The organism is Stackebrandtia albiflava (assembly GCF_007994225.1).
Lineage (GTDB): Bacteria > Actinomycetota > Actinomycetes > Mycobacteriales > Micromonosporaceae > Stackebrandtia > Stackebrandtia albiflava.
Window position 1 is genome coordinate 173,294 of record NZ_VLLL01000005.1, and the last position, 55,029, is coordinate 228,322.

Consider the following 55,029-nt stretch of genomic DNA (forward strand, 5'->3'; position numbering starts at 1 on the left):
CCGACTACCGGTTCGCCGATCCGCAGACCGTCTCGGACGCCGCGTACTTCCGCGCCGACATCCCCGCGGCCGGGAACTACAAGATCGAGACCTGGTACCCGGCCAACGCCGGCTACAACAGCGCGACCCCGTACGTGATCTACGCCAGCGACGGCAACCGCACGGTCCACGTCGACCAGCGGTCGAACGGCGGCCGGTGGGTGTCGCTGGGCACCTTCCCGCTGGCCGCCGGGAACCGCAGTGTCGTGGCGGTCAGCCGGTGGACCGGTACCACCGGATACGTCATCGCCGACGCCGTACGGATCAGCTCGGCCTGATCTCCGAAGACCGAACCTCTCCTCCCCTCCACGTGGCCGCCGCCCCACCCGGGCGGCGGCCACGTCGCGTGTGGCGGGTCAGTCGCCCAGCAGCCGTTCCGCCGCGGCCTGCGCGTTGGCGCCGGCGGCACCGAAGGTCGCCAGGTACGCGGTCACGCCCTCGGGGCGCCACGCCGCGGGCCAGCCCATCTCCACGAGCACGACCGGGCTCGGGCCGGCCGCCAGGCCCGCCAGCAACGCCCGCGCGGCGGGTCGGCGGTGGGTGTCGCGGGAGACCACCACGATGGGGCGGCCCGCCGCCAGCGCCGACAGTTCCGCCGACTCGTCGGACTCGACGTCGGTGTGCCGCACGACCGCGTCGGGCAGCCGCTTGGTCAGCAGCGGTGTCACGCCCCACGGGAACTCGCCGACCGCGATGTTGGCGGGGGAGTCGATCTGGACGATGACGGCGTCGTCCAGGCGGGGGACGGTGCCCTCCAGGTGCAGTGCCCGGCGTGCCGCCTCCAGTCCCAGCGGCCGGTTCGCGGCGGCGGCGTGGTGTTCACGCTGCCAGGCGCGCAGCGCGTCGCCGCGCGCGACCGCCGATTCGAGCCGTTCCAGCGGCATGCGTCCCGAGACGACGGCGTCCGCGACGGCGTCGGCGGTGGCGTGGACGAGTTCGGTCATGGGGCCCGCCTTCTGCGACTCGCCGCCGGTGCAGATGAGGTCGCAGCCGGCCATGAGCGCGCGGACGATGGCCTCGGGCATCCCGGTCGCGCCACTGGCGCCCTGCATCTCCATGGCGTCGGTGACGATGACGCCGTCGAAGCCCATCTCCTCGCGCAGCAGGCCGGTCATCGCGGCGTGGGACAGCGTGCCGGGCGCGTCGCCGGTCAGCGCGGGGACCCGGATGTGGCCGCTCATGATCACCTGGATGCCCGCGTCGATCACGGCCTGGAACGGTACGAGTTCCCGCCGCCGCAGCACGTCCAGGGAGACGTCCACCGTGGGCACCGTCAGGTGTGAGTCGACGGAGGTGGCGCCGTGGCCGGGGAAGTGTTTAGCGCAGGCGGCCACCCCGGCCTGTTGCAGTCCCCGGACCGCCGCGACGGCGTGCCGGGCGACCGCCTCGGGGTCGCGCCCGAACGAGCGGGTGCCGATGACCGGGTTGTCGTCCTCCACGTTGACGTCCACGGCGGGCGCGAAGTTCAGGTTGACGCCCGCCTGGACGAGTTCGGAGCCGATCGAGCGGTGGATCGCGGTGGTGAGTTCGGGGTCGTCCACGGCGCCCAGTGCGGCGTTGCCCGGGTAGGGGCTGCCGGTGGCGGTGTGGAGGCGGGTGACGTCGCCGCCCTCCTCGTCGATCGCGATGACGGCGTCGGGGGATGCCTCTCGCAGTGACGCGTTGAGCCGGGCGAGTTGGTCCGCGTCCGCGATGTTGAAGGCGAAGAGGCAGTATCCGCCGAGGCCGGCCTCCAGCAACTCCAATGCCCAGGGCGGCGCGGTCGTGCCGGTGAAACCGGGGATGAGGGTGCGCAGGGCGAGGGCGTGGAGTTCGGAACGGTGTGTCATGGGGTTCCCATTCGCCGACGTTACTAGAAACAAAACTATCGATTATTCTAGGTCTTCACGCGGCGTGCGCGTCGTCGGCTTGCCGATCGGCCGGTAACCGAATCGGTGACCGGCCGCACCGGGCCGTCCCCACGGCGGAGTAGATTCGGGATACCGGTGTGTGGCAGGCGCCATTCGCGACGTGCCCGCGGGGTGGTCTCCTCCCGAGCGACACGCCCGACGACACGTGCCCACCGACGGCCCGTCCGCCGCCCGGTGACCCTTGCGGTCGGCCGGTACGGTACGACCGGCCGCCGCCACACCTCCAGCGATGAAAGGCGTCCCGATCGATGGCACAGCGACAGTCACCCGGCGTACCTCAACTGCTGCGGGTCCTCAACGACCGCGCCGCGCTGAACCTGCTGTTCACCGAAGGACCGCAGACCAGAGCGCAGATGGCCGCCGCGACCTCGTTGTCCAAGGTGACCGCCTCCCAGATGGTGGAGCGGCTCGAATCCCGTGGCCTCATCGAGGCCGTCGGCACCCGCCCCGGGAACCGGGGACCGAACGCGCAGGTCTACGCGGTCGTCGGCTCGTACGCGCACGTCGTCGGCGTCAACGTCGGCCCCGAGACCATAGTGGCCGCCTGCGCCGACCTCACCGGTGAGGTACGCGGCAGGGTCGAACTCGCCCTCACCGACGGCGACGAACCCGTGTCCGTCGTGCACCGCGCCGTCGCGGCGGCCGCCGCCGACGCCGGCACCACCCTCGACGGCGTCAACCGCGTCATGCTCGCGACCCCGGGCATCATCGACCCCGGTTCCGGCGACATCGGATTCGCCTGGGACCTGCCCTCCTGGCACCGCGGCCTCCACGAGGCCCTGGAGAAGGACCTCGGCACACCGGTCGTCATCGAGAACGACGTCAACCTCGCCGCGGTCGCCGAACACCGGGAAGGCGCCGCGCGCGGCGTCGACGACTTCGTCTACGTGTGGTTCAGCCGCGGACTGGGCGTCGGCGTCGTCCTGGGCGGGAAACTGCACCGCGGCGCCAACGGCGGCGCCGGCGAGATCGGCTACCTGCCCGTGCCGGGCGTGTCCCTTCCGGAGGAACCGGTCACCAGGCGCGCCAAGGGCTCCTTCCAACGGCTCGCCGGTGGTGAGGTCGTGGAGGAACTGGGACGGTCGCACGGGTTCTCCGGCGAGCCGCACGAGATCGTGGCCGCCGCCGTCGCCTCGCCCGACGGCGTCGCCTTCCTCGACGAGATCGCCGACCGGATGGCGCTCGGCGTGGCCTCGGTGTGCTCGGTGCTGGATCCGGCGCTGGTCGTCCTCGGCGGCGAGGTCGGATACGCGGGCGGCACCGCCCTGGCCGACCGGGTCGCCGCCGCCCTGCCCAGGATCGCCCCGCTGGAGCCGCGGGTGGTGGTCGGCACCGCCGCCGTCGAACCCGTCCTGAGGGGGGCCATGCGGGTCGCCCTCGACACGGTCCGGGACGAGATCTTCTCCGAGGAGTGACGGCCGACGCCGGAGTGTCGGCGACCGCGAAACCCCCGGCACGGGGACCGCCGTCCGTTCCGGGAGACGTCCGGCGAACAATCGGACCCATGACACCACCGACCATCACCGACGTCCACCGCGCCGCGAACGGCCTACGCGGCAGGCTCGCCCCGACTCCGTTGCTGTCGTACCCGGCACTCGACGAGATCACGGGTACACGTGTCCTGGTCAAGCACGAGAACCTGCAACCGACCGGGGCGTTCAAGGTCCGGGGCGGGCTCACGCTGCTGGCGGGCATGGACCCGGCGGAACGGGAACGCGGCGTCGTCGGATACTCCACCGGAAACCACGCCCAGTCGCTCGCGTACGCCGCCCGCGAGTTCGGCGTGCCCTGCCTGATCGTGATGCCGGAGGCGGCCAACCCCGTCAAGGCCCGGGCGGTGCGGCGGCTCGGCGCCGAACTGGTCACGCACGGCCCCGACTTCGAGGCCGCCACCGCTCACGCCCACGAACTGGCCCGTGACCGAGGCATGCGATTGGTGGGCGCCGCCGACGAGCCCGGAATCATCGCGGGTGTCGCGACCGCCTACCTGGAGATCCTCACCGCAGCGCCCGACCTGTCCGCGATCGTGGTCCCGGTGGGCAGCGGAACCGGTGCGGCGGCGGCCTGCCTGGTCGCGGCGGCGGTCAACCCGGCGTGCCGGATCGTCGCCGTACAGTCCGAGTCGTCGCCGGCCGGGTACGAGTCGTGGCGGTCGGGGACACCGGAACGCCGTCCCAACCGCACGGCGGTGGAGGGCCTGGCGACCGGCTCGGGGTTCGCGCTGCCGCAGTCGATGCTCCGCGACCGGCTCCACGACTTCCGGCTGGTCACCGACGACCGGATCGCGCGGGCGCAGTGGATGATGCTGAGCCGGGCGCGGACCGTCGCCGAGGGTGCGGGCGCCGCCGCGCTGGCCGCCGTTCTCGACGACCCGGAGGACTTCTCCGACGGCCCGATCGCGATCGTGTGCACCGGAGGGAACGCCGCGGAGGCCGAGCTGCGTCGTTGTGTCGCGCTCGCCTCGTCGACGGAACCGGGATTCCACTGAGTCCGTACGGCGTGGTGCCCGATTTCCGGCAATCCATAATGCTATGAGGGCCGGCTTGGCAGACTGTCCACCATGCGGGGATGGTGGATCACGATGTTGACGGCGGTCCTGGTGGCGGTGACGGTGGCGACGCCCGTCCACGCCGAGCCCGGTGGCCGCGGCGAGGACCACGGCGACGCGTTCCGGCCGCACGGGCGGGGGCCGGAGGCGGCGACGGCCGACTACGGGGGCGCGAAGTGGGTCGCGGCCCACAAGGGCAACTACACCAACGCGGACCGGCCCGAGAGCGACCCGATCGACAGGATCGTCGTCCACACGATGCAGGGGAGCTACGAGGGCACCAAGGCGTGGTTCCGCAATCCTCGGTCCCAGGTGACCACGCACTACATAATCCGGGCGGAGGACGGCGAGATCACCCAGATGGTCCACGAGTCCGACATCGCGTGGCACGCCGGGAACTGGGACTACAACGTGACCTCGATCGGCATCGAACACGAGGGCTACGTCGACGACCCGGAGAAGTGGTACACCGACGCCATGTACGAGTCCTCGGCGAAACTGGTCAGGACGATCGCCGTAAAGTACGGCATTCCGCTGGACCGCGAGCACGTCATCGGCCACAGCGAGGTGCCCGGAGCCGACCACACCGACCCCGGCGACGGCTGGGACTGGGACCGGTACATGCGGCTCCTGCGCTCCTCGGCCGCCGACGGGGAACCCATCACACTGGACGACGGCGACGAGTCGCGGGTCACCGCCGGTGACGGGTGGCGGCGCGGCACCGCCGACGGTGACCTCTCCGGCGGCCACACCGGCGCGTCACCGGTGACGTACTCCGATCCGTTGTGGTACCGGTTCGCGGTCCCCGCGACCGGCCGGTACCGGATCGAGGTGAGGCACCCGGCCTCGCCACGGTTCAACGACCGCACGCCCTACATCGTCAACACCGCCGGTGACGGCGACTGGCAGACCGTGTACCTGGACCAACGTTCCTCCGGTGGGGTGTGGCGCTCCATCGGGGAGTTCGCGCTGGCCGCCGGCGACCACCCGACGGTGGCGGTGTCGCGGTGGACCGGCGGCACCGGGACCGTCGTCGCGGACGGGGTCAGGCTCATCCCGCAGGACGGCTGACGCCGCCGCACCGCCCGGTCCGCCGGTCAGTGGTAGACCTTCAGCCCGACGACGCCGGCCACCACGAGCAGCAGGCAGACGATCCGCTGCCAGTTGACCGACTCGCCGAGCCAGACCATGCCGATCACGGCCGTGCCGACGGCGCCGATGCCGACCCACACGACGTAGCCGGTACCGACCGGGATGTCCTTGAGCGCCCAGCCGAGTCCGGCCATGCTCAACACCAGCGCGACACCGAACACGGCGGTCGGCCACGGTCTACTGAAGCCCTGTGAGCGTTCGAGGGCTATCGCCCAGGTCGTCTCCAGGAGGCCCGAGATGACGAGAATGATCCATGACATCTGGAAACTTTTAGCAAAGTCCACGGTCCCGAACCCGGCCAAACCGGATGAAGCGGACCGGTCAGATTCCTCACCACTTCCTGCGGGGCGGGCCGTATCGGCTGGGGCTCAACGGTTCCGGTCGTCCCGGGGGGTGCGGCGGCGGGTGTGGACGGCCTTCTCGGGGTCTATCTCGGATTCGCTCCACTGCGCGGCCATGGCCAACGTGGGGCCCCGGCTGTTCTCGATGTGCTGGGCGGCGAGCCGGGTGGCCTCCTCGACGTCGTGCGCGGCTATCGCCCGGTAGATGGTCTCGTGTTCGCGGCACTGCGCGACCGGGTCGAGTTCGACCGCCAGGTGGAACAGCCAGCGGAGCCGGGAGTCCAACGGCCGCATCAGCGTCTCCAGGAGACGGTTGCCGGACACGGCGACGAGTTCGTTGTGGAAGTCGGCGTTGTGTTCGGTGAGCCGGTGCGGGTCGTCGGTGTGTCGCCTGGCGACCGCCAGCAGCTCCCGGAGCCGGGCGAGGTCGTCCTCGGTGGCGCGTTCGGCGGCGAGCCGGGTCGCGAGGACCTCGACGCCGGTCCGCACGTCGAACAGGTCGCGGACGTCCCGGGGTGTGAAGGGGCTGACGATGGTGCCGCGTCCGGGGACGATCACGACCAGCCCCTCGGCCGACAGCAGTCGCAACGCCTCCCGGACCGGTATCCGGGACACGTCGAGTTCGGTGGCGAGGTCACGTTCGATGAGCCGGTGGCCCGGTGGCACCCGCACCTCGATGATGCGGCGTTTGAGTGTGCGATAGACCAGGTCACGAAGTGAATCGGGCTTGCGGTCGATCGTCATGCGGTATCCCTGCGCGTGGGCGGTTGCTGGAAGGAGCCGGGAGGCCGATAGTGGTATACCTTTAAATCGGCAAACCCCACCTCTGGAGAGGATACGTACCACGATGACCGACCTACTGCTTCGCGCAGCCCGGGTGTGGGGACACCCCGGCGCCACCGACCTGCGCATCCGCGCCGGTCACGTCGCCGAGATCGGCACCGGCCTGGCGCCCGCACCCGGCGACGCCGTCGAAGACCTGCCGGACGCGCTCCTGCTGCCGGGCCTCGTCGACTCACACGCGCACCTCGACAAGACGCTCATGGGCGGCCCCTGGGTCCCCCACGAGTCCGGACCCGGCCTCATCGGCAAGATCCGCAACGGGCAGGAACGCCGGAGCGAACTCGGCATCCCCGACCCCCGGTACATCGGCACCCTCGCCCGCCGGATGGTCGCCCTGGGCACCACCCACGTCCGCAGTCACGTCGACGTCGACCCGCTGCTGGGGATCGACGCCGTGCACGCCGTCCGCGAGGCGGTGGCCGGCCTCGGCGGCGCGCTCACCGCCGAACTGGTGGCGTTCCCCCAGGCGGGCCTGCTCACCGCCCCCGGAACCGAAGGACTGCTGGCGGACGCGCTGGAGGCGGGCGTCGAGATCATCGGCGGCATCGACCCCGCCGGGCTCGACAACGACCCGGTCCGGCACCTCGACGTCGTGTTCGGCCTGGCCGAACGCTTCGGCGTCGGCGTCGACATCCACCTGCACGACGGCGGCAGCCTCGGCGCCTGGCAGTTCGGCCTCATCATCGAACGGACCAGGGCACTGGGCCTGGCGGGCAAGGTCACCATCAGCCACGCGTTCGCACTCCACGACGCCGACGCCGCCACCCGGGTCCGGCTCATCGACGGCCTCGCCGAGGCGGGCGTCTCACTGACCTCGGTCGCCCCGGTGCGGGTACTGCCGCTGGCGGACCTGCGCGCCGCCGGAGTCCCCATGGGACTCGGCAACGACGGCATCCGGGACCTGTGGAGCCCGTTCGGCACCGGCGACATGCTGGAACGCGCCATGTTCTGCGCCAAGAACTCCGGCTACGCCACCGACCCGCTGATCGAGACCGCGCTGGACGCGGCGACCTCCGGCGGTGCCCGGGTCATGGGGATCACCGGATACGGCCTGTCGGTCGGCGCCGCCGCCGACGTCGTCGCGGTCCCCGCCCGGACCGCCGCCGAGGCCGTCGTCATGCGGCCGACCCGGACCCTGGTGGTCAAAGGCGGCGTCGTGGTGGCCAGGAACGGCGAATACCTGGAGGACCACCCGGCGGTGTGACCGGCACTCCTCGCCGCCGAGGCCGGGGGGACGTCGACACCGCCGAACGACGTCGACGTCTCCCCGGCCTCGCACACAGGGATCGTCCCGGGGCGCCGACGTCTCAGCCGTCCCGGAGAATGGAAACCGGCTCCCATTCTGCGGTACGCCGGGTCTAGGGTCGGCTGACCGGCCGCGCCCCGGCGGCCGCCTACGACACGGAGACCACCCTTGACCGACGACTACGTACACGGCCACGCCCCCGCCGTACTGCGCTCGCACCGCGGCCGCACCGTCGAGAACTCCGCCGCCTACCTGCGGCCCCGGCTCCGCCCGGGACTGTCGATCCTGGACATCGGCTGCGGACCGGGCACCATCACCGCCGACCTCGCCCGCATCGTCGCGCCCGGAGACGTGCTCGGCATCGACCCCGAACCCGGCGTCGTCGCCGAGGCCGCCGCGCACGCCGGGGACGTCGGCAACGCCGAGTTCCGCGTCGGCGACGTCTACCACCTCGACCTACCCGACGACTCCTTCGACGTCGTACACGCTCACCAGGTGCTCCAACACCTGCCCGACCCGGTGCGCGCACTGCGGGAGATGCGGCGGGTGTGCCGGCCCGGCGGCGTGGTCGCGGTACGCGACGCCGACTACCCCGCCATGTCCTGGTATCCGCTGCTGCCCGGCCTCGACACCTGGCTGCGGGTGTACCGGGCGGTCGCCGCCGACGCCCACGGCACCCCCGACGCAGGACGCCGACTGCTGTCCTGGGCGCGGGAGGCGGGCTTCGACGACATCACGCCCTCCGCGTCCGTCTGGTGCCACGCCACCCCGGAACGGCGCGCCGAATGGGGCGGCATGTGGGCCGACCGGATCGTCTCCTCCCGGGTCGGACACGCCGCCGTCGCCGCAGGGCACGCCACACCCGCCGACATCCGCGACATCTCCGACACCTGGCGGGCGTGGGCCGCCGACCCCGACGGCTGGTTCACCGTCCCCCACGGTGAACTCCTGTGCACCGCGTGACCGGGTGAACCGGCGGCCGCACCCCGGTCGCCGTGCGGTGTCCCGGACTGGACGCGACGGATAGCATGGGGCCGCGGCAGCCGGGCTGCCGTGGAGACACAGGAGATCACGATGCGGATCGCACGGCGACTTGCGGGCCTGGCGGTGGTGGTGGCGACGGCGTCGACGGCCGCCCTGGCCCCGGTCTCTCCGGCGCAGGCGCAACCCGGAGCCCACTACGTCTCGCTGGGCGACTCGTTCTCCTCCGGCAGCGGAGCCGCCGACTACCGCGACGGCGACTGCCTGCGCTCGGAGCACTCGTTCCCGGTGCTGCTCACCGAACTCAACGAGCTGGAACTGTCGTTCGCCGCCTGCGGAGGCGCCGACATCCACGACGTCAGGAACTCGCAACTGCCGATGCTGGACCCCTCGACCGACCGGGTCACCATCTCGGTCGGGGGCAATGACGCCGGCTGGGCCGACGTCATCGGCCACTGTGTACTGGCCGCCGACGACGCCTGCGCCGAACGCATCGACACCGCCGAGGACTACATCACCGGAGAACTCCACGCCGCCCTCACCGGCCTCTACCGGGACATCCGGACACGGGCACCCGAGGCGGCCGTCATGGCCGTCGGATACCCGCGACTGTTCGCCGAGGCCCCCTGCGAGTCCGCGCCCGGATTGACCGAACAGGAACAGCAGTGGCTCAACGACGCCGCCGACCTGCTGAACCGGGTGACACTGCGCGCCGCGACCGAGGCCGGGATCCGGTTCGCCGACCCGCGCACCGCCTTCACCGGCCACGCCGTGTGCGACGAGGACCCGTGGATGCACGGGCTCAGCAACGTCCCCGGCGACGCCTTCCACCCCAACCCCGCCGGCTACGCCGGATACGCGGAGTTCATCGACTGGATGTGGTAGCCGCCACCCGGCCGTAGCGCACGCCACACCCGGCGTCGGTGACGGTCGTCCACCGTCGCGCCGGGCCTAGGCTCACACGGTGACGCCCATGACGATCCGCGCCGCCCGAGAATCCGACCTGCAGGCCGTGGTCGACATGCTGGCCGACGATCCGCTCGGCGCCACCCGGGAGTCCCCCACCGAGCTCGACCGCTACCTCCCCGCCTTCCGCGCCATCGAGGCCGACCCGCACCAACACCTCGCGGTCGTCGAGATCGACGGCCGGGTCGCCGGATGCCTGCAACTGACCGTCATCCCGGGCCTGTCCCGCACCGGGATGACCCGCGGACTCATCGAGGCCGTCAGGGTCCACCGCGACCACCGTGGATCCGGCGTCGGCAGCCGGCTCGTGGAGTGGGCGCTCGACCGCGCCCGCCGGGAGGGCTGCGGCATCGTGCAGCTGACCACGGACCTCACCCGGCACGACGCCCACCGCTTCTACGAGCGGCTCGGCTTCGTCCGGTCGCACTACGGCATGAAACACCCCCTGTGACCCGAGCCGACGCTCGGTGACCGACAGAACCGAGGTCAACGCGATGCCCACCCGCCGGACGTTCCGGGGCGGCGCCGTACTCGCCGTACTGGCGACCGTCAACTTCATGGCGATCATCAACATCAGCATCGTCAACGTCGCACTCCCCGCCATGCAGACCGCCCTCGGCACCGACCTGGCGGGCCTGCAGTGGGTCATCAACGCGTTCGCCATCTGCCTGTCCGCCCTCACCCTCACCGGCGGCGCACTCGGCGACCGATACGGCCGCAAGCGGATCTTCCTGCTGGGCGTGGCGCTGTTCATCGCCGGATCCGTCGCCTGTGGACTCGCGGACGGCCTGGCCACCCTCATCGTCGGCCGCGTCGTGCAGGGCCTCGGCGCCGCCATGCTGATCCCCGGGTCACTGTCCATCCTGGCGCAGACGTTCACCGACCCCGCCGAACGCGCCCGCCGCATCGGAGTGTGGGCCGCCGTGTCCGCCGTGGGGCTCGCCGCCGGCCCCGTCATCGGCGGCGTCCTCATCGACGCCTACGGCTGGCCGGCGATCTTCTGGGTCGGCGTGCCCATCGGAGTCCTCGGGTTCGTCGGCGTCGTCCTCGTCGTCCCCGAGAGCTCCGACCCCGCACACACCTCACTGGACCCCGTCGGCCAACTGCTCGGCGTCGCCGCGCTCGCCGCCCTGTCGTACGGACTGATCCGGCTCGGCGAGACCGGCCTGTCCGACCCACTGACCTCCGGAACCCTCGCGGTGTCCATCCTGCTCCTGGTCGTGTTCGTGATCGTGGAGTGGCGGAGCCCGGCGCCGATGCTGCCGGTGCGGATGTTCGCCGACCGGCACTTCATGGTGATGAACGCCGCCTCCGCCGCCCTCGGGTTCGCGCCCTACGCCATCTACGCGTTCCTGTCGCTGTTCATGCAGCAGGTGCAGGACCTCAGCGCCACCGAGGCGGGACTGGCGTTCCTCCCGATGGCCGCCGCCACCGGCGTCGTCGCCCCCTACGCGGGCCGCCTCACCGGGCGGTACGGCCCGAAACCGGCCCTCATCGCCGGATACGCCATGTCCACCGTCGGCGTGTCGGCGCTGGTGTTCCTCGACGCCGACACGCCGTACTGGATCGCCGGCCCCATGTACCTGCTCATCGGCCTCGGAATCGGACTGTCGATGACGCCGACCACCACCGCCGCCGTCACCGCCGTGCCCCGGGAACGTTCCGGGATCGCCGCCGCGACCGTCAACACCACCCGGCAGACCGGAATGGCCCTGGGAGTGGCCATGCTCGGCGCGATCGTCGCCGCCGCCGACGACTTCCAGACGGGACTGCACGCCGCGGCCCTGGTGGCGGGCGTGGTGTCACTGCTGGCGCTGGTACTGATCCTGGCCACCGCCAGCCCACGACCCACCGGGTGAGGCGCCGAGCAGGCCGTCACGCAACCCGGCGGCCACCACGCTGACGGCACCCGACAGCACCGTGTCGCCCGCGACCGTCGACGGCACCACCGGGCACCCGAACGCGGTCTCGGCAAGCGCGTCCGACAACGCCGCGGCCAGTGCCGGGCCACCGGCCCGGCCGACCTCCCCGGCCAGCACGATGACCGCCGGGTCCACCACCGCCGCCACGGCGGTCAGCCCGGCGGTGAGCCGGTCGGCGAGCGCCGCGAGGAAGCCGGTGTCGCCCGCCTCGACCGCCCACCTCACCGCGGCCTCCGCCGACTCCGCGTCGCATCCGGCCTCCCTCGCCAGGGCCAGCACCGCCGGTCCACCCGCCAGATCCTGAAGGGTGCCGCCGTCGGCGCGGCCCGTCACCGGCAGATAGCCCAGTTCCCCGGCGGCGCCCTGATGGCCGTGCAGCAGGCCGCCGCCCAGGTCGATGCCCAGGCCGATGCCGCGTTCCCCCAGCCACAGCAGCGCGAAACCGCAGTCCCCGCCCGCGCCGTGGTGTCGTTCGGCGAGGGTCGCGAGGTTCACGTCGTTGTCGACGACCACGGCCGTGCCCAGCGCGGCGGCGGTCGCCGCCCGCAGGCCCGGCTCCCGGCATCCCGGTATGTCCACGTTGGTCACGACGTCGTGCCGGGCGTGATAGGAACCCGGTACCGCCACCTGCACCCGCGCCAGTCGTTCCACCGGCAGGGCCGCCGCGCCCAGCTCACCGCGGACCTGCTCGGCCAACCAGTCGGCCAGGCCGCTCTCCGGGAACCGGGGACGTGACTCGGAACGGTGGCGGATCTCGCCGGTCAGGTCCACGACCGCGACCCCCAGCGAATCGGGTTCGCGCAGTGACACGGCGACGCCGTACCGGGCGTCCGGGTCCACCGCGTACACGTCGGCGCGGGGTCCCGGCCCTCCGATCGTGCGGCCGACCGCGCGTACCAGTCCGGCCGCCTCCAGGCGGCGGATCACCTCCGAGGCGGTGGGTTTGGAGAAACCGGTCAACTCCACCAGTTCGGGTCGGGTGAGGGTGCCGCGCAGGAAGAAGCAGCCGAGCGCGGCCCGTTCGTTGATCTGGCGAAGCAGACGTGACGAGCCCGAGGGGCTCGTCACGTCCGGGGTGCGGGCGGTCATGCGGTGTGCCCTGGTTTCATGGGTGGGTCTCCGGTGTCGTCAGTCGCCGAGTCGCTGGTGGATCCACTGGCCCGCCGGCTTCAACGAACCGTAGTCGAACGGCCCGTTCGGGCAGGTGCCCGTCTGGAACACCGCGCCCGAGCGGAAGTCGTCGGAGAAGTTCCAGTTGGTCCAGCTGATGTTCTTGCGGTTCATCAGGTCCAGGTAGCGTCCGGCCATCGCGAAGTCGTTCGCGCCGTCGCCGGAGTAGTCCTGGGTGCCGAACTCGGTGACGAAGATCGGCAACACGTCCGACGCCCGGTCCAGGGTGTCCAGGTAGTACTCCCGGTGAGACGCGGCGTAGAAGTGGAAGGTGTACATGACGTTGTCGGCGTCCACCGGGTCGTCGATCACCTCGGTCTCGTCGGCGCCGTCGCTGACGCCCAGCGACGACCAGGCCCGGGTGCCCAGCAGGATCACCGAGTCGGGATCGTGCTGCCTGATCACCGGGATGATCTGTTCGTGGTAGCTCTTGATCCGGGGCCAGTCGACGCCGTTGGGCTCGTTGGCGACCTCGTACAGCACGTTCTCCTTGTCGGCGTGCTCCCGGGCCACTGCGGTGAAGAACGTCTTCGCGCGTGACAGGTTGTAGTGGGGGTCGCCGGGGCTCAGCATGTGCCAGTCGATGATCACGTACAGGCCGCGATCGGTGGCCTTCTCCACGACGGAGTTGACCAGGGCGGTGTATCCGGCCGGGTCGGTCTCGTAGCCGCCCTCCTGCACGTACATGGACACGCGCAGGACGTCGGCGTTCCAGTCGTACGCCAGGGCGTCCAGCGACTCGTCGGTGACGCAGTCGCCGTACCACTGGAGGCCGTGGGTGCTCATGCCGCGCAGTTGTACCGGTTGCCCGGATTCGTCGCACAGCGTCGTGCCGCACACCGAGACCTGTCCGTACGCCTGGACTGCGGTCTCGGTGGTTGCCGGGTCGGCGGAGCTGTCGGGGGCGGCCGTGCCGTGCGCCGCGCCGGAGGGGACGAGGAGGGCCGCGGCGACGGCGGTCGCCGCGGCGAATCGGATGCGGGAGCGTCTGGAGGGTCTCATTGCGGGCTCTCCCTTCTGGCCGGTGTGTGCCGGGCCAGACGGTTAGTCAGGTTGACTTACTTATTAAGCCATGGACATCCACTGCTGTCAATGGCCCTCGGTCTCCCGCCTCGGGGTGGCCGGACGTCGCCGGAGCCGGGCACCGGCCTCATGCGGCGGAGTGCCGTACCCGCCATCCCCTCTGGACGGACCGGCGGCAGCGTCCGGCTTCGTCCCCGGCCGCCGTGAACAGCGCGGTGAGCATGGGCACGGCGTGGCCGATCGCCTGCGGGGGAAGGGGACCGGTGGCGACCAGTGATGCCAGGCCGTGACCGATCATCCAGCTCTGCGTCGCCAGATCCCGGGCTTCCACGTCGTCGCGGAACCGGCCGTCCGCCTTGGCCCGTTCCACCTCCCGGACCAGGCGGAGCAGGGTCGCGTCCGCCTGGCCGGCGTCGGCCAGGTCGAACGTGGCGTCGAACATGACGCGGTAGAGGTCGGGACTCTCCCGCGCGTTCTCCAGATACGCGGCGCCGAGTGCGGCGAGGTCCCGGACCGGGTCGGAGGTGGGGCGGACCGCCGCCAGGCGGGCGGCCAGGCGGACGAAACCCTCCTGGCGCAGGGCGCGCCACAGGCCGTCCATGCCGCCGAAGTACGTGTACACGGCCATCGTCGACACGCCAGTGCCCTCGACCAGGCCGCGCAGCGTCACCGGCCGTCGCTCCCGGAGCATCCCGGCGGCACGTTCCAACAGCAGTGTGCGGACCGCCGGGTCCTTCGTCCTCGCCATGCCTCATATTACATAACACTGCTATGCTTCGCGGGCGAGGCCGTAACCCGCCACACCGAGGGAGAGACCACCATGACCGTCACACTCGTGAACCCCGAGGGCCTGCCGAAACCCGAGGTGTACCGGCAGATGTCGATCGCGACCGGCTCCCGGCTGGTGTTCCTCGCCGGACAGGTCGCCCGAGACGCCGACGGCCGGCCGGTGGGCGGGGGAGACCTCGCCGCCCAGGTCGAACAGTGCTACCTCAACATCGCCACCGCGCTGGCCGAGGCCGGCGGATCCTTCGACGACGTGGCGAAGTTGACCGTCTACATCGTCGACTGGCGGCCCGAGAAGATGCCGTTGCTGGGGGAGGGCGTCAGCCGGGCGGCGGTGAGACTGGGCATCGACCCGGTCAAACCGATCACCCTGCTCGGAGTGGCGGCACTCGGCGAACCCGACCTGCTCGTCGAGGTGGAGGCGACGGCCGTCCTGGACTAGGCTCCCGGCCGGGCTCCGGCGACCGTGACGGGCGTGAGAGTCGCGGCAGGGTGACGGTGGGGCCGTTCGTTTCGGCGCCGCGTGCCGCCGCCCGGAGCCGGCCGTGCCGACCGCTGAGGCTCGTGGCCGACCTCTTCACGGCGGTGTTCGTGTGGTGCGACGGGTGTCCGTCGCCTCGCGCGGCGACGGGCGCGCGACCGCCGAACCGGGCGACCTTAGAATCGCATCCCATGTCCGTCAATGTGGGAGTCGACCTTCGGGTCGAGGGTCTGGATTCCGTCGACCAGGCACACCGGGTCGCCGCCGCGGTCACCGAGTTCGCCGCGACCGAGCGGATCGATCGCCGGGAGTTCCCGGTCCGGACCGCCGTGGTCAGGCGCCGCCCGATCGTCCGGGCCAGGACACCGCATCCGCTGATCATCGGCGGCAACGGCGACTGGGACGAACGGTTCGAGGCGGGCGTCCGCGCCGCGATCACCGGTGTCGCACCCGATGCCGTGATCATGTTCGAGTACGACTATCCCGACTTCGACCTGTGACCGCCGACTAGGGCGACGTCCGGGACTCGTCGGCGCCGGTAGACCGCGACAGGCCGGGACTCGTCGGCGCAGCCGGACCGGCGGTGTACTCGGGGGTGGTTCCCCGAGCGGATCGCCGGTCGCGGGTCACGACGTCCCCATGGGGTTCGCCGGTCGCGGTGACCCGCGAGCCGGTACCCGCTCTTCCGCCCGCCTTCACGACGCTCCGTCCCCAGTGGATTTTCCACAACGCGTGCGTCGTCCACAACCGCCCGTGCGGACGCTTCCCCCGGCCGGACCTTCCGGCATAGGCTCGACGCCATGGGGAGGAGGAGTGGCGGCCCCCGAGGACGTTCGCGGCGGGATCACACCGTCATCAGCGACAGGCTCGGGTACGCGGCGAAGATCGGGCGCAACGGCTGGAAGAAGCTCGTGCCGCCGCTCGCGCAGTTCCCGGAGCCGCCAACGTGGATGCCCTGGGCGTTCCCGCCGGAGAGGTACGGCCCGCCGGTGTCACCCGGTTCGGCGCAGACGTTGGTGCGGGTGAGTCCGTAGAGGACGCCTCCGGGGTAGGAGACCGTCTGGTTGAGCGCCTGCACGATGCCGCAGTGCCAGCCGGTGGTGCTCCCGGCCCGGCACACCGACGCGCCGACCGGCGACTGCGCTCCCCCGGTCACGGGATGGTTCGGCGCCACGTACGGAAGCGCCGTCCAGCCGGCGGCGAGATCGACCCACAGCCACGCGGCGGACTTGATCTTCACCACGCCTATGACGGATCCGTCGGCGGCGTACACGGGGTCGTTGAGCTGGCCGCAACCGCCGTACGCGAGGAAGCCGTGTCCGTAGGTGGTGTGTTCCACGGAGAAGCCGGTGGTGCAGCGCCCGGCCGTCGCGGTGCGGAAGTGCTGCCCGCCCATGATCTCCATCGCCTGAGGCGCCGCCGGTGGTGCGGCGGCGGCGAGGGTGGGCGCGAACAGCGTGAGGGCGGCGAACAGTGCGATGAGGATTCCGGAGATGCGTCGGGGAGTCATGGTGTCCTCGGGTCTACGAAATGAAATAGATTGCTATCGATTAGTTTAGGACCGGTGACCGCTGCGGAAAACCTCTGAAACTTCAGCGTTCGAGGCGTCGGCGCCGTGCTCGCACCCCTGTGGACAGCGCGTCGCGATCGGGCCTCCCGGACCGTTTCCGTCCGGAATCTGTCGCACCGGCTCCATACACTGCGCCGCATGACGACAGTGGCGTTCATTGACGAGACGACCGCCGGTGCGCGAAGCGACGCCTGGCACCTGGAGATATTCGAGGAACGGCTGAGCCTGGGTGAGCTGCTTCGCCGGCGGGTCTTCCAGGAGGTCGCCGAATACAACGCGAAACAGCCGGAGGTCTTCACCGGCCTGGTGCGACCGACCGACGCCGAGGTCGCCATCAACGGATTCCGGATGCGCGAGCGCCGCCGCGTCGACCCGGAGAAGCAGTACGAGTTGGCGGTGGAGTCGTTCGGCCGCAACGGTTTCGTCGTACTGGTGGACGACCGGCAGATCGAGGAGCTGGACGCCGAGATCGAGATCCGGCAGGGCACCGAGATCACGTTCCTCAAACTGGTCCCACTGGTCGGTGGCTGATGTCCAAGACGGTCACACCCGAGCGGATCACCGCACTCGTCGAGGCGCGGGACGTCGAGGGCCTGTACGAGGCGTTCGCACAGCTCGCCGCACACCGGTCACTGTTCTGGCTCACCGGGGAGGCCCCGCACGTCGCGGCGCTCGACGCCCTGCCCGCCGACGAACGCAAGGCGCTCGGCGACCGCCTGCACGGCAGCACCAGGTACGGCCGGTCCCGCCCGTGGCTGGTGAAGGCGCGGCTGCGCAACCTGTGCGAACTGCTGCGGCTGCGTCACCGGGACCAGGGCGTCACCGACCGGCACCGAAAGCTCATGACGGAGGCGGCCGGTATGTGGGCGTGCTGGCCGGCGATACGGCTCCAGGACGCGCTGGAACGGTATCGCGCCGCAGGCGAACCCGTGGACCCACGTGTCGTCGCGACGGCGCGCCGGACGGCCTCGTCGGGCGACGAGAGTGACCAGTTCCGGCTTTTCATGGCTACTTGGAGGGAACCCGTGCTCAACCCCGGTGAGGTCTGGTCCGACGAGGTCATCGCGGATCTGAAGTCCCTGCCACCCGCGTGGACCGACCTGGTCTTCCACGCCGCCACCGTCAGCGGCTCCAAACCGACCCGCAAGTGGCTGACGGAGGCGGAACGCCTCGTCGCGGCGGTCGGCCCCGGCGAGGAGACGGTGGAGCGGATCGGTCGATGGCTGGCGTTGGTCGGCGCGGGCCGTAGTGAGGCGACGACGATAGACGCCCAGTACTACGTCGACCACATCGACTCCTACAACTCCGAGGTCGCCCGGGGTCTCGCGTGGACGCTGGGCCTCCTGCCGGGTACCGCGGAGTCGGCGCGCGTTCTGGGCGCGACGGTGGAGGCGATGCTGCGGAAGGTGCCCGGCGTCGGACCGTACTCCCCGAAGATCGCCAACGCGGCGGTGTACGCGCTGGCCGCCGCCGACGGCGAACACGCGCTGGCGCAACTGGCGCGGCTGGCGTCGACGGTCAAGTTCAAGGGCACCCTGAAGGTCATCGGCAACCAACTCGACGCCAAGGCCGAAGCCCTGGGCATCACCCGCGACGAGATCGAGGAGATGTCCGTCCCGGGCTACGGGATGACGGAGGTCGGTCGGCTCGACCGCGAGCTGGGCGACTGCCGCGCCATACTCACCGTCACCGACGCGCCCCGCCTCACCTGGGTGAACGCCGCCGGCAAGACGGTGAAGACCGCGCCCGCCGCCGTCCGCCGCGACCACGCCGAGTCCGTGAAGGAACTGAAGGGCCTCGTCAAGGACGTTTCCAAGATGCTCACCGCCCAGTCCGAACGACTCGACCGGCAGTTCCTCGCCTGCCGGACGTGGCGGGGCGAGACGTGGCGACGCCGGTACGCCGAGCATCCGCTGCTGGGCGTCCTCGCCCGGCGGCTCATCTGGCGGGCCGGCGACGTGGCCTTCGGCTTCGCCGAGGACGCCTGGCGCGACGTCGACGGTGAGCCGGTCGAGGTCGCCGACACCGACGAGGTGACGTTGTGGCACCCGATCGGGCGGGAGATCGACGAGATCATCGCCTGGCGCGACTTCCTGGAGCGGTACCGGGTCGTGCAGCCGTTCAAACAGGCGTACCGGGAGGTCTACCTGCTCACGGCCGCCGAGGAGAACACCCGTGTCTACTCCAACCGGTTCGCCGCGCACATCATCAGACAGCACCAGTTCCACGCCCTCACCGCGGCACGCGGCTGGCGGAACAAACTCCGGTTGATGGTCGACGACGAGTACCCGCCGGCCCACAAGGAGCTTCCACAGTGGGGACTGCGCGCCGAGTTCTGGGTGGAGGGCGTCGGCGACCAGTACGGCGTGGACAGCACCGAGACGGGGAGTTACCTGCGGCTGGCGACCGATCAGATCCGGTTCTACCGGATCGACGCGCCCGAGAATCTCGCCCACGCGGGCGGCGGGGGCTACGAGCAGTGGGTGTCGCAGGACCAGCGACCGGCGGAGCCGCTGCCGTTGGCGGAGGTACCGCCGCTGGTGCTCAGTGAGATCCTGCGGGACGTCGACCTGTTCGTGGGCGTCGCCAGTGTCGGCAACGATCCGACGTGGTCCGACGGCGGCCCCGACGGCCGGTTCCGGGAGTACTGGCAGTCGTACAGCTTCGGGGAGTTGACGGCGACCGCCGAGACCCGCAGGACACTGCTGGAGCGGCTGGTTCCCCGCCTGGCGATCCGGGATCGGGCACATGTGGAGGGGCGGTTCCTGGTGGTGCGTGGCGACATCCGCACCTACAAGATCCACCTCGGGTCGGGGAACATCCTGATGACGCCCAACGACCAGTACCTGTGCATCGTGCCGGGGCAGTTCGTCGCGGGCAGCGGCGCGCCGGACTTCCTGCCGTTCGAGGGTGACCGCCTGTTGTCGGTGATCCTGTCGAAGGCGCTGCTGCTGGCCAAGGACACCGCGATCACCGACCCGACCATCACCTCGCAGATCGGCGCCGCCCCGGTGGCGGTGTGACGCACGAGGCCCGTCCGGGCCGGACACCCGGACGAGCCTCGTCATGTCAGTGGGCGATCACACCCGAAGCCGGCTTCGGACCCGGTCCGCGTGGGACGCGGGTGCGAAGAACGGCCCCTACACCGGGCGGACGTTCTCCGCCTGGGGGCCCTTGTTGCCCTGGCCCACCTCGAACTCGACCGCCTGACCCTCACTGAGTTCCCTGAACCCCTGAGACTGGATCGCCGAGAAATGCACGAACACGTCCGGCTGGTTGCCGCCCTGTTCGATGAAGCCATAACCCTTTTCGGCGTTGAACCACTTCACTGTGCCGTTTGCCATCTGCTGGTTCCCTTTGTACGGATTTTCGATCCCGCTTCGCGATACCGACCGGCCCGAACGGGCCAACCGCAGCTTACGGGGTGAGATGGGCGGAATGGGCAGGATTCGTCACGGTCGATGTGCCGTGCGTCACGGATGCGCCGCGACACGCCGACGTCGCGACCGTTTCCGCCGGTCGGCCCGCCGCGGCGGCACCGCCGCCGGATTGTGGGCCGTGACACCGGCGGCTAGCCTCGCCACGTGAACAGATTGCGGTTGCGGGGATGCTGGGACGAGATCGTGGGCCTGTTGGTGGACGGGGCGCAGCACACGCCCGGCGACGCCGTCGAGCTGGGGGCGACCCTGGTGGAGAAGTCCACGTACACCCTGGACGGCTGGGCGCTCGCGGAGGACGCGCTGCGCCAGGCCGAGCAACTGGCCGAGGACGACCGGCAACTCGTCGGGGCGGTCCACTCCGAGCGCGCGTTGCTGTACTGGGCGATGACCCGCCACCGCGTCGAGGACCGGGGTGCCGACGCGCGGACGGCACTGGCCATGGCGGAGGAGTACCTGCCGCTCCACTCGCCGCGCCGCCGCACACTGACCTTCCGGCGGGGACTCGTCGTGGAGTACCTGGACGCCGATCCGGCCGGGGCGGTGCCGCACTACGAGGCGGCCCGCCAGGCCGCGCGGGACGGCCGGGACGAACTACTGGCGTCGCTGAGCTGGCGGCAGCTCGGTTCCTGCGCGCAGGCGGTGGACGACGTCGCCACCGCCGCCGAGGCGTACCGGGAGGCGCTGCGGGCGGCCACGTCGGCCGGGTACCTGGTCGGCCTGGCGCCGGCGCTGGCGGCGCTCGCGGAGGTCGCCGCACCGGAGGAGGCCGACCGGTTGCGCAGCGAGGCGGGCCGGCTCGTGTCCGCCTTCGACGGCCTGCCCGTCTGGCTGGCCCACCTCACCTGACCCCGCCCCCTCCCCGTTCCGCCTTGGGTGGTCTGAGGCCCGCCTTGGGTGGTCTGAAGCCCGCGAGAATTCGGACATCCGGGCTTATTCGAGGCATGTCGATCGGCCCCCGCCCACCCAAGGCGATGGTGTGGAGGCATGGGAACGGCCCGCGCCCCGGGGAAGGGGACACGGGCCGGGAAGTGCCACGGCGCGGTCGCGCACCGTCGGGTCAGCCCGCCAGGGCGGCCTCCGCGTCGAGGGTCACCGCGGCGGCGTGGACGACGGCGGCGATCCGCAGTGCGTCGTGCACGTTGTCACGGGACATGCCCGCACCCGTCAGCGTCTTCTCGTGCGACTCCAGGCAGGTGCCGCAACCGGTGACGGCCGAGACCGCGACCGACCACAGTTCGAAGTCGATCTTGTCGACGCCGGGGCGGCCGATGATCTGCATCCGCAGCCGGGCCGGAAGCGACTGGTAGGCGTCGTCGCCGATCAGGTGCTTGGCCCGGTAGTAGACGTTGTTCATCGCCATGATGGAGGCCGCGCCCTTGGCCGCCGTCATCGCCTCGTCCGACAGGTGCTTGGCGGCCTCGTCGACGATCTCGCGCAGCACGACCGGGTTGCGGGCGGCGAACGCGGTGGCGACGAGGGTGCCCCACAGCTGCTGTTCGGTGAGTGACGACGTCGTGGTCACCGAGCCGAGGTTCAGCTTGGTGTCCTTGGCGTACTCCGGCAGTGCCGACTTGATGTCCTCGATAGCCATCAGGCCGCCATCAGCTTCTTGGCGTCCAGGGTCTCGCCGTCCTTGTTCCAGTTGCACGGGCACAGCTCGTCGGTCTGGAGCGCGTCGAGCACCCGCAGCACCTCGGAGACGTTGCGGCCGACGGAACCGGCGGTCACCATGACGAACTGGATGACGTTGTCGGGGTCGACGATGAAGGTGGCGCGCTGGGCGACGCCGTCCTCACCGAGGACGCCGGCGGCGGCGGTCAGCTCACGCTTGACGTCGGACAACATCGGGAAGGGCAGTTCCTTCAGGTCCGGGTGGTCCTTGCGCCACGCGTAGTGCACGAACTCGTTGTCGACCGACCAGCCCAGGACCTGGGCGTCACGGTCGGCGAACTCGCCGTTGAGGCGGCCGAACTCGGCGATCTCGGTCGGGCACACGAAGGTGAAGTCCTTCGGCCACGCGAACAGGACGCGCCACTTGCCCTGGTGGGACTTGTGGTGGATGGTCTCGAAGGCGTTGTCCGGGTCGAGCGACACGCAGGCGGTGAGCTCGTACTCGGGGAAGTGGTCGCCAACGTTCAGCACGGATCGTCTCCTCGCGGATGTCTTGGGAACCGCCGGGCCAACAGCACCGGCTTATCTGGAATCGTTCAAGAATGTACCCGTCGAGTGCGTCATCGGCGCATCCGGTACGCGTGGGTGTGGGAAGGGTCTCGCCCCCTCCGTCCCGCCCCGCCTTCTGCGGCTTGGTTGGTCATAATGCGCGCTTGGTTGGCCGTACGACGGAAAGAAAGCGCTCTCTCGGGCGTGTCGCTCGTCGTATGACCAACCAAGCCGTACATGAGCGGCCGCCTGCGGTCTCGGGAGGAGGACCGCAGGCGGCCGACCGCGGGATCACCGGCCGCGCCCACCCGCGCCGGAGTTCCCGCCGCCCGGCCTGCCACCGGGCGTGGACCGACCGTGAGCGGAAACCACGGTCGGCCGGGTCTCGCGCGGGTCAGCCGTCACACAGCCTGATCGGCCGGGGACGCGATTCGTATACCTCCAGCGCCCGGGATTCAAACCGCCGCTTCCACTCCGGGAAGTTCGACACCCACGGCGCACCCCACGACGTGCGCGGAAAGCCGTCCACGCCCGCGATGGTGCACACCATTGCCCGCTGCTCACCGTCGAGCGCGTACACCCTGACCGTGTGCGGTGCCGCCGACGAGGTCACCACGTACTCCCGCGTCGGGTCGCTGAACCGGCCGTACTCGATCTCGCCCGGAACGCCGAGCCCGGTGTCGCCTGGAATGCCGGTCATGCCCGCCTCCCCACCACCACGCCGCACGGCCACTCGGTCCGGCACACCTGGCACGTCCGTCCATACACCACATCCGGAAAATGCGGCCGATACCCGTCCGGCTCCCCGCCGGGCTGGCGTGGAACGCCATTCGGTCCTACGCTGTTCATGCCATCCATCTCGACTCCAATCGTTGCTGGATGGTCCTCATCCGGGGTGGTCTCTCGTTGGTCGCGGTGACCATCCCGGATTTCGCGGCACCGCCGCTCGTGATTCCACGCTAAACGCCGCAGCCTCGAAGAAGGAAGCGATCCGCGTCCGTACAGTTCGGTCAGTACAAAAAGTACGGCCGATTCTGCACGTTGACAGCCGTGTTATCACTTAGCCATGACGTCACAACCCGGCTTCACACAGTGGTTGCTGGCCAGTGTGCTGGAACGGCTCCGACTCGACGCCGGGATGACGTGCGGGGACGCGGCCATGGCGATCGGAGTGGCTCGGCAGACCGTCTCGCGGTGGGAGGCGGGGTTGCACAGGATCCCCGCCAGCGCCGTGAAGAACCTCTGCGAGGTGTACGGAGCCACCACGGAGGAGACCAACGAGCTCTACAGCATGACGCTGCGCCCCAAGGATTCGATCGGCAACGTTTGGGAACGTGCGCGGCAGAACCGAACCTGGCGAGCGATCATCGTCGCCGAATCGTTGGCCAGGCACATCTACAACGTCGAACCGCTGTACGTTCCGGGATTGCTGCAGACTCCGGAGTATTGGTGGCACCTCAACATCACGTCACCTGACCCGAAAGCCGCGTCGGAGAACGGGTTCGCGTTCCGAAGAGAACGGCAACGAACGGTCTTCCAACGAAGCGAGCCGCCTTTGATGACCTTCCTGGTCGGTGAGCCCGCAATGCGGTACATGTTGTCCCTGGAAGGCGTGAGCGAGTCCCAGACGGCCAGGTTGCGGGCAGCGAACAGGTACGGGAACGTGGACATACGGGTGTTCAGTCATCCGGTGGAGAGCGCGTTCGCGGTGTTCGAGTCCGGCAGTCGCGTGCGTGGCACCTTCGTGTGCGTCGATCAGATCGACGGAACGAGATACACGGACAACAGGGAGGCGGTCGCGAGCCACATGCGAATGTACCGGCATCTGGTTGCAGATGCGGTTCCGCTTGACCAGTATCTAATACAGCGGCAATCGTGAGCGGAGGGAGTTTGCAATGAAGGCAAGTGCGTGGCGTAGGGCGAGCCGGAGTTCTGCCGGCGGTTACAACTGTGTAGAGGCTCGTCTGACCGGCCACGGCCCTGAACTCCGGGACAGCAAACTGGGTGACCGCTCGCCCGTTCTGCACATGACCCGCACGGACTTCGCCGCGTTCCTGCGGCTCGTCACCTGACCACCCGGCGGCCCGTCATGCTTCCATCGATCGATCCGCCGCCGGGGTATGAACCGCGCCTGGTCGAGATTCGGCAGATGCCCGGTTACGGCTGGCACATCCTCGGGCAGCGGTTGGGAGTTCCCGTCCTGATCACCGGCTTCGCGGGCAGTATGGCGGGGGACGACATACTCGGACGGAACATCTTCCTGGCAGCGTGGTGCTACCTGGCGGTGGTGATCCTCAGCGGACACTGGATCAGCTATCGGTTGTACCTGCGGCGGAGGGAGTCGTTTCCGGTCGTGTTGCGGGGTGGATCCCGGGTCCTCATCGGTGATGTCTTTCGTCTCCGGATCTGGCGGCCGCGGGCGTGGCGTGCGATGGCGGGGGAGTGATGGCCCCGGCCGGTGTGCTCGTGGCGGTGCGTTGTGCGCGGGGCTATGCCCGGTTCGTCGTCGCCAACCGGGCGTATGTGGCGGGGGTGGGGGTCTACTGCCTCTCCGGGGTGTGGCTGTCCCGCGGACCCGGCGCGATCGTGTTCTTCTGTCTGTTGTTCGCGGGGGCGTTGGCGTTGGCCGGGTTCGGTTACCGGTTCGCCTACCTGGTGGCCCGGGCGACGGGTACCACCTTCCCGAGCGCGCTGGGGTGGATGTCGCGACTCGTGCGCCGAGACGTCTTCCGCTTGACCCGGTGGCGGCCCGGGGACTGGTGTGAGTCGACCGGCTCCGACCGGTCCGCCTGAAGTCGGGGACATCGCCGTCGAGGCCACCGGAATGACGTCGAAGTCGGGTGACTTCGGCCGAGGAGGATCCGACGGGGACCGGATGGATCGGATCGCCCATCGCGCCGCCGCACCCGTGGCAGCGGGCGCGACGAGACCGGCGCCCTACCGGCCGGCGTGGTCCTGGACTGTCTCGATGACCTCGTCCGGGCCGCTGATCGCCTCCAGGGTCAGCCCCGACGTTCCCGGCGAGTCCAGCACGGCCAACAACAGTTCCGCGACGTCGTCGCGGGGGATCTCGCCGTGTCCGGTGGAGTCGGACAGTGTGATCCTCCCGGTGCCCGGTTCGTCGGTGAGCCGCCCCGGCCGGATGATGGTCCACCGCAACGACTCCCGCTGACGCAGGTCCCGGTCGGCGGCGCCCTTGGCGCGCAGGTAGGTGGCGAACACCGGGTCCATGTCGGGGCTCGGCTCGTCGTCCGCGCCCATCGCGGAGACCATCACGTACCGGTGGACTCCGGCGGCCACCGCCGCGTCGGCCAGCAGGATCGCGGCGTTCTTGTCCACGGTCTCCTTGCGCGCCCCGCCGCTGCCGGGTCCCGCCCCGGCGGCGAACACCACGGCGTCGGCGCCCCGCAGGTGCTCCACGACGCCGTCCACCGACGCCGTCTCCAGGTCGCACACGACGGCCTCCGCCCCGGCCGCCTGCAGGTCGGCGCGTTGCTGCGGGTTGCGGATCAGCCCGACCGCCTCGTCGCCCCGGCCGCTGAGCAGCCGTTCCAGCCGAAGCGCGATCTTGCCATGGCCTCCCGCGATCACGACACGCATGGGACGAGCCTATTCGGCCGCCGGAGACGCCGCACCCCTTTCCCCGATACCACCGTCGCCGCAGGGCCGGTCAGACGGAGCCATGGGCGCCCGGTGTCACTCGAAGAGGATGCTCAACGACTCGCGGTGGTGGATGCGGCGGATCGCCTCGGCGAACAGCGGCGCGACCGACACGGTCCGCACCAGCGGTGACCGTTCCACGGGGCTGTTCTCCACCGAGTCGGTGACGTAGAGGGCCTGGATCGCGGAGGCGTCGAGCCGTTGCATGGCCTTGCCGGTGAAGACGCCGTGGGTGACGGCCGCCCGGACCGAGCGCGCGCCCTTGTCCATGAGGCAGTCGGCGACCTCGGCGAGGGTGCCCATCGTGATGGTGAAGTCGTCGACGATGACGGCGTTGCGGCCTTCGACCTCACCGATGAGGTCCACGACGCGGGCGTTCTCGGTGTGGTCGACGCGTTCCTTGTCGGCGATGGCCAGTGGCGCGCCGAGTCGCTTGGCGTACTGCTTGGCCTTCTTCGCGAATCCGGCGTCGGGGGACACGATCACCAGGTCGTCCAGTTGCTCGGCGGCGATGGCGTCGGTGAGGACGGGGAGGGCGTAGAGGTCGTCGACGGGGACTCCGAAGAAACCCTGGATCTGTGGTGCGTGGAGGTCGAGGGTGACGACGCGGTCGGCTCCGGCGGCCTCGATCGACTGCGCGCACACGCGGGCGCGGATCGAGACGCGGGGTTCGTCCTTCTTGTCGCCCTTGGCGTAACTGAAGTAGGGGATCAGCACCGTCACCGACGCCGCGGACGCCCGTTTGAGGGCGTCGATCCAGAACAGCAGTTCCATGAAGTTGTCGTTGGCGGGGAAGACGGTGGACTGCACCAGGTACACGTGCCGACCGCGTACGTTCTGGCCGACCTTGACGAAGAGGTTGCCGTCGGAGAACTGCAACACCTCGCCCCGTCCTACCGGTACGTCGAGGATCTCGCAGATCTCCTGTGTCAACAGTGGATTCGCCGACCCACCGATGACCACCAATTCGTCGTCGCGCATCTGTTCTTCCTCAGCATCGCTCCGGCGGAAAACGGTCCGATCCTCTCATGCCGTCGCGCGGGTGACTTTCAGGTAGCTGACACTCGGACGGGTTGGTCACATCGACGTTAACGGGTGTCGTCGCAGCTCACGAGGGGTCACGTATCGGTGTCGTTCTGCGGCGGGACGGAGGCGCGTATCCCGTGGAGCAGTCGGCGGAGTCCCACGTCGAAGAAGTCGGCGAGCGGGTCGGAGTCGTGTGCGCGTGCGGTGTCGGCGAAGGAGCTGACCAGCGGGAACCGGTTCCTGTCCACCGCCGAATGGCCGAACCGGGGCGCGCGGCGGTGGATCTCCGGTTGGACGGCCCCCCGGACGTAGCTGCTGACGGCGAGGGCGTTCTTCATGGCGTCGGCGAGTGGCTGCCGTAGCCGTGCGAGCGCGGTGAGCTCCGCCTCCAGCCAGGCGGTCTCGTTGGGGCCGACGACACCGGGGGAGATGGCGGGATCGGTCAGCCAGGGGTGGGCGTGGAAGACGGTGCGCAGGGCGTGCGCCCAGCGGTGGAGCGCGGTGTACCAGTCGTCGCCGGTCTCGGTGTCCGGTGGCTCGCCGTAGGCGGTGTCGGCCATGAGCGCGACGAGTTCGTCCTTGCCCGGCACGTGGTGGTAGAGCGACATGACGCCGGACTCCAGTTCCTCGGCGAGGCGCTTCATGGACAGCGCCGCCAGTCCCTCCCGGTCGGCGATCCGCATCGCGGTGGTGACGATGCGGTCGAGGCTCAGTTTCGGGGGACGGCCGCGTGGTGCCGGTGCGCGGCGGCCCCACAGCAGGTCTTCCATGTCGTCCGGCACTGCCCCGCCCTCCGGTTCTCTCGTCTCGGGAGTCAGGTTACGGGTCGCGGGGCGGACCCGGCCGACGCCTTGTCGCCGGGCTCCGAGGTCCGGCCCGATTTTCGTATGTCGTACGTTTAATATCGTATGGCATACGAAAAGTGCCGATCCGATGGGAGACCTCATGACACGCGCAACGCTCACCCCTCAGGGTCCGCCGCCCGTCACGGTGGAGCCGCCGGCCCGGACGCCGTGGTGGCGGCGGCCGTGGATCGTTCCACTGTGGGCGTTGTGTGGCGCCTTCCTGCTCTGGCGGACCCCCGCCTGCCTCGGCTTCACCCCCGAGGCGTCGCTCGTGGTGCTCCGCTCCCACACCCACTACCTGCTGCTGTCGGCCCACGTGGTCATGGGGACCGTCACGATGGTGTGCTGTTGTCTCCAGGTGTGGCCGTGGCTGCGCACCACCCGCCCGGCGGTTCACCGGCTCACCGGCCGTATCTACGTGATCGTGGTGGTCCCGGCGGCACTGCTCGCCCTGGTCTCCAGCGTCTTGCAGGACGTACCGGTTCCCGGCAGGATCGGGAACGCGACCTTGGCGGTCCTGTGGCTGGTGACGACCCTCGCCGGGTACCGGGCGGCCCGGCGGCGTCGGTTCGCCGAACACCGCAGATGGATGCTGCGCAGTTTCGCGCTGTGCTTCTCCATCGTGGTCAACCGGTTGTGGACGGGTGTCCTCGTCGCGGCGTTGCAGCCCGCCCTGGAGGGCTACTACGGCGGTGACGCCCAGGCGCTCTTCGTCGACGCCGGTGTCGCGGGCATCTGGATCAGTTGGGTCGTCAACCTGCTGGTCGTCGAATGGTGGATCGAACGCGGTTCCCGGGTCCGCCGCGCCGTCGCCCGCTGAGTCGGTGGGCGGTCGTCAGGCGCGCGACCGTGCCGCCTCGATCCCGTCCAACAGGCGGTCGAGCCCGAACTCGACGTAGTGCCGCAGCTCGGCCGCCTCACCGAAGTCCGGCGCCAGCACCGTCGCGGTGACGACCGGGAAGCGTTCGCGGGCGTCGGCGTACTCCAGGTGGCTGAACTCCGGCACGTGGCCGGGGACCTCCGACTGCATGGCGCCGCGGATGTAACTGCTGACCGCCAACGCGGTGCTCATCGTCGCCCCGGCGCTCAGGCCCAACGGGGCCAGCGCGCGCAGCTGCGCCTCCAACCACGCCGTCTCCCTGGGACCCACCGGCCGGGTCTCACTGGAGGCGGCCACCGCCCACGGGTGGGCGTGATACATGGCGCGCAACGCCATGGCCAGGGTGCGGGTGTCGCGCCGCCAGTCGCCGGAGTCGGTCCGCGGCGGCTCCCCGAAGGCGTTGTCGAGCATGAGGGCCACGAGTTCGGCCTTGCCGGGGATGTGCCGGTACAGCGACATGACTCCGGAGCCGAGTTGTTCGGCGAGGCGTTTCATCGACAGGGCGGCGAGTCCCTCGGCGTCGGCGACGGCGGTCGCCTCCGCGACGATGCGCTCGGTGCTCAATGTGGCCGGACGGCCGCGTGTGGGCGGAGTCCGACGGCCCCACAACAGGTCACGGCCGTCGATGGTCGCCAATGGATGGCTCCTTCCGATGGGGCTGACGGTTCGGTCTGCAGGCTCGGAGGATATTGCACCGATTATGCGTATGCTATACGCTCTAATGCGTACGACATACCCTTAAGGTTGGAGTCCACATGAACCCGGCACCCACCGTCGCCGACCGGGATCCGGGACCGCCCGGCCTCGCGGCACGCGTTCCCTGGTGGAGACGTCCCTGGATCGTGCCGCTGTGGGCCGTCACCGCGATCTTCATCGTGTGGCGCGTCCCGGACTATCTCGGCTTCACCCCGGAGAAGTCCCTTGTGGCACTGCGGTCCCACGAGCACTACCTCGTGATGTCGGCACACGTCGCCCTCGGGACGGTCGCACTGGTCTGCTGCTGCCTCCAGATGTGGCCCTGGCTGCGCCGGAACCGCCCCCGGGCACACCGGATCTCCGGGCGGATCTACGTCGCCGCCGTCATCCCCGGCAGCCTGCTCGCGCTCGCCACCAGCGTGCAGTCGATGGTGCCCGTACCCGGACGCATCGGGAACGTCATGCTGTCGCTGCTGTGGCTCGGCACCACGCTGGTCGGATTCCGGATGGCCCGCCGCCGCCGGTTCGCCGAACACCGCCGCTGGATGATCCGCAGCTTCGCGCTGTGCTTCTCCATCGTGGTCAACCGGCTGTGGACGGCGCTGTGGTTCGCGGTACTCATGCCGTTCTACCCCGCCGTCGACGTCGCGTTCTGGATGGACGTGGCGGTCGCGAGCATCTGGAGCAGCCTGCTGGTCAACGTGCTGCTCGCAGAATGGTGGATCGAACGGACCTCACGTCCCCGGCGCCCCACCGGCCCCCGACGTGACACGCCGGTCCCATGATCCGGGAGGATCCGGCCGGATGCTGGAATGTGCTGGCATACTTCGGTCCGTGACCCTCTCGCTGATCATTAGCGACAGGCGCGCGGCACCGCCCGGCTGACGGGCACCGCCACGCGCCAGACCTCTCGTGTCCCACGAGGGGTCTTTTTCGTTGGTACGCCACCGATCCACTCGCAGGGAGAACCCAGTGACACCCGCCGAATTCCACGTCTACGACACCACGCTCCGCGACGGCGCGCAACGCGAGGGCATCAGCTACTCGGTGGCCGACAAGCTCGCCATCGCGCGGCTGCTCGACGAACTGGGCGTCGGATTCATCGAGGGCGGCTGGCCGGGAGCGCTGCCCAGCGACACCGAGTTCTTCGCGCGCGCCGCCGACGAACTACGGCTCAAGCACGCCACGCTCGTGGCCTTCGGCGCCACCCGCAAACCCGGGACGGTCGTCACCGAGGACCCACAGGTGGCGGCGCTGCTGGACTCCCGCGCCCCCGCGTGGTGTCTGGTCGCCAAGTCCGACGTCCGGCACGTGACCCGGGCGCTGCGCACCACGCCGCAGGAGAACCTGGCGATGATCGCCGACACCGTCGGCTACGGGGTGTCGCAGGGACGCAGGGTGTTCCTCGACTGTGAACACTTCTTCGACGGCTACGCCGCCGACCCCGACTACGCCGTCGCCGTCGTCGAGACCGGCTTCGCGGCCGGCGCCGACGTCGTGGTCCTGTGCGACACCAACGGCGGCATGCTGCCCAGCGGCGTCACCCGGGTCGTGACCGAACTGCGCGCCCGGCTCGGCGGCGACCCCAGGCTCGGCATCCACTGCCAGGACGACACCGCGTGTGCGGTCGCCAACACCGTCTCGGCGGTCGAGGCCGGCGTGATGCACATCCAGGGCACCGCCAACGGCTACGGCGAACGCCCCGGCAACGCCGACCTGTTCGCGTGCCTGGGAAACCTCGCCTGCAAGCTCGGCATGGACGTCCTGCCCGGCGACGGGCTGGCACACCTCACCAGGGTGTCCCACGCCGTCGCCGAGATCGCCAACCTCGCACCCGACGCCCACCAGGCGTACGTCGGGCACGCCGCGTTCGCCCACAAGGCGGGCCTGCACGCGAGCGCGATCAAGGTGGATCCGCAGTTGTACAACCACATCGACCCCGCGCGGGTCGGCAACGACATGCGGATCCTGGTGACCGAGATGGCCGGCCGGGCCAGCATCGAACTCAAGGCCCGCGAAATGGGCCTCGACCTGGCCGGCCATCCCGACGCCACCGGGCGCATCGTTACCCGGGTCAAGGAACTGGAGTCACGCGGCTGGTCCTTCGAGGCCGCCGACGCCTCCTTCGAACTGCTCGTCAAGGACGAACTCGCCACCGGCCTGCCCCGGCACTTCGCGCTGGACAGCTACCGGGTGATCGTGGAACACCTCGGCGACGGCACGGTCGTCAGCGAGGCCACCGTGAAGCTCCGTGTCGGGCGGCGCCGGATCATCGCCACCGCCGAGGGCAACGGCCCCGTCAACGCGCTGGACTCGGCGCTGCGGCAGGCGTTGTCGTCCCACTATCCGCAGTTGAGCGAGGTCTCGCTGGCCGACTACAAGGTCCGGATCCTGCCGGGCGGCACCGGGACCGACGCCGTCACACGGGTCCTCGTGGAGTCCACCGACGGCGCGCGGGAATGGACGACCGTCGGTGTCCACGACAACGTCGTGGAGGCCAGTTGGCACGCCCTCGCCGACGCGCTCGTCTACCGGCTGGAACGCCGGACGTGACCGTGGCGTTGGGTACCGGGCGGGCCGGTGGCGGATACGGTGGTGCGGTGACCGACTACGGATCCGCGCGGGTGCGCACCGCCGCGAAGCCATCCGGACAGGTGTACGCGCGCCGACGCCTGATCGCCGGACTCGTCGCCGGTGCGCTCGGACAGTTGCTCGTGGCGACCCTGCTCGGGTTCCTGCTGGCGGGCGGCCTCGCCTACGGCGTGCGGGTGATGGCCACACTGTTCTCGGGCATGATCGCGACACCGCTGCTGTTCACCGCCGGATTCGCGTTGATGTTCAAGAACGACTCGCGGTCGTTGGGCGGCGGCGTCGTGCTCGGGGCGTTTCTCGCGTCGCTGCTGCTGGTGGTCCTCTATCTGCTGTTGTGACCACCGCCGGTCCGCCGGGGACACCGGGAGGGACGACCTCGCGCGGGCCGTAAGCTACTGACGAGTCGTGGCGGCCGTCCGGCCGCCGTCACCAGACGAACCAGGGGAGCAACACTGTGCGGATCGCGCGAGTCGCCCACGCCCGGGGCATGTCGTTCGGTGTGCTGAACGGTGAGGGGGCCGGTGCCACGGTCTCCGAGATCGAAGGCCACCCGTTCGGCTCGATCACCACGACCGGGCAGCGGTGGGCGCTGGACGACGTCCGTCTCATGGCGCCGATCCTGCCCAGCAAGGTCGTCTGCGTGGGACGCAACTACGCCGCGCACGCCGCCGAACGCGGTGCCGAGGTGCCCTCCGAACCGCTGTTGTTCCTGAAGCCGTCGACCTCGGTGATCGGCCCCGGGGATCCGATCCGGATCCCGCCGCAGTCCCAGCAGGTGGAGCACGAGGCGGAACTGGCGGTCGTCATCGGTGTCACCGGCGCGCGCCGGGTCACCGACCGGGCACAGGCCGAGGCGGCGATCTTCGGATACACCTGCGCCAACGACGTGACCGCGCGGGACCTCCAGAACTCCGACAACCAGTGGACCCGCGCGAAGGGCTTCGACTCGTTCTGCCCGATCGGCCCCTGGATCGACACCGACCTCGACGTGTCCGACGTGGAGGTCCGCTGCGAGGTGAACGACTCGGTGCGGCAGCTCGGCCGCACCAAGGACATGGTGTTCTCGCCCGCGACACTCGTGTCCTATGTGTCACACATTATGACCCTGCTGCCCGGTGACGTCATCCTGACGGGCACACCGGAAGGCATCGAACCCGTCGTGCCGGGAGACACCGTGGAGGTCTCCGTGGAAGGCATCGGCACTCTGACCAACCCGGTGGTGTCCCTTGACTGAGGTCCGTACCCGTTTCTGCCCCTCACCGACCGGGACGCCGCACGTCGGCCTGGTCCGTACCTGCCTGTTCAGTTGGGCCTACGCCCGCCACCACGGCGGTAAGTTCGTGTTCCGCATCGAGGACACCGACGCCGCCCGCGACTCCGAGGAGTCCTACCGGCAGTTGGTGGAGGCGCTGTCCTGGCTCGGCATGGAGTGGGACGAGGGCCCCGAGGTCGGCGGCCCGCACGGCCCGTACCGGCAGAGCGAACGCCGCGGCGTGTACGCCGACGTGATCGCCCGGCTGGTCGACGGCGGTCACGTCTACGAGGCGTTCTCCACCGCCGAGGAGGTCGAGGCGAGGCACCGCGCCGCCGGGCGCGACCCCAAGCTCGGTTACGACAACTTCGACCGCGAGCTGACCGAACAGCAGAAGGCCGCCTACCGGGCGGAGGGCCGGGTCCCGGTGCTGCGGTTGCGGATGCCCGACTCCGAGATCGGCTTCGTGGACGGCGTCCGGGGCAAGATCACCTACCCGGCCGGTTCGGTGCCGGACTTCGTGATCGCCCGCGGCGACGGTTCGCCGCTCTATACCCTCACCAACCCGGTCGACGACGCGTTGATGCGCATCACCCACGTCATCCGGGGCGACGACCTGATGGCGTCGACGCCGCGCCAGATCGCGCTGTACTGGGCGCTGATGGAGATCGGCCTGGCGCACCGGGTGCCGGAGTTCGCGCACCCGCCGTTGATCGTGGACGAGCGCGGCAAGAAGATGTCCAAACGGGACCCGCGTTCGAACCTGCTGCTGTACCGGGAGAACGGTTATCTCCCGGAGGCGTTGCTCAACTACGTCGCCACGCTGGGCTGGGCGATCTCGGCCGACCGGGACGTGTTCAGCGTGTCGGAGTTCATCGAGGCGTTCGACCTGTCCGATGTGAACTCGAACCCGGCGCGGTTCGACGAGAAGAAGCTCGACGCGATCAACGCCGCCCACATCCGGCAGTTGCCGCCCGAGGTGCTCGCCAAGCGGCTGCTTCCGGTGTTGCAGCGGATGGGACTGCTCCCATCCGAGCCGAGCGAGGAGCAGTTGCGCATCCTGTCGCTGGCGACGCCCCTGGTGGCCGAGCGCACCGGCACCCTGGTGCAGGGCGCCGAGATGCTGCGATTCCTGTACGTGGGCGACGCCTTCACCATGGACGAGGCCAGCGCGGCCAAGACCCTCAAGGGTGACGCCGCCCAGGTGCTGGACGCCGCCGTCGAGGCCCTCTCGGAGATCCCCGAGTGGACGACCGAGGCGATCGAGGCGGCGTTGAAGGGCAGGCTCGTCGACGAGCTGGGAATCAAGCCGCGCAAGGCCTTCGCGCCGGTGCGGGTGGCGGTGTCCGGTAAGACGGTCTCGCCGCCGTTGTACGAGTCGATGGAACTGCTCGGACGGGATGTGAGCCTCGCGCGGTTGCGTGCGGCTCGGGCGGTCACCGTCTCCTTAGAGGCTGTCTTCGAACCTGCTGTTCTACTGCGCGACGACCGGTCGGCGCCTCGCGGCGTTGTCGAAGGTCCTGCGTACAACACCGGTACGTAGGACCTTCTCCGCCTTGCGAATGCACTCGACCGGACCGCCGCTGGCCACGAACGAGGTTCAAAGACAGCCTCTTAATCGTCACGGGGGTGGGCTCGGCATTCGACGCCGGGCCCACCCCCGTGTGTCTCCGGCCGGTGGCGGGCGCGCCGGTCAGCGGCGCCGGCCCTTTCGGGACTTGAGCCTGCGGATGAGTTCGCGTCGGGCGGCCATGGCGTCGTCCGCCGGGGGAGTGGTGTCCCCGGTGCCGCCACGCAGGTCCTGCCGGGAGAGGTGGCGGCGCTGTCCGCCGACGCCGAGCATTCCGGTTCCGATTCCCTTGGTCAAGGGTGTCTCCTTCTAACGAGTCCGTCGTTGCCTTCGTCGGTGCCGAGCCGCCTCGCGGGGTGGCTCGGCGGTCACCTGAGCCGCATGTCGTTCTCCTGTCGTGAGTCGAGACGTCTCGTCTCGCATGAACACGACGATAGCCGATACGAGACGAAACGTCTCGTCTCATTCGTGTGACGTCCGTCACCGTCGAGGCCGCGGCTCATGTGGGCGGGCCGGTGGCGTGCCCGGTGGCGGCGGACGAGACGGAACGTATCGTCTCAAGGCGCTACGATCGACGCATGACCACGAACTCCGCCGCCAGACCCGCCCGCCGTAGTGACCGTTCCCGGCAGGCGATCCTCACCGCGGCCCTGGAACTGCTCGACGAGGTCGGGTACCACAAGCTCACGATCGAGGCCATCGCCGCCCGCGCGGGTGCGGGAAAGCAGACGATCTACCGGTGGTGGCCGTCGAAGATCGCGGTCGTGACCGACGCCTTCCGCCACAGCCTGGGCGGTGAACCGGCGGTCGCGCCCCTCCCCGACACCGGTGACCTGCGGGCCGACATGCGCGAGGTGCTGCACGCGATCGTCGCCGAACTGCACGACCCCCGTTACGAGATGCCCGCGAGGGCCATGATCGCCGAATCGCAGCACGATCCGGAGCTGAACGCTCAGATCACCGAGCTGATGCTCCGGCCGGCGCTCGACGCCTCCGCCGCCCGGATCCGCGTCGCGCAGCGGGCGGGACGGTTGCGCGACGACGTCGACGCCGAGACGGTGGCCGAACTGCTGTACGGGCCGCTGCACTACCGCTGGCTCAACCGCACCGGCACGCTTGACCGGGAGTACGCGGACACCGTCCTGTCCGCCGTCCTCGACGGACTCGCCGTCGGGGACTGACCGTCACTCGACCCGGCGACGCCACTGGAGGCCGGGGAGCACGATGCGACTCGACACCTCGCCGTCCCACTCGGCGGTCAGGCCGTGTTCCTCCAGTGCCGCGACCACCTGCCGGGCCACCGTCGCGGCCGTCTCCGGGTCGCCCGAGTACGCGCCGAAGCCCAGATGGAGGGGTTCGCCCTCGGCGACGTGCCCGGTGTCCTGCTGGTGGAAGAAGGTGTAGCCGTGGTCGGTCTCGGCCGCCTCCGAGCGGATCTCGGCCACTCCGCACGACATGCAGCACGCGAAGTTCTCTCGGGCGGTGACCCCCACGTCGGCCAGGGCGGTGAACGCGGCCGACAGCCGGTCGCAGTCGGTGAGCTCCGGCCACTTCTCCTGCTCGGAGAGCCGCTCCAGCCACAGGGGTTCGAGTAGTTCCTCCGCCTGCCAGGTGTCCAGGGAGCCGTCGGGTTCGGCCAGCTCCGCCAGGGCGGCGGCGATACCGTCATAGGACCAGTAGCCCTGGGCCAGCAGGTCACGGGCACGTTCCTCGGCCCGGGCCTTGACCTTCGGGTCGGGGGCGGCGATCCGTTGCGGGACGAAGCCGGTCGGCCGCCATTCGCGCGCCCGCCACGCCGGACGGTCCTCGGCCCATTCGCACAGCAGCCGGAGCAGGTCCTCGGGGTCGTCCACCTCCACGCCCATCTGCGGTCGGCCCGGTTGCAGCATCTCGACCTGGTTCACGCCGTCGCCCTCCCGGTAGGACTGGATGTAGTCGTTGGGGCGGAACGGGTGTGGTTTGACCACGATCCAGTTGTCCTCGGCGTCGCCCAACCGGAACACGAGTGTGGCCAGTTCACCGACCGTGGGGCGCCGCAGCTCGTCGCCCGCCTCGGCGTTGACCGACACCGGCAACACGCTGTGCGCGGCGAGGCCGAGCGGAGACACAATGGACTCGACATGGTCGGTCGTGGGTTCCTGATGAGAATCGGTCACCACCGCATTGTGCCAATCTCCACCGTGTCGTGACGGCACCACTACCCGACCGGCGCGTGCCTCGCGGTGGCCGACCATAGAGCATTGCGCTATAGTGCGACTTGCCATATCTAGTCGAGGAGGTGGACATGGCGGGCCGCAGAGCCGGGCCGGACCTGGTGGGCACGACCGTGTTGGCGGTCCTGAACCACGGCCCACGCCACACCTACGACCTGCACCGATTCCTCGTCGACACGCACAAGGACTACGTGACGGGACTGCCGCGCAGCCTCTACCACGCCGTGGACCGGCTCGTGGCCGACGGCCTCGTGATCCCGGTGGAGACCACCCGGGAGGGACGCCGCCCCGAACGAACCGTCCACCGCATCACCGCCCCGGGCAGGGAGGAACTGGCCGAGCGGCTGCGTCGCCTGCTCACCACGATCGGCCGCGACACCACCCCCTTCGTCGCCGCCGTCTCCCTCATGGGCGGACTGCCGGCCGGCGAGGCGGCCCGGGCGCTGCGAGAACGCGCGGCCGGCCTTCGGCAACGGGTCGACGCCGCCACACGGACCCTCGCCGAACTCACCCGGGCGGGGCTGCCGCGGCTGCCGCTACTGGAGATCGAATACGAACGCTCCCGCCACGCCGCCGAACTCGCCTGGGTCGAGTCGTTGGCGGACGAGATGACGGACGGGCGGATCGACTGGGGGATACCGCCTCCGGCACCGACCGGACCACCACCGGAGGACGCCGGGAGCCACGGAGAGGACGATCCACGATGAGACGCCGACTGAAGGCGGAGCTCACCGCCGTACTGGAGGTCCCGCCGGACCGGGCCGAGCAGACGATCCTCGACGTGACGCCCGGACCGCCGGGCAGCGGCCGGGTGTGGTTGCTGGGGGACTCGGTCGGCGAGGTCGAAGGCGGACCGGAACGGTTCACCGTCCGGCAGGACGGCTACCCGCTGACGGTCCATCTCGACCGTTCCCGCCGCACCATCGCCGTACAGGGCGGCTGGTGGTACCGGGCCGAGTACACGCTGGAACCCGAGAACGGCCACACCGCGCTCGTCCTGCGGGTGTACAACGTGGCCGGTGCCGGCTCGCGTTGGCTCGTGCCCCTGGCGAACCGGTTCTTCATCGGATTCCAGGAGCAGACCCGCGCGCGGTTCGCCGACACGGTACGCGACGTCGGTCAGCGGTTGGGCTGCCGCGCGTATCCGCGGTAGCCGTCCGGCCCCGGGGCCGCCGAGACCACGCCACGTTCCCGGCACGGTCACCTGGTGACGCGGTCACGGTTCCGAAGCGGGCGCGGTCAGCCGATCCGGTAACTGTGGCCGTCCACGTGGGCGACCAACTCCAGCTCGCCCCCGAGCGCACTGACGTACGCCCGCAGCACGTCCACACCGGTCCGTCCTATGTCACCGTGCTCGATCTCGTGGACGCGCGGCTGCGACACCCGCATCCCCTTGGCCACGCCCCGCTGCGTCAGGCCGTGCGTCTTGCGCAACTGCTGAAGCCGCCACAGCGTCACCGGCGCGCGGCACGGCCGCGGCTGCTCGGCCGGCTCGCTCGGGTAGAGCACGGTCGTCGCGCCGCCCGCGGTGTTCATATCGCCGTCGGTCATGGTCGTCATTCTGCCCCGCCGACCCGGCCGATCGGTGTTTCCCGGTCACGTGGCGTTGCGCGCCCGCGGCCTCCGGCGCCACCACCGGCGGTCCGCGAGCACCTGCCGGACCACGTTGCGGCCGGGTACCCCCGTGACACCGCCGCCGCCGTGCGTCGCCGACCCGGCCTGGTACAGGCCCGATATCGGGGTTCGCAGGTCGGCATAACCGGCGGCGGGCCGGGTGTGGAACATCTGGCCCGGTGTCAACTCGCCGTGGAAGATGTTCCCGCCGACCAGGTGGTAGTCGCGTTGCATCTCGTGCGGACCGATGACCTGCCTGTGCAGTATCGAGTCGGTGAAGCCGGGCGCGACGGCGTCCATCCGCGCGACGACCCGGTCGGCGTAGGCGTCCAGGGCCGCGTCGTCGGGCGCGTCCGCCCAGGTGTGCGGGACCCACTGCGTGAACATCGACACCACGTGGTGACCCTCCGGGGCCAGCGAGTCGTCGAACACGCTGGGGATGCAGACGTCCGCGAACGGCGACTCCGCGGCCCGGCCCGCGACCGCCTGCTGGTACGCCGTCTCGATGTCGTCCAGCGACTCGGCCAGCGCGATCGTGCCGCCGTGGACCTGCGGATCGAACTCCGGATGCGAGGCGAACACCGGCAACCGGTCGACCACGAGGTTGACCTTCACGGTGCCGCTGCGGGTCTTCCACCTGCGTATGTCGGTCAGGAAGTCGGTCGGCAACGCGGTCGGGTCCACCAGTCGCAGGAACGCGATGGACGGGTGCACGGTGGTGATGACGGTCGGCGCGCGCAGCTCGTCACCGCCGGTGAGGCTTACCCCGGTGACCACGCCGTCCCTGACGTTGATCGCGCCGACCTCGGCGAGCGTCCGGATCTGCGCGCCGAAACCGCGCGCGGCCCGGGCGAGCGCCTGCGTCACGCCGCCCATCCCGCCGCGCGGGAACCCCCACGCCCCGGCGGCGCCGTCCAGTTCCCCGACGTGGTGGTGCAGCATGACGTAACCGGTCCCGGCCGAGCGGGGACCCGCCCACGTCCCGATGCAACCCGACACCGACAGCAGCCCCCGCAACGCGTCGGACTCGAACCGGTCCTCCACGAGGTCGGCGATCGAGTCGGTCAACAGCCTCGTGATGTCGGCGGCGGCGCGGACGTCGACACCCCGCAGGTCCGCCAACAGCCGCGCCTGCCGGAGCAGGTCGGCGGGCCGCCGGGAACCCAACGGCGCGGGTATCCGCTCCAGCAGGGGACCGAGGATGCCACCCAGCCGCGACATGTGGGCGTCCCAGTCGTCGTAGCGTTCGGCGTCGCGGTGCGAGAACTTCGCGATCTGGTCGAAGCGGGCCACCCGGTCGGTGGGCAGGGCGAGATACCGGCCGTCGCGGCGGGGCGCGAAGTACGGTCCCTGCGGGTACACGTGGTAGCCGTGCGCGGTGAGCCCGAGGTCGGCGACCAGACGCGGCGGCAGCAGGCTCACGACGTACGACAGGCTCGTCACCGTGTACGCGGGACCGAACGGGTGCTCGCTGACGGCGGCGCCGCCGACCACCTCCCGCGCCTCGCAGACGCACACCTTCATGCCCGCCTTCGCCAGGTACGCCGCCGCGACGAGTCCGTTGTGTCCTCCGCCGACGACGATCACGTCGTAGTTGCCGTCCATCGCCACTCCGATCGATTCATGTCGATCAGTGCATTATGGGGGTCGGCGGGGGCGGCTGTGAACCCGTTCACCCCGGAAATCGATGGCGCGGCAGGTCGCGGCGTGATTGGCTCACCTGCGTGATCATCCATCGCCGTCCTCCCAAACCCAGCCCCGGCGACCACGTCGCGCTGGTGTCGCCCTCCTCCGGCCTACCCGGCATCCTGCCCCTGCCGTTCGAACTCGGCAGCCGGCGCATCGCCGAGGACTTCGGCCTCATCCCGGTGGAGTACCCCACCACCCGGCGGATGAACGCCGCGCCGGCCGACCGGGCCGCCGACCTGCACGCCGCCTTCTCCGACCCCCGGATCAAGGCCGTGATCTGCAGCATCGGCGGCGACGACCTGATCACCGTCCTGCCGCACCTGGACCCGGAGGTGTTCCGCGCCCACCCCAAGCCGTTCTTCGGGTACAGCGACTCCACCGTCATGCACGCCTACCTGTCCCGGCTCGGGATCGCCAGCTACTACGGCGGCGCCGTCATGACCGACTTCGGCCGCGGCGGCCGGATCCACCCCGAGGTGGAACGGAGCCTGCGGGCCGCGCTGTTCCAATCCGGTGAGTACGAACTGCTCCCCGAGACCGACATCGCCGAAGTGGACCGCGACTGGGCCGACCCGGCGTCCCTGGAGACCGAACCCGACACCACCCCCACCGGCGGATGGCGGTGGCACCACGCCGACCGCGTCGTCACCGGCACCGGCTGGGGCGGCTGCCTGGAGGTCGTCTCCTGGATGCTCATGGCCGACAAGGCCGTACCCGCCACCGCCGACCTGACCGGCGCGGTGCTGTTCTTCGAGACCACCGAGGAGCTGCCGCCCGCCGTCGAGGTGTACAGGATGCTCCGCAACATGGGCGAACGAGGCTGGCTTGCCGCCTGCGGTGCCCTCCTGATGGGCCGCCCGAAATGCTGGTCCTTCGACCACCTCAACGACGAGGCCGCGCGTGCCCGGTACCTGGCCGACCAGAACGCCGCCGTCATGCGCGCCATGACCGAGTACGCGCCGGAGACCCCGGTGGTGCTCAACGTCAACTTCGGACACACCGACCCGAACCTGGTGCTGCCGTACTCCGGCCCCATCCGGGTGGACGGGCCGGCCCGCCGACTGACCGTCACGTACTGACCGGCGTCACGGCACCAGCAGCACCTTCCCCATGGTCGCCCTGTCCTCCAGGGCCGCGTGCGCCCGGGCGGCGTCGGCCAGCGCGAAACCCTGCCACGCGGGGATGAGCGTGTCGTCGGCCGCCGCCGCCAGCGCCGCCTTCTGCAGTTCGGCGGGACTGCTGCGCGGTGTCGGCGGCGTCGGCCGCAGCGCCGAGTCGAAGGTGATCGCGCGCTGCGACAGTTCACCGTCCTCGGGGGCGAACGGTTCACCCGAGCTGAAGCCGTACACCAGGAACCTGCCACCGTGCGCGACCAGGTCGAACGCGTCCCGGCTCAACCGGCCCCCGACACCCTCCAGGACCAGCGTGACGCCCCGGTCGCCCAGCCAACCCCGGATCCGTTCGGTCCAGTCCGGCCGCGTGTAGTCCACCGCGAGGTCGGCGCCCATGCCCTCACACCGGCGGGTCTTCTCCGCGCCGCCGGCCGCCGCGATCACGGTCGCGCCCACGTTGCGCGCGTGCTGCAACAGCAGGCTTCCCACACCGCCCGCCGCCGCCAGCACCAGCACCACGTCCTCGGCGGTCATGACGGCGGCCTCGATGATGCCCATGGTGGTGCGGCCGGTGCCGATCATCGCCACCGCGGTCTCGTAGTCGAGGTTGTCGGCCACCTGGAAGATCCGCGAGGCGTCGACGACCGCGAGCTCGGCGTACCCGCCGCCGTCGTCGCCCAGGTGCGCGGCGACCCGCCTGCCCACCAGATCGGCCGGAACCCCCGGACCCACCGACTCGACCAGGCCCGCGACCTCCCGGCCCGGGATCGCGGGCAGCGGCGGCAGCGTGGCCGGTCCCATCCGCCCGCCGGCCCGCAGCACGGTGTCCACCAACTGCACCCCGGCCGCCTTCACCTGTACGCGCAGCCGGCCCTCGCCGGGGACCGGATCGGGAACCTCCTCGTATCGCAGGTTCTCCGGTGGGCCGAACTCGTGTAGCCGGATCGCGCGCATGTGACCTCCTCGCGGTGGGGCGGTGGGTGTGCCGGCGCCCGTGTGCCGTTCGGGTACCGGCCTACAGTCTGCGACCTGGACTTAAGTGCAAGTCAATCCGACGTGACGCGGCCCACGCGGCCGAACGCCCGGTACTGTGTCCTGCGTGACGGATGAGGTGCTGCACGGTGGCGTCAACCGGGTGGTGCGGGTGGCTCATACGGTCCACCGGCCGGTCGGGGACTGGTCGGAGACGGTGCACCGGCTGCTCAACCACGTCACCGGACTGGGCTTCACCGGCGCGCCCCGCGCCCACGGCATCGACCCGCTCGGGCACGAGGTGCTCGACTTCGTCGCCGGGGACACCCCCGACGAACGGGACGACGCGCTCATCCGCGACGACGCCAACCTCACCGCCGTCGCCGCGATGCTGCGCGCCTACCACGACGCCACCGCCGACTTCCCGATGCAACCGGCCGACCACTGGTACTTCCCGCCCCGGGAACCCGCCGAGGTGATCTGCCACGGCGACGTCGCACCGTACAACACCGTGTACCGCGACGGCCGGCCCGTGGCGTTCATCGACTTCGACACCGCCCACCCCGGACCGCGGGTGTGGGACGTCGCCTACGCGGCCTACCGGTTCGTGCCACTGAGCCAGGACGGCCCACCGGTGGACGAACAGGCACGGCGACTCCGGTTGTTCGCCGACGGATACGGACTGTCCCTACCGGACCGCGAACAGCTCGTGGACGTCGCCGTGGAACGCCTCCGGCACCTGATCGCCCACATGCGCGACCGGGCCGGCGCCGGACACCCCGCGTTCGCCTCCCACCTCGCCGACGGCCACGACCGCCTCTACGAGACCGACCGCGCCCACCTGCGGGCGCACCGCGACCACCTCACCGCCGCCCTTCGATGAACGGACCCCCATGACGACACCACCCGTGTACCGCCACACCGAGGCGGGCACGTCATGACCGAACCCGTGAAGGTCGATCCGCGCCGCAGTCGACTGCGCCGGATGATCAGCCTCGGCAATCGTCCCGTCCGGCTGCTCCTGAAGTCACCGCTGCACCGCCCGCTCAGCCGGCGGCTCATGCTGCTGCGGTACACCGGAACCAAGACCGGACGCCGCTACGAGATCCCGATCGGCTACCACCGGTGGGAAGGCGGCCGCCTCCTGGCCCTGTCGGCCGGAACCCGTTGGCCGCAACGGGTTCGGAACCTCACCGTCGAACTGCGGGTCGCCGGGGCGGAGCTTCCCGCCACCGTCGAGGTGGTGGAGGACCGGGACGGTGTCGCCGCGCTGCTCGACGCCTTCGTCGCCCGTCACGGTCCCGCCGCGGCGTCCCGGCTCCTGATCGGGTTGCCGCGTGACCGCCGCCCGACCCGGGACGAACTGCACGCCGCCGCACTCCGGGCCAGGCTGGTGCTGTTCACGCCGGTCGAGGACTGAGGCGCTCCGGACGGTGATCGCGCGCCAGCTCGGCGACCTTCACCGGCAGGTACCGTTCCGCCGCCAGCAGGCGCGGCAGCAGCGGACGGTCGGTCGTCAACGCCTTGAACATCGTGGTGATCGTGACGTCGTGGTCGGGACGGAACTCGACGGTGATCGGATCGCCGGGGCTCACGTGCCCGGGCTCGACCACCCGCAGATACGTGCCCGTCCTCGCCTCGACGGTGAAGTCCCGCAGCCAGCCCTTCACACCGATCCACCCCCGGAACGTCGCACACGGGATCCGGGGACACGACACCTCGAACACCGCCTCCCCGCCGACCCGCCAACGTTCCCCGACCAGTGCGCCGTTCCAGTCGACGCCCCGGGTGGTGAAGTTCTCCCCGAAGCCGCCCGGCCGGAGTTCCCGGTCGAGCCGGCCACTCCAGAACTCCAGGTCCTCGGCGGCATAGGCGTAGACCGCCTGGTCGTCGCCGCCGTGGTGGTCCACGTCGTACACCCGGTCACCCGCCAGGCCGACCGCACCGGTCCCCTTCGGGCCCGGCGCAGACGCCCACACCGGCCCCGCGACCGGCCGCTTGTCGATCCCGGTCGACTCCACCCTCGGGTCCCAGGGGTTCGGGCGGACCCGTCCGATGTTCAGCGACTCCAGTCTCATGCCGACACGGTAGGCCGCTCCTCCGGCGAACGCCAACCGTTATGGCTACCGTGGGAGGGCGGCACGACCACGACCCCCCGCCGTGCGCCCGAAAGCGAGGATGACGATGCCCTCCCACCCGCGTTCCCGCCTGCCCCTCGTCGTGACCGAGGGGGGCTGGTCCGGTGACGGAACGGCCCACCGGGCCGCCGCCGTCGTGATCGCGGTCCTCACACTCGCCAGCGCGGCGACGTGGACCGTGCTGCGGCTGGTCCGGGCCGGCGCCGGAGCCGGTGAGACCGTGGCGGTCGCCGCCGTCGTCCTGGGCTGCCTCGTCGCCGCCGTCCTGGCGTGGTCGGCCGGAAGGCGACGCGGATGGCTCACCGGGCAACGGCTCTGGGTATCGGGGGACGAACTGGTCGTGGAGATGCCGGGCACACCCGCCGTCAGGCACCGGTTGGACGGGCTGCGTTGCACGGTACGTCTGGAGGGCGGAGTCGCCCACCGCGACGGCAACGGCCTGGCCACGCCGTTCCGCACCCGGGGCACGCAGGCCGTCCCCAACCGGCGAGGACCCGTCCACAGTGCCATGTCGATCCGTCCCGGCGAGTACTTCGTGCCGTTCCACCCGGTGTTGCGGTTGCGCGGCGACGGCACCGATCCGATCACCGTGGAACTGTGCCACCTGGCCAGCCGCCGGATGCGCGACCGCGACCAACTGCTCACACTGGCGGAGCTGGTGGCACGCACCGCCGGACCGGACGCGACCCGCGCCGCCGGACGGCTCCGCACCCTGGCCGACTGGCAGCGGTTGCCCCATATCACCGACGCCGATCCCGACGCCGTCCCCGAGACACCCGCCGACCGGCCCGCCCACGAGCCGGTGATACCGACGCCGGTGCGCGCCGGCGTACCCGCCGCCGAGATCCACATCCCCGGCGCCCGGGACCACGCCCCCGACGCGGTACGCGAGTCCGCACCGCAGGAGGGACCGGGCCAGCCCGGGATCCCGGGCGGCGCCCAGGCCGGTGGCGCCGACGTGTCGCCGCACGCCGGACAGCCGGGCGGCTCGCAACCCGCCGCCGACCAGGAACCACCCCACCGCTCCGAATCCGACGAGCCGGGAAGGTCCGACCGGTCGAGCTGATCGCGGTCGCCGGGGAGCCCGGCGTTAGGCTCGCGCGGTGACCGATACCGACTGGGCGGCGTTGCGCCGTGACACCACGTTGCTGGCCGAACCCGGGGTCCTGGCGCTCGACAAGCCCGCCGGGGTGTCGGTGACCGGTGAACGCCACGGCACCGACCTGGTGCGGATGGCGGCCGACGCGGAGGAGCGGTTGTATCCGGTGCACCGCATCGACAAGGCGACGTCCGGGCTGGTGCTGCTGGCGACCGCGCTGGCCGCGCACGGCCCGTTGACCCGCCAGTTCCAGCGCCGCACCGTCGAGAAGTGGTACCTGGCGGTCACCCCGACACGCGGCCTGCCCGACTCGGGGGAGATCGACCTGCCGTTGGCGACCGGCCGCAAGAACCGGATCCGGGTCGCCGCGCCGCGCGAGGCGATCACCCGAAACGGCGACACCTGGCGGGTCGCGGCGGACGACGTATCGCCCGGCCGCAACTACCCGTCCCTCACCCGGTTCCGGAAGCTCTGGCAGAACCGGGAATCGACGTTGCTCGCGGTGTCGCCGGTCACCGGTCGACGCCACCAGATCCGCGTCCACCTCGCCTGGATCGGGCATCCCATCACCGGGGACCCGTTGTTCGGTGAGAGTGAGGCCACGCGGACGGCGCTGCACTCGTGGCGACTCTCCCTGGACGCGACCTGGCGGGACGGTTCACCCCGTGTCACCCTCGTCGCGCCGCCCGGCCCGGACTTCTGGCTCCCCGTACCGGGAATCGACGTCGACACCGTCCTGACTCGCGCCGAGGGCCTACTGGGCGCCTAGACGGGTAGAGCCGCGGGCCGCGCCTTTTCCAGGGGCGCAAGAGTGTCCCGTGGCGGTCCGCGTGGCGGGGCGCGACCGGTAGCGACACGAGACCGTCCGGAGTGGACGACTCGGTCATTCGGAGGGCGAGCCGATCCGGTGGTGCGATGCGGTGGAGGCGTGCGCAGGGGGACGCGACGCGGGTCGTCCGGTCAGGTAGTGAGCGCGGCCAGTTCCGCCCGCTGCCGTACGACGAAGTCCGCGTCCACGACCGCACCGTGCCCCGGAACCACCGGTCCGGTCGCCTCGGGGAGCAAGGCGTCCAGTGCCAACGGCCACCCCGCCAGGTCCGCGCCGTCGGTGTCCGGTGGCGCGCCCTCCTCGACAAGGTCGCCCGCGACCAACACCCCGGCGGCCGCCACCACCAGGTCGCCCCGGGTGTGCGCTGGGCCGAGGTGACGCACCGACGCGACCACACCTCCCAGGTCGATGTCCACTCGGGACGCCACGGGACGGTTCGGCACCAGGACCTCGGTATCGCGGACCTCCTCGGCGATGGCCAGATCACGGGCCAGGCACCACCGGTAGGCGTCGGCCCGGATCTCGGCGGCGTCGCGGGACAGCCGGGTGACGACGAACGGATGCGCCCAGAAGTCCGCCACCTCCAACAACCGCGCGATCGTCGCGTTCCCGAAGACGTGGTCGAAGTGGTCGTGGGTGTTCACCACCTGGACCGGAAGGCCCGTCACCTCCCGCACCGCCTCCGCGAGCCGGATCGCCTGTGAGGCGCAGGAGAGCGTGTCCACCAGGAGCGCGCACTCCCGGCCCACGACGAGTGTGGAGTTGACGTCGAGCACCGGGTGCCGCAGTACGTGGACATCCGAGGACACCGGCTGGAAGCGGATCATCACCGCAGCCTAGTGGCAGAGGGCGGTCGCGGCGGCCGTACCGAGTCGAGGGAGGCGAACACCTCACCGCTCATTAAGGTGTGCACATGTCCGGTGATGTGCTGCTGGTGGGTGCCAACCCGATCGTCCGATTGTTCGAGGCGGGGCGGGTGACCGTGCTGGCCTCGGTGTGGCGGGTCGACTGGTCGGTGCGTGGAAACGGTACGGCGCTCGTGTTGTGGCACGACGGTGCGGTGCGGTTGCTGGGCGACAACCCCGACCTGGCCCGATGGCTGTGCCGCGACTTCACCCGCCACTTCCCCGAGGCGGCCGGCCTGCCGTGGAACGAACCGGACGTCGAGAACACGCCGGTGGAGGTGTCGGTGAACCTCGCCGAGGGAGTGAGGGCGAAGGCGGGTGACGTGACCGTCGAAGCCCACGGGCCACTCGGACACCGCCGGTTCAGCACCGAGGACTTCCGGTTGGCGGGCAGGCCGCACGGACTCTCCCTGGTGTCGGCGCCGATGGCGGAGGCGGGTGTGACCGTCGCCGGCCGGGCGGTACCCGGAGCGGTGCGGCGCGAGGGCGACCGGAACCGTCCGGTGTCCTCCGCGTTCGCGACCGAGGCCGAGACCTGGTGGCTGCCGTGACACCACCCACCCCCTGATTCGCCTCGGGTGGTCCAGAGCCGGCCGCCGGCTCCGTGGTGAAAAACGGATGTTCGGGCCTGTTCGGGGCGCGTCGACGGGTCTGTGCCCACCCGAGGCGCGATGAGTTGCGCCACCGTGAGGGCCGGGCTGCGGCGGGTCCGGTGACGGATCGGTGACAATCGCCGGATGACTGAGATCGAGCGCCCCATGCCGGCCCTCAACACCGACGAACGCGCGACGCTGGAGGGGTGGCTGGACTTCCATCGGGCCACCCTGGCGATGAAGTGCCAGGGTGTGGACGACATCCAGGCCGCCACCGCGTCCACGCCGCCGTCCCTGTTCACCCTCACCGGTCTCGTGCAGCACATGGCCGAGGTGGAACGGAACTGGTTCCGGCGCATCCTGGCGGGGGAGGACGCGCCGCCCATCCACGATCCGCAGGCGGATCCCGAAGGACCCGACGGCGGCTTCGACGTGGCGCCGGGCGCGACCCTGGCCGAGGCGTTCACCACCTGGCGCACCGAGATCGAACACGCACGACGCAACTGCGCCGCACGGGAACTCACCGACACCGGAAGGTTCATGGGGCAGGAGGTCAACCTCCGGTGGATCTACGTCCACATGATCGAGGAGTACGCCCGGCACAACGGGCACGCCGACCTGATCCGGGAACGCATCGACGGGGTCACCGGCGTCTGACCGCCCTCCACGCGGCGCCGACCCGCCCGCCGGCTCCCGTGACCGGCTTTGGTGGTGGCTGTCCCGTCCGCCGGCTCCCGTGACGGCCTGGGGTGATCTGGGGCGGTGTGTAGGTGTCCCACCGGGTGCCGCCTGGACCAGACCTCGGCCCGGAGACGCCCGCACGGGAGGCGTCGGGGGCGGCTAGGCGCGAATCGCCGCCGCGATCCCCGCTGTCCGAGAGCGGGGAGTCGGTGTGCCACCTCACCTGCGCCGACGATTCCGGCCGGAGGTGAGGACCGCCACGGCGGAACCCGGGTGCGGGGCCTTGTCGGGCTCATGTACGCTTACTGAGGTTCCAAACGACAGGCTCCCGTCGTCTAGTGGCCTAGGACGTCGCCCTCTCAAGGCGGTAACGGCGGTTCGAATCCGCTCGGGAGTACCACGCAACACCCCAGCTAGACCGGCACATCGGTGCCGGTCTTCTTGGTTTTCGGGGTGCTGTGGTGGCACGGTGGTGGCACGGTGGTGGCACCGACCGAGGGTAGGACTCGCAGAACCCGACACCCGCATCAGTCCGGTGGAGAGGTCAAGCGGTGTAGACCTCGCGGTGGTCGTGGTCATCTCCTGGTTCCGTCGCCCGGCCCGAAGATTCCGGCGATCGCGGCGAACACCGAGGCGAACACCGAGAACGTCCGCTGACCGGTGCTCTGCCCGGCACTCGGGTCGACCCGTTGGGCGGCTTCGGCGAACTCCGGCACTGTCGACAACCCGTGCAGGGCAACCCGGTGCAGAACGCGATCGTGCTTCGGCTCGGGAGACACTCTCGCCGTGGCGGCGAGCAGCTCGCGGCCGGCCGGTGTCGTGGCATGTAGCCGACCCCCCGTGCGGTTGCGCGTCACCGCGGTCACCACCACGTAGAAGAGGAACAGGCCAACGATCACGCCGGTGACCTGAGCCTTTTCTCCAGCGGAACGCGCACCGACCGACGCTACACCCATGCTCCCCGCGACGCCCATGATCGCCACCGACATCAGGGCCGTATACACGCCGGTGACGCGGCGGCGGGTAAGGGTGACACGCTCGGCCACCTCATTGACCAGACCGGCGGAGATCAGCCGTCGCTGTGCGTCCGAGAAGTCGGTTCGCCGCCGCGCGGCGTGCACGATGTCGGGCAGATGCATACCCCGCCTGTCGCGAAGCCGGTCCAGCACCGCCCGCCGGGCGGACTGCGCCGAGCCCTCCTTCGCGGTGTCGGTGGGCTCGTCGACCAGACTGACCCAACCGCCCACCCTGACGTGCCCCTCCAGCCACAGCCGTGCCAATGCCACCTCGACCAACCGCCGGTCGCCTTCCGCGAGCATGCCCAGCTCCTCGTGCGACAGGTCGGGTGAGGCGAGGTCTGGTTCGGTGGCCGGGAAGTCTCTCACCGCCCTTCGGTGAGCTCGGCCGGTCAGGATCATCATCACGACGAACCAGGCCTGCGTCGCGGCCGAGAACACGACCGCCACCACTACATGAGGTGCCGTCCAGTCCATTATGGTTCCACCTTCGATCCGAGAGGCCGACGATCGCGCGGGACCCCTGGAAGCCAAGGGCGACACGGCGATCGAACAGTTTCATGCCGGATGTCGAGCATGCGATGAGCCGACCGGGACCGGTCCCGCCCGGCCAGGCCGGGCGGTGGGTCCCCGTGGTGTCGGGGCGGCGCACGGGGAAGTGCGTGTCCTGGGCCGGCCGAGGCCAAGACTGGGCTTTACGTACTGCTGGGCGACGGCCCTGAAGGTTCGGCCACCCTGTGACGGCGGTCGTGGTTTCTGTGCCACCGATCGCGGATGTGAGTCACCACGGTCGGCGAGAATCGCTCAGGCCGGCCCGAGGGTCGTGATGTTGTCCGCCAACCATTCGGCGTACGAACGGGGCCGACGTCCCAGAATCCGGGCGAGCGCGTCGACACCATCGCGCATCGAACGCAGATCCTCCGCGTTCGGCTCGCCGTCGGTCTCCGGGAGCCACGCCTCGATCTCCTCGTCGCTGATTCCGGCACTTCGATACCGCTGCGCGATCTGTTCGGTCGTCAACGCCTCGACGGGGATGGTCCGTCCCAGGGCCGCCCCGATCAACTCGACCTGACCGCGGAGGCTGATCGGTTCCCCATTGACCGTCAGGACCCGATTGACATGGTCGTCGGTGAGCAGCGCTTCGCGGGCGACCGTGGCGATATCGGCTTCGTCGGTCAGTGAGTACACGGAGTCCGGTGCGATTTCCCGGATCACCTCTCCGGCGCGAATGGCGGCCACCAGATCCGAGGCGGCACGGGCCCTGGCGAACACCGTGGACCGACTCACCGCGTCGTGATGGGTGGTGTCAGTGTGGCTTCGTGGCTTCGATACGTTCCACGGTGCCCGCCTTGAGTCGCCGCGATTCGATACCGGCGAATCCCGCAGCGACCACCACCGGGAGTTGGCGGCGGGTGTAGTGCTCGCCCGCCGTGCGGACGGTGAATCGCTCGACCAGCATCTGTCCCCACCGTATCGGCGGCCACGTGCTCGCGACGTGATCCAGCAGCAGCAGCCGGCCGCCCGGACGCAGCACCCGGTACATCTCCGCGACGGCTGCCGTGTTGTCGGGAATTCCGCACAGCGACAGCGTGCAGACCACCGTGTCGAAGCTCGCGTCCTCGAACGGCAGGGCCTGCGCGTCCGCGCGCCGCAGGACGGGCCGAATCCCGAGCGAGGCGGCACGTATCTCGGCCTGTCGCAGCATGGCGGGACTGAAGTCCACTCCGGTGACCCGGACGCCGGCCGGGTAGTGCGGCAGGTTCAGTCCGGTGCCGATCGCGACGTCCAGGACTTCGCCCACCGCCCGGGCCCCGACCCATTCCCGGCCTCCGGTGAACCATCGTCGCTCGAAGAACCGCATCGCGGCGTCGTAACGGGGGGCGAAACGATCCCATACCTCTCGATGACCGTCACTCTCGCTCATGGTGTCTCCTTACTCGTGTGGGGATCGGGGGCGTCACCAGGTGACGGGGATTCCGGTCAGGGAGCGGGTCAGTCTGTCGGTGTGGACGGTCAGTGTCTCGGCGGGCCGGGTGAGTCGCATCGTCGGGAATCGGGTGACCAGTGCCCGGATCGTCGATCGCATCTCGATGCGGGCCAGTGGCGCGCCGATGCAGTAGTGGCCGCCGTGTGAGAAACCCAGGTGGCGGGTCGGGGTGGCGCGGTCGATGTCGAACCGTTCCGGCGCGGGAAAGGCGGCGGGGTCGTGGTTGGCGGCACTGATGTCCAGCAGGACCAGGTCACCGGCGGGGATGGGCGTTCCGGCGATGTCGATGTCGACGCGCGGGTAACGCAGCAGCCCGCCGGTACCGGAGCCGGGGAAGCGCAGGCACTCCTCGACCGCACCGACGACCTTCGCGGGGTCCTCGGCGACTTCCCGGCGTTGTACCTCGTTCGACAGTAGGAGCACCGTGGCGTAGCCGATCTGGGCGACGGTGGTCTCGTGGCCGGCGAAGAGCAGCATGGCGGCCAGCCCGGCGACGGTGTCGTCGTCGAGGCCGTCGATCGCGCACAGGCCGGACACGACGTCGTCGGCGGGCGCGGTCCGCTTCGCCTCGACGAGCCGCCGCATGTATCCGAACAGGTCGGCGAGTCCTCGTTCCGATGTGGCGGTGTCGGTGGTGGAGGCGGCCGCGTTGCTGTAGGACCGGAACTCCGCCCGGTCGGCGTACGGCACGCCCAGCAGCTCGCAGATCACCAGGATCGGCAACGGCAGCGCGACCGCCTCGTGGAGGTCGGCGGGGTTCGGCCCGGCGGACAGCGCGTCCATGAGGTCCGCCACCAGCGCGTCGACCCTCGGTTCCAGGGCACGCATGCGTTTCGCGGTGAAGAACGGTGCCAGGAGCCGCCGCATCCGTGCCCGGTCGGCGTGTTCGGTGTCGAAGTTCCCGGCCGGTCGTCCGCCGAACAACGCCGAGTCGCTGATCGTGGCGGCATTGCCGGGGTCGGGGTGTGACATGCCGAGCCGGTCGTCCGAGAGCAACGCCTTGACACGGTCGTAACCGGTGACCAGCCACGCCGTGTCGCCGGTGGCCGTCCTGACCCGGTGGACCGCGCCGGTGTTGTGAAGCCGCCGCAGTACCGGCGGCAGCAGCAGGGGGTGGGGTTGTGCGAACGGCAGGGTCGGTACGGCGGTGTCCGTCTGGCTCATGACCACTCCAAGTTTACTCTTGTGTGTATAACTATGAGTAAACATAGCTTTTGTATACTCACCTGTCAACAAGTGGTGTGGACAGGAGGAACGGTGCCCGAACCGACACCGGCACCGCGGCGACTGCCGCGCGCCGCACGCCGTGACCAGATCCTGGCCGCCGCCACCCGGGCGTTCGCCCGCACCGGATACACCGACACCGCCGTCGACGACATCACGGCGGAAGCCGGGATCAGCAAGGTGATCCTCTACCGGCACTTCGAATCCAAGGCCGACCTGTACCGCTCCGTCCTCGACCGCACCTGCACCCGGCTGGCCGAATCGGTCGGCAGCCGCGACCACGACGCCGGCTCGATACCGGCACTGGTCCGTGCCGCAGCCGCCGACCCCGACGGCTTCCGGCTGCTGTTCCGATACGCCGCCCGCGAACCCGAGTTCGCCCCGTACGCGCAGGACCTCGCCGGACAGTCCACTCAGATCGCACTACGTCAACTGGTCGACGAGATCCCCGATCCCGGATGGGCGGACTGGGCCGCCCGGATGGCACCCGTCATCGCCATCGAGGGCACCCTGGCCTGGCTCGACGCCGGAGAACCCGAGCCCGAGACCGCCGCCCGACGCATAGGACACACCGTCGCCGCCCTCATCGACGCCGCCAGACGGGCGTGAGAGGTCCGCCGTCGGCGTGACCCCGTGCACGGTGCGCCCGGGTCAGGCGAAGACGAGGGGGACGTCGTGGGCCACACAGAATCGGAGGACGGTGATCAGACGGTCGAGGTCTTCGAGGTGCGACCGGAGGACCGGGTCGTCGCCGACGGGTAGATCGCGGATCGCCTCCAGGCGCGGCAGCATGGCCGCGCACCGGTCGGGTGTGAGGTCCGGGCCGTCGTCGTCGGGATGGTCGAGCAACGGTCTCAGCGGCGTGGCGACCTCGGACCACGGACGGTCTCCGCCGAACCCCGCCATCCCGGTCAGTTCCAGTCCCTCGACCCGCGCCAGCCATTCCCGGAACATGTGGAAACCGTGGTAGGACCACGACACGTCCGGGTGGGTCACGTCGTAGCCGCCCGGGAAGAGCATCAGACCCATTCCCGCGCCTCCTCGGCGGCGAGCGGCGGGTGTGCGACCACGGCGCCCGCCTCAGGCCGACGGGAACGGGGTCGGCGCGGGAACGTGGGTCAGCAGCCGCCGCGTCGTCTCCAGCCCCCAGTCGTCGAGGTCGGCGATCCGGTCCGACGCCGAACGCAGGCCACCGAACCGCTCCACGACGTCCGCCCACTCCTCACGGCGTTCCACCGCCGGACGCGCGACGACGCAGTCGGAGTCGTTGACCCAGAACCGCCCGTGCTGCCAGGCGCGGCCGAGTGTGTTCATGACGGCGCCCTGCTGCGACGGGGTCGAGGGGTCGCCGTCGCGTGGCGCGTAACGGGTGGCGATGTCGGGTCCGATGCGCATCGCGTCGCACAGCCCGACACTGGGCAGGACGGGGGCGCCACACGCCAACAGGTAGGCGTCGTCGCCGACGACCCGCCGGATGTGCGCCATCCCGTCCCGGTAGGCGCCGATGCCGCCGATGGCACCGGCGTACAGGAAGTCCAGTTTGAAGTAGTCGAAACCCGCCTCGCGCAACATGGTGAACACGTCGGTCAGGTACCCCGACGCCGCGTACGGGTCGACGCCGCGTGTCTCGGCTCCCCAGTTGTGCCCGGCGGCACCCGGCAGCAGCCAGTCGGGGTGACGCCGCGCCAGCGCGCTGTCGGGCAGGGTGAGGAACGGCGCCAGCCAGATCCCGGCGCGGCGGCCGGTCGCGGCGATACGGGAAGCGATGCCGCGCAACGACTCGAACCGGTCCGAGACGGTCAGCCAGTCACCCACCTTCGACTGCCACCCGTCGTCGATCTGCACCACCTCGACCGGT

63 protein-coding genes and 1 tRNA gene (2 of these 64 only partly in view) are annotated in these 55,029 nt (G+C 70.4%); 36 read left to right on the top strand and 28 right to left on the bottom strand.

Annotated elements, in window-relative coordinates:
* Positions 1-317, top strand: partial view of a golvesin C-terminal-like domain-containing protein gene (locus tag LX16_RS01560; RefSeq protein WP_147131975.1) — the 3' portion only. 775 nt of this gene lie to the left of the window's left edge; the window shows 317 of its 1,092 coding nt (coding positions 776-1,092); its start codon lies off the left edge, out of view; its stop codon occupies positions 315-317.
* 78 nt (positions 318-395) lie between these two features.
* On the opposite strand, the gene LX16_RS01565 is transcribed toward LX16_RS01560, so the two are convergent.
* Complete coding sequence (locus LX16_RS01565; RefSeq protein ID WP_147131977.1) at positions 396-1,868, bottom strand: glycoside hydrolase family 3 protein; 1,473 nt, start codon at positions 1,866-1,868, stop codon at positions 396-398.
* 329 nt (positions 1,869-2,197) lie between these two features.
* Between LX16_RS01565 and LX16_RS01570 the strand changes: the two genes are divergently transcribed.
* From LX16_RS01570 to LX16_RS01580, 3 genes are all read left to right on the top strand, one after another.
* Positions 2,198-3,364, top strand: coding sequence for an ROK family transcriptional regulator (locus tag LX16_RS01570; RefSeq protein WP_147131980.1), 1,167 nt, complete (start codon positions 2,198-2,200; stop codon positions 3,362-3,364).
* Positions 3,365-3,453: 89 nt separating this feature from the next.
* On the top strand, positions 3,454-4,437 hold the full coding sequence (locus tag LX16_RS01575; protein WP_147131984.1) for a threonine ammonia-lyase: 984 nt from the start codon (positions 3,454-3,456) through the stop codon (positions 4,435-4,437).
* A 72-nt stretch (positions 4,438-4,509) separates the two neighbouring features.
* Positions 4,510-5,568, top strand: coding sequence for an N-acetylmuramoyl-L-alanine amidase (locus LX16_RS01580; RefSeq protein ID WP_147131986.1), 1,059 nt, complete (start codon positions 4,510-4,512; stop codon positions 5,566-5,568).
* 26 nt (positions 5,569-5,594) lie between these two features.
* Here LX16_RS01580 and LX16_RS01585 read toward each other — a convergent pair whose 3' ends face one another.
* Both LX16_RS01585 and LX16_RS01590 read right to left on the bottom strand, forming a co-directional pair.
* Positions 5,595-5,909 (bottom strand): DMT family transporter, encoded by a 315-nt coding sequence (locus LX16_RS01585; RefSeq protein WP_147131989.1) that lies wholly within the window; start codon positions 5,907-5,909, stop codon positions 5,595-5,597.
* Between the two features lie 108 nt (positions 5,910-6,017).
* Positions 6,018-6,734, bottom strand: coding sequence for a GntR family transcriptional regulator (locus LX16_RS01590; protein WP_147131994.1), 717 nt, complete (start codon positions 6,732-6,734; stop codon positions 6,018-6,020).
* 103 nt (positions 6,735-6,837) lie between these two features.
* Between LX16_RS01590 and LX16_RS01595 the strand changes: the two genes are divergently transcribed.
* The 5 genes from LX16_RS01595 to LX16_RS01615 all read left to right on the top strand — a co-directional run bounded on the left by LX16_RS01595 (position 6,838) and on the right by LX16_RS01615 (position 11,885).
* Complete coding sequence (locus LX16_RS01595; RefSeq protein WP_147131998.1) at positions 6,838-8,037, top strand: amidohydrolase; 1,200 nt, start codon at positions 6,838-6,840, stop codon at positions 8,035-8,037.
* A 210-nt stretch (positions 8,038-8,247) separates the two neighbouring features.
* The gene (locus LX16_RS01600) at positions 8,248-9,042 is read left to right on the top strand and encodes a class I SAM-dependent methyltransferase (RefSeq protein WP_147132000.1); all 795 of its coding nucleotides are present in this window, start codon (positions 8,248-8,250) and stop codon (positions 9,040-9,042) included.
* 111 nt (positions 9,043-9,153) lie between these two features.
* Positions 9,154-9,945, top strand: coding sequence for an SGNH/GDSL hydrolase family protein (locus LX16_RS01605; RefSeq protein WP_147132003.1), 792 nt, complete (start codon positions 9,154-9,156; stop codon positions 9,943-9,945).
* Between the two features lie 79 nt (positions 9,946-10,024).
* On the top strand, positions 10,025-10,477 hold the full coding sequence (locus LX16_RS01610) for a GNAT family N-acetyltransferase (protein WP_147132006.1): 453 nt from the start codon (positions 10,025-10,027) through the stop codon (positions 10,475-10,477).
* A gap of 16 nt (positions 10,478-10,493) precedes the next feature.
* Positions 10,494-11,885, top strand: coding sequence for an MFS transporter (locus tag LX16_RS01615; protein ID WP_147132009.1), 1,392 nt, complete (start codon positions 10,494-10,496; stop codon positions 11,883-11,885).
* Here the strand turns inward: LX16_RS01615 and LX16_RS01620 are convergent.
* From LX16_RS01620 to LX16_RS01630, 3 genes are all read right to left on the bottom strand, one after another.
* Complete coding sequence (locus tag LX16_RS01620; protein ID WP_211354229.1) at positions 11,829-13,037, bottom strand: ROK family protein; 1,209 nt, start codon at positions 13,035-13,037, stop codon at positions 11,829-11,831. The two genes, LX16_RS01615 and LX16_RS01620, sit on opposite strands and share 57 nt — an antisense overlap.
* Positions 13,038-13,076: 39 nt before the next feature.
* Positions 13,077-14,120: a glycoside hydrolase family 5 protein gene (locus tag LX16_RS01625; protein ID WP_147132012.1), complete on the bottom strand. Its 1,044-nt coding sequence runs from the start codon at positions 14,118-14,120 to the stop codon at positions 13,077-13,079.
* 148 nt (positions 14,121-14,268) lie between these two features.
* Positions 14,269-14,889 (bottom strand): TetR/AcrR family transcriptional regulator, encoded by a 621-nt coding sequence (locus LX16_RS01630; protein ID WP_147132015.1) that lies wholly within the window; start codon positions 14,887-14,889, stop codon positions 14,269-14,271.
* Positions 14,890-14,961: 72 nt separating this feature from the next.
* Between LX16_RS01630 and LX16_RS01635 the strand changes: the two genes are divergently transcribed.
* Together LX16_RS01635 and LX16_RS01640 are read left to right on the top strand one after the other, a co-directional pair.
* The gene (locus LX16_RS01635; protein ID WP_147132020.1) at positions 14,962-15,369 is read left to right on the top strand and encodes a RidA family protein; all 408 of its coding nucleotides are present in this window, start codon (positions 14,962-14,964) and stop codon (positions 15,367-15,369) included.
* 230 nt (positions 15,370-15,599) lie between these two features.
* Positions 15,600-15,908 carry a hypothetical protein gene (locus tag LX16_RS01640; protein WP_147132023.1) on the top strand — a complete coding sequence of 103 codons (309 nt, stop codon included), beginning with the start codon at positions 15,600-15,602 and terminating at the stop codon, positions 15,906-15,908.
* Between the two features lie 344 nt (positions 15,909-16,252).
* On the opposite strand, the gene LX16_RS01645 is transcribed toward LX16_RS01640, so the two are convergent.
* Entirely contained in the window at positions 16,253-16,918 is a 666-nt protein-coding gene (locus tag LX16_RS01645) for a S1 family peptidase (protein WP_147132025.1), read from the bottom strand.
* A gap of 198 nt (positions 16,919-17,116) precedes the next feature.
* On the opposite strand from LX16_RS01645, the gene LX16_RS01650 reads away from it, so the two are divergent.
* Entirely contained in the window at positions 17,117-17,509 is a 393-nt protein-coding gene (locus LX16_RS01650; RefSeq protein WP_147132028.1) for a hypothetical protein, read from the top strand.
* A complete protein-coding gene (locus tag LX16_RS01655; RefSeq protein ID WP_147132032.1) occupies positions 17,509-20,001 on the top strand; it encodes a DUF4132 domain-containing protein in 2,493 nt (830 codons plus the stop codon). Before LX16_RS01650 ends, LX16_RS01655 begins: the two co-directional genes overlap by 1 nt.
* 117 nt (positions 20,002-20,118) lie before the next feature.
* Here LX16_RS01655 and LX16_RS01660 read toward each other — a convergent pair whose 3' ends face one another.
* Positions 20,119-20,322, bottom strand: coding sequence for a cold-shock protein (locus LX16_RS01660; protein ID WP_147132035.1), 204 nt, complete (start codon positions 20,320-20,322; stop codon positions 20,119-20,121).
* A gap of 240 nt (positions 20,323-20,562) precedes the next feature.
* Between LX16_RS01660 and LX16_RS01665 the strand changes: the two genes are divergently transcribed.
* A complete protein-coding gene (locus tag LX16_RS01665) occupies positions 20,563-21,264 on the top strand; it encodes a hypothetical protein (RefSeq protein ID WP_147132038.1) in 702 nt (233 codons plus the stop codon).
* 211 nt (positions 21,265-21,475) lie between these two features.
* On the opposite strand, the gene ahpD is transcribed toward LX16_RS01665, so the two are convergent.
* From ahpD to LX16_RS01680, 3 genes are all read right to left on the bottom strand, one after another.
* Positions 21,476-22,009: an alkylhydroperoxidase, AhpD family gene (gene ahpD, locus LX16_RS01670; protein WP_147132041.1), complete on the bottom strand. Its 534-nt coding sequence runs from the start codon at positions 22,007-22,009 to the stop codon at positions 21,476-21,478.
* A complete protein-coding gene (locus LX16_RS01675; RefSeq protein WP_147132044.1) occupies positions 22,009-22,560 on the bottom strand; it encodes a peroxiredoxin in 552 nt (183 codons plus the stop codon). Before LX16_RS01675 ends, ahpD begins: the two co-directional genes overlap by 1 nt.
* A gap of 412 nt (positions 22,561-22,972) precedes the next feature.
* Entirely contained in the window at positions 22,973-23,278 is a 306-nt protein-coding gene (locus LX16_RS01680) for a hypothetical protein (RefSeq protein ID WP_147132047.1), read from the bottom strand.
* 366 nt (positions 23,279-23,644) lie between these two features.
* Between LX16_RS01680 and LX16_RS01685 the strand changes: the two genes are divergently transcribed.
* Genes LX16_RS01685 through LX16_RS01700 form a run of 4 tightly spaced genes read left to right on the top strand, consistent with a single transcriptional unit; the run spans position 23,645 to position 25,371 of the window.
* Entirely contained in the window at positions 23,645-24,457 is an 813-nt protein-coding gene (locus LX16_RS01685) for a Scr1 family TA system antitoxin-like transcriptional regulator (RefSeq protein ID WP_147132050.1), read from the top strand.
* A 16-nt stretch (positions 24,458-24,473) separates the two neighbouring features.
* Positions 24,474-24,650 (top strand): DUF397 domain-containing protein, encoded by a 177-nt coding sequence (locus LX16_RS01690; protein WP_147132053.1) that lies wholly within the window; start codon positions 24,474-24,476, stop codon positions 24,648-24,650.
* 17 nt (positions 24,651-24,667) lie between these two features.
* Positions 24,668-25,024: a hypothetical protein gene (locus LX16_RS01695; RefSeq protein WP_147132056.1), complete on the top strand. Its 357-nt coding sequence runs from the start codon at positions 24,668-24,670 to the stop codon at positions 25,022-25,024.
* Entirely contained in the window at positions 25,024-25,371 is a 348-nt protein-coding gene (locus LX16_RS01700) for a hypothetical protein (protein ID WP_147132059.1), read from the top strand. Before LX16_RS01695 ends, LX16_RS01700 begins: the two co-directional genes overlap by 1 nt.
* 144 nt (positions 25,372-25,515) lie before the next feature.
* Here the strand turns inward: LX16_RS01700 and LX16_RS01705 are convergent, their stop codons facing one another.
* From LX16_RS01705 to LX16_RS01715, 3 genes are all read right to left on the bottom strand, one after another.
* Positions 25,516-26,178, bottom strand: coding sequence for an SDR family oxidoreductase (locus tag LX16_RS01705; protein WP_147132062.1), 663 nt, complete (start codon positions 26,176-26,178; stop codon positions 25,516-25,518).
* 96 nt (positions 26,179-26,274) lie between these two features.
* Positions 26,275-27,219, bottom strand: a complete 945-nt coding sequence (locus LX16_RS01710) for a ribose-phosphate diphosphokinase (protein ID WP_147132065.1) — start codon at positions 27,217-27,219, stop codon at positions 26,275-26,277.
* A gap of 137 nt (positions 27,220-27,356) precedes the next feature.
* Positions 27,357-28,046 (bottom strand): TetR/AcrR family transcriptional regulator, encoded by a 690-nt coding sequence (locus LX16_RS01715; protein ID WP_158645448.1) that lies wholly within the window; start codon positions 28,044-28,046, stop codon positions 27,357-27,359.
* 163 nt (positions 28,047-28,209) lie between these two features.
* Between LX16_RS01715 and LX16_RS01720 the strand changes: the two genes are divergently transcribed.
* Entirely contained in the window at positions 28,210-28,929 is a 720-nt protein-coding gene (locus LX16_RS01720) for a DUF2306 domain-containing protein (protein ID WP_244615636.1), read from the top strand.
* A 15-nt stretch (positions 28,930-28,944) separates the two neighbouring features.
* On the opposite strand, the gene LX16_RS01725 is transcribed toward LX16_RS01720, so the two are convergent.
* The gene (locus tag LX16_RS01725) at positions 28,945-29,625 is read right to left on the bottom strand and encodes a TetR/AcrR family transcriptional regulator (RefSeq protein ID WP_147132072.1); all 681 of its coding nucleotides are present in this window, start codon (positions 29,623-29,625) and stop codon (positions 28,945-28,947) included.
* A 119-nt stretch (positions 29,626-29,744) separates the two neighbouring features.
* On the opposite strand from LX16_RS01725, the gene LX16_RS01730 reads away from it, so the two are divergent.
* From LX16_RS01730 to gltX, 5 genes are all read left to right on the top strand, one after another.
* The gene (locus tag LX16_RS01730) at positions 29,745-30,470 is read left to right on the top strand and encodes a DUF2306 domain-containing protein (RefSeq protein WP_244615637.1); all 726 of its coding nucleotides are present in this window, start codon (positions 29,745-29,747) and stop codon (positions 30,468-30,470) included.
* A gap of 187 nt (positions 30,471-30,657) precedes the next feature.
* A complete protein-coding gene (gene cimA / locus LX16_RS01735; RefSeq protein WP_147132074.1) occupies positions 30,658-32,238 on the top strand; it encodes a citramalate synthase in 1,581 nt (526 codons plus the stop codon).
* Between the two features lie 47 nt (positions 32,239-32,285).
* On the top strand, positions 32,286-32,615 hold the full coding sequence (locus LX16_RS01740; protein ID WP_147132076.1) for a hypothetical protein: 330 nt from the start codon (positions 32,286-32,288) through the stop codon (positions 32,613-32,615).
* Positions 32,616-32,731: 116 nt separating this feature from the next.
* A complete protein-coding gene (locus tag LX16_RS01745) occupies positions 32,732-33,511 on the top strand; it encodes a fumarylacetoacetate hydrolase family protein (RefSeq protein WP_147132079.1) in 780 nt (259 codons plus the stop codon).
* Positions 33,504-35,072 carry a glutamate--tRNA ligase gene (gene gltX / locus LX16_RS01750; RefSeq protein ID WP_147132082.1) on the top strand — a complete coding sequence of 523 codons (1,569 nt, stop codon included), beginning with the start codon at positions 33,504-33,506 and terminating at the stop codon, positions 35,070-35,072. The genes LX16_RS01745 and gltX overlap by 8 nt, the downstream gene beginning before the upstream one ends.
* Positions 35,073-35,222: 150 nt before the next feature.
* On the opposite strand, the gene LX16_RS26835 is transcribed toward gltX, so the two are convergent.
* Positions 35,223-35,396: a DUF6243 family protein gene (locus tag LX16_RS26835; protein WP_170283835.1), complete on the bottom strand. Its 174-nt coding sequence runs from the start codon at positions 35,394-35,396 to the stop codon at positions 35,223-35,225.
* A 281-nt stretch (positions 35,397-35,677) separates the two neighbouring features.
* Here LX16_RS26835 and LX16_RS01755 point away from each other — a divergent pair, with 281 nt between their 5' ends.
* Positions 35,678-36,280, top strand: coding sequence for a TetR/AcrR family transcriptional regulator (locus LX16_RS01755; protein WP_147132085.1), 603 nt, complete (start codon positions 35,678-35,680; stop codon positions 36,278-36,280).
* Between the two features lie 3 nt (positions 36,281-36,283).
* On the opposite strand, the gene LX16_RS01760 is transcribed toward LX16_RS01755, so the two are convergent.
* Positions 36,284-37,255, bottom strand: coding sequence for a DUF6891 domain-containing protein (locus LX16_RS01760; protein WP_147132087.1), 972 nt, complete (start codon positions 37,253-37,255; stop codon positions 36,284-36,286).
* 128 nt (positions 37,256-37,383) lie between these two features.
* Between LX16_RS01760 and LX16_RS01765 the strand changes: the two genes are divergently transcribed.
* Complete coding sequence (locus LX16_RS01765) at positions 37,384-38,019, top strand: PadR family transcriptional regulator (protein ID WP_147132090.1); 636 nt, start codon at positions 37,384-37,386, stop codon at positions 38,017-38,019.
* Positions 38,016-38,465, top strand: coding sequence for a hypothetical protein (locus tag LX16_RS01770; protein ID WP_147132093.1), 450 nt, complete (start codon positions 38,016-38,018; stop codon positions 38,463-38,465). The genes LX16_RS01765 and LX16_RS01770 overlap by 4 nt, the downstream gene beginning before the upstream one ends.
* Before the next feature lie 86 nt (positions 38,466-38,551).
* On the opposite strand, the gene LX16_RS01775 is transcribed toward LX16_RS01770, so the two are convergent.
* Entirely contained in the window at positions 38,552-38,863 is a 312-nt protein-coding gene (locus tag LX16_RS01775; RefSeq protein ID WP_211354230.1) for a helix-turn-helix domain-containing protein, read from the bottom strand.
* Between the two features lie 45 nt (positions 38,864-38,908).
* On the bottom strand, positions 38,909-40,531 hold the full coding sequence (locus LX16_RS01780; protein ID WP_147132096.1) for a phytoene desaturase family protein: 1,623 nt from the start codon (positions 40,529-40,531) through the stop codon (positions 38,909-38,911).
* Between the two features lie 119 nt (positions 40,532-40,650).
* On the opposite strand from LX16_RS01780, the gene LX16_RS01785 reads away from it, so the two are divergent.
* A complete protein-coding gene (locus tag LX16_RS01785; RefSeq protein WP_244615638.1) occupies positions 40,651-41,694 on the top strand; it encodes a S66 family peptidase in 1,044 nt (347 codons plus the stop codon).
* A 6-nt stretch (positions 41,695-41,700) separates the two neighbouring features.
* Here the strand turns inward: LX16_RS01785 and LX16_RS01790 are convergent, their stop codons facing one another.
* Complete coding sequence (locus LX16_RS01790) at positions 41,701-42,681, bottom strand: zinc-binding dehydrogenase (RefSeq protein ID WP_147132104.1); 981 nt, start codon at positions 42,679-42,681, stop codon at positions 41,701-41,703.
* Positions 42,682-42,826: 145 nt separating this feature from the next.
* Between LX16_RS01790 and LX16_RS01795 the strand changes: the two genes are divergently transcribed.
* Both LX16_RS01795 and LX16_RS01800 read left to right on the top strand, forming a co-directional pair.
* Positions 42,827-43,582: a phosphotransferase gene (locus LX16_RS01795; protein ID WP_147132107.1), complete on the top strand. Its 756-nt coding sequence runs from the start codon at positions 42,827-42,829 to the stop codon at positions 43,580-43,582.
* A gap of 54 nt (positions 43,583-43,636) precedes the next feature.
* Positions 43,637-44,119 (top strand): hypothetical protein, encoded by a 483-nt coding sequence (locus tag LX16_RS01800; RefSeq protein ID WP_211354231.1) that lies wholly within the window; start codon positions 43,637-43,639, stop codon positions 44,117-44,119.
* On the opposite strand, the gene LX16_RS01805 is transcribed toward LX16_RS01800, so the two are convergent.
* Positions 44,100-44,777 (bottom strand): MOSC domain-containing protein, encoded by a 678-nt coding sequence (locus LX16_RS01805; protein WP_147132110.1) that lies wholly within the window; start codon positions 44,775-44,777, stop codon positions 44,100-44,102. The genes LX16_RS01800 and LX16_RS01805 overlap by 20 nt on opposite strands.
* Before the next feature lie 106 nt (positions 44,778-44,883).
* Here LX16_RS01805 and LX16_RS01810 point away from each other — a divergent pair, with 106 nt between their 5' ends.
* A complete protein-coding gene (locus LX16_RS01810; protein WP_147132113.1) occupies positions 44,884-45,903 on the top strand; it encodes a hypothetical protein in 1,020 nt (339 codons plus the stop codon).
* Positions 45,904-45,940: 37 nt separating this feature from the next.
* Positions 45,941-46,705, top strand: coding sequence for an RluA family pseudouridine synthase (locus LX16_RS01815; protein ID WP_147132116.1), 765 nt, complete (start codon positions 45,941-45,943; stop codon positions 46,703-46,705).
* A gap of 191 nt (positions 46,706-46,896) precedes the next feature.
* On the opposite strand, the gene LX16_RS01820 is transcribed toward LX16_RS01815, so the two are convergent.
* Complete coding sequence (locus LX16_RS01820; protein WP_147132120.1) at positions 46,897-47,592, bottom strand: MBL fold metallo-hydrolase; 696 nt, start codon at positions 47,590-47,592, stop codon at positions 46,897-46,899.
* A gap of 86 nt (positions 47,593-47,678) precedes the next feature.
* Here LX16_RS01820 and LX16_RS01825 point away from each other — a divergent pair, with 86 nt between their 5' ends.
* From LX16_RS01825 to LX16_RS01835, 3 genes are all read left to right on the top strand, one after another.
* Positions 47,679-48,221, top strand: coding sequence for a hypothetical protein (locus LX16_RS01825; RefSeq protein WP_147132123.1), 543 nt, complete (start codon positions 47,679-47,681; stop codon positions 48,219-48,221).
* Positions 48,222-48,407: 186 nt separating this feature from the next.
* The gene (locus LX16_RS01830) at positions 48,408-48,920 is read left to right on the top strand and encodes a DinB family protein (protein WP_147132126.1); all 513 of its coding nucleotides are present in this window, start codon (positions 48,408-48,410) and stop codon (positions 48,918-48,920) included.
* A gap of 348 nt (positions 48,921-49,268) precedes the next feature.
* Positions 49,269-49,344 (top strand) — tRNA-Glu (locus tag LX16_RS01835).
* A gap of 175 nt (positions 49,345-49,519) precedes the next feature.
* Here the strand turns inward: LX16_RS01835 and LX16_RS01840 are convergent.
* From LX16_RS01840 to LX16_RS01855, 4 genes are all read right to left on the bottom strand, one after another.
* The gene (locus tag LX16_RS01840) at positions 49,520-50,437 is read right to left on the bottom strand and encodes a TIGR04222 domain-containing membrane protein (protein ID WP_147132130.1); all 918 of its coding nucleotides are present in this window, start codon (positions 50,435-50,437) and stop codon (positions 49,520-49,522) included.
* Between the two features lie 327 nt (positions 50,438-50,764).
* Positions 50,765-51,247 carry a Rossmann-fold NAD(P)-binding domain-containing protein gene (locus LX16_RS01845; RefSeq protein WP_147132134.1) on the bottom strand — a complete coding sequence of 161 codons (483 nt, stop codon included), beginning with the start codon at positions 51,245-51,247 and terminating at the stop codon, positions 50,765-50,767.
* A gap of 19 nt (positions 51,248-51,266) precedes the next feature.
* Positions 51,267-51,884 (bottom strand): class I SAM-dependent methyltransferase, encoded by a 618-nt coding sequence (locus tag LX16_RS01850; protein WP_147132136.1) that lies wholly within the window; start codon positions 51,882-51,884, stop codon positions 51,267-51,269.
* Positions 51,885-51,917: 33 nt separating this feature from the next.
* A complete protein-coding gene (locus tag LX16_RS01855) occupies positions 51,918-53,111 on the bottom strand; it encodes a cytochrome P450 (RefSeq protein WP_147132139.1) in 1,194 nt (397 codons plus the stop codon).
* 93 nt (positions 53,112-53,204) lie between these two features.
* Between LX16_RS01855 and LX16_RS01860 the strand changes: the two genes are divergently transcribed.
* Positions 53,205-53,780 (top strand): TetR/AcrR family transcriptional regulator, encoded by a 576-nt coding sequence (locus LX16_RS01860; RefSeq protein WP_244615639.1) that lies wholly within the window; start codon positions 53,205-53,207, stop codon positions 53,778-53,780.
* A gap of 42 nt (positions 53,781-53,822) precedes the next feature.
* Here LX16_RS01860 and LX16_RS01865 read toward each other — a convergent pair whose 3' ends face one another.
* Positions 53,823-54,200 carry a hypothetical protein gene (locus LX16_RS01865; RefSeq protein ID WP_147132145.1) on the bottom strand — a complete coding sequence of 126 codons (378 nt, stop codon included), beginning with the start codon at positions 54,198-54,200 and terminating at the stop codon, positions 53,823-53,825.
* Positions 54,201-54,251: 51 nt separating this feature from the next.
* On the bottom strand, positions 54,252-55,029 hold the 3' portion of the coding sequence (locus LX16_RS01870) for a glycoside hydrolase family 36 protein (RefSeq protein WP_147132149.1). The gene runs 506 nt beyond the window's last position; 778 of the gene's 1,284 nt are visible here — the last part of the coding sequence; its start codon lies off the right edge, out of view; its stop codon occupies positions 54,252-54,254.

Bases quoted from the DNA above. Each gene is read 5' to 3' on its own strand.
- LX16_RS01565 (WP_147131977.1), bottom strand. From the start codon at position 1,868: ATGACACACCGTTCCGAACTCCACGCCCTCGCCCTGCGCACCCTCATC.
- LX16_RS01570 (WP_147131980.1), top strand. From the start codon at position 2,198: ATGGCACAGCGACAGTCACCCGGCGTACCTCAACTGCTGCGGGTCCTC.
- LX16_RS01575 (WP_147131984.1), top strand. From the start codon at position 3,454: ATGACACCACCGACCATCACCGACGTCCACCGCGCCGCGAACGGCCTA.
- LX16_RS01580 (WP_147131986.1), top strand. From the start codon at position 4,510: ATGCGGGGATGGTGGATCACGATGTTGACGGCGGTCCTGGTGGCGGTG.
- LX16_RS01585 (WP_147131989.1), bottom strand. From the start codon at position 5,909: ATGTCATGGATCATTCTCGTCATCTCGGGCCTCCTGGAGACGACCTGG.
- LX16_RS01590 (WP_147131994.1), bottom strand. From the start codon at position 6,734: ATGACGATCGACCGCAAGCCCGATTCACTTCGTGACCTGGTCTATCGC.
- LX16_RS01595 (WP_147131998.1), top strand. From the start codon at position 6,838: ATGACCGACCTACTGCTTCGCGCAGCCCGGGTGTGGGGACACCCCGGC.
- LX16_RS01605 (WP_147132003.1), top strand. From the start codon at position 9,154: ATGCGGATCGCACGGCGACTTGCGGGCCTGGCGGTGGTGGTGGCGACG.
- LX16_RS01620 (WP_211354229.1), bottom strand. From the start codon at position 13,037: ATGACCGCCCGCACCCCGGACGTGACGAGCCCCTCGGGCTCGTCACGT.
- LX16_RS01625 (WP_147132012.1), bottom strand. From the start codon at position 14,120: ATGAGACCCTCCAGACGCTCCCGCATCCGATTCGCCGCGGCGACCGCC.
- LX16_RS01630 (WP_147132015.1), bottom strand. From the start codon at position 14,889: ATGGCGAGGACGAAGGACCCGGCGGTCCGCACACTGCTGTTGGAACGT.
- LX16_RS01635 (WP_147132020.1), top strand. From the start codon at position 14,962: ATGACCGTCACACTCGTGAACCCCGAGGGCCTGCCGAAACCCGAGGTG.
- LX16_RS01640 (WP_147132023.1), top strand. From the start codon at position 15,600: ATGTCCGTCAATGTGGGAGTCGACCTTCGGGTCGAGGGTCTGGATTCC.
- LX16_RS01645 (WP_147132025.1), bottom strand. From the start codon at position 16,918: ATGACTCCCCGACGCATCTCCGGAATCCTCATCGCACTGTTCGCCGCC.
- LX16_RS01650 (WP_147132028.1), top strand. From the start codon at position 17,117: ATGACGACAGTGGCGTTCATTGACGAGACGACCGCCGGTGCGCGAAGC.
- LX16_RS01655 (WP_147132032.1), top strand. From the start codon at position 17,509: ATGTCCAAGACGGTCACACCCGAGCGGATCACCGCACTCGTCGAGGCG.
- LX16_RS01660 (WP_147132035.1), bottom strand. From the start codon at position 20,322: ATGGCAAACGGCACAGTGAAGTGGTTCAACGCCGAAAAGGGTTATGGC.
- ahpD (WP_147132041.1), bottom strand. From the start codon at position 22,009: ATGGCTATCGAGGACATCAAGTCGGCACTGCCGGAGTACGCCAAGGAC.
- LX16_RS01680 (WP_147132047.1), bottom strand. From the start codon at position 23,278: ATGACCGGCATTCCAGGCGACACCGGGCTCGGCGTTCCGGGCGAGATC.
- LX16_RS01685 (WP_147132050.1), top strand. From the start codon at position 23,645: ATGACGTCACAACCCGGCTTCACACAGTGGTTGCTGGCCAGTGTGCTG.
- LX16_RS01690 (WP_147132053.1), top strand. From the start codon at position 24,474: ATGAAGGCAAGTGCGTGGCGTAGGGCGAGCCGGAGTTCTGCCGGCGGT.
- LX16_RS01695 (WP_147132056.1), top strand. From the start codon at position 24,668: ATGCTTCCATCGATCGATCCGCCGCCGGGGTATGAACCGCGCCTGGTC.
- LX16_RS01700 (WP_147132059.1), top strand. From the start codon at position 25,024: ATGGCCCCGGCCGGTGTGCTCGTGGCGGTGCGTTGTGCGCGGGGCTAT.
- LX16_RS01705 (WP_147132062.1), bottom strand. From the start codon at position 26,178: ATGCGTGTCGTGATCGCGGGAGGCCATGGCAAGATCGCGCTTCGGCTG.
- LX16_RS01710 (WP_147132065.1), bottom strand. From the start codon at position 27,219: ATGCGCGACGACGAATTGGTGGTCATCGGTGGGTCGGCGAATCCACTG.
- LX16_RS01720 (WP_244615636.1), top strand. From the start codon at position 28,210: ATGACACGCGCAACGCTCACCCCTCAGGGTCCGCCGCCCGTCACGGTG.
- LX16_RS01730 (WP_244615637.1), top strand. From the start codon at position 29,745: ATGAACCCGGCACCCACCGTCGCCGACCGGGATCCGGGACCGCCCGGC.
- LX16_RS01755 (WP_147132085.1), top strand. From the start codon at position 35,678: ATGACCACGAACTCCGCCGCCAGACCCGCCCGCCGTAGTGACCGTTCC.
- LX16_RS01765 (WP_147132090.1), top strand. From the start codon at position 37,384: ATGGCGGGCCGCAGAGCCGGGCCGGACCTGGTGGGCACGACCGTGTTG.
- LX16_RS01770 (WP_147132093.1), top strand. From the start codon at position 38,016: ATGAGACGCCGACTGAAGGCGGAGCTCACCGCCGTACTGGAGGTCCCG.
- LX16_RS01775 (WP_211354230.1), bottom strand. From the start codon at position 38,863: ATGACCGACGGCGATATGAACACCGCGGGCGGCGCGACGACCGTGCTC.
- LX16_RS01780 (WP_147132096.1), bottom strand. From the start codon at position 40,531: ATGGACGGCAACTACGACGTGATCGTCGTCGGCGGAGGACACAACGGA.
- LX16_RS01790 (WP_147132104.1), bottom strand. From the start codon at position 42,681: ATGCGCGCGATCCGGCTACACGAGTTCGGCCCACCGGAGAACCTGCGA.
- LX16_RS01800 (WP_211354231.1), top strand. From the start codon at position 43,637: ATGACCGAACCCGTGAAGGTCGATCCGCGCCGCAGTCGACTGCGCCGG.
- LX16_RS01805 (WP_147132110.1), bottom strand. From the start codon at position 44,777: ATGAGACTGGAGTCGCTGAACATCGGACGGGTCCGCCCGAACCCCTGG.
- LX16_RS01810 (WP_147132113.1), top strand. From the start codon at position 44,884: ATGCCCTCCCACCCGCGTTCCCGCCTGCCCCTCGTCGTGACCGAGGGG.
- LX16_RS01820 (WP_147132120.1), bottom strand. From the start codon at position 47,592: ATGATCCGCTTCCAGCCGGTGTCCTCGGATGTCCACGTACTGCGGCAC.
- LX16_RS01825 (WP_147132123.1), top strand. From the start codon at position 47,679: ATGTCCGGTGATGTGCTGCTGGTGGGTGCCAACCCGATCGTCCGATTG.
- LX16_RS01830 (WP_147132126.1), top strand. From the start codon at position 48,408: ATGACTGAGATCGAGCGCCCCATGCCGGCCCTCAACACCGACGAACGC.
- LX16_RS01840 (WP_147132130.1), bottom strand. From the start codon at position 50,437: ATGGACTGGACGGCACCTCATGTAGTGGTGGCGGTCGTGTTCTCGGCC.
- LX16_RS01850 (WP_147132136.1), bottom strand. From the start codon at position 51,884: ATGAGCGAGAGTGACGGTCATCGAGAGGTATGGGATCGTTTCGCCCCC.
- LX16_RS01855 (WP_147132139.1), bottom strand. From the start codon at position 53,111: ATGAGCCAGACGGACACCGCCGTACCGACCCTGCCGTTCGCACAACCC.
- LX16_RS01865 (WP_147132145.1), bottom strand. From the start codon at position 54,200: ATGGGTCTGATGCTCTTCCCGGGCGGCTACGACGTGACCCACCCGGAC.